The following is a 55,393-nucleotide window of genomic DNA, read 5'->3' on the forward strand; positions in this document are numbered from 1 at the left end:
ACCAGACCGAGCAACACGGCGATCAGCAGGGGCAGGGTGTACAGCGGGTCGATGATGAACACGCTGGACAGTGCCGTCGGTACCGGGGTCAATGGCCAGAACAGCTGAGTGCCATAACTGGTGAAACTGTCCAGCAGCGGGTGGGTCAGCAGCACCAGCGCCAGGGTGGCGAACAGCCGTTGCGTCGTATAGCCGGGGTGCGGGCGAAAGCGTCGAGTCAGCCAGGTCAGCACCACTGCCACGCCGAACAGGACGAACAGCGAATGACTGAAGCCGCGGTGATAGGTCATCTGCGCCACGGCGTCGCCATAGTCGATGACCACGTCCAGGTCGGGCAGAGTGCCGAGCAGGGCGCCGTACAGCAGCGCCTTGCGGCCCTGCCAGCGGCCGAGCATGGCGCCCTGCAGCGTCGCGCCGAGCGCCGCCTGTGTAATCGAATCCATCGCCTTGCAATCCGTCGAGCAGGAGCAATAACGGTACACCCTGAGTCGCCCGGGCGGCTGCCCGGAAATTCAAACCAAAGGTTTCAACCGCCGGGGCGGGAGTCAGGACGCAAGGTGGCTGATGGCAGCTGGCCTGGTCGTATTGGCGGGCCGTCGCGGCTGTTCCTGGTGCCAGGCGACCAGGGCCTGCAGGGGCATGGGCCGGCCATACCAGTAGCCCTGGGCGTGATCGCTGCCCAGGGCGAGCACCTGGCGGGCATCCTGCTCATCCTCGATACCTTCGCAGGTCACCTTGAAACTGAAGGTATGGCACAGCTCGATGATGCTGCGCACCACGCTTTGCAGTTGCCGGTTGTGACCGATGCCTTGGATAAAGGCCTTGTCGATCTTGATCCGCTGTACGCGCAGTTCGCGTAGATAGGACAGCGACGAGTAGCCGGTGCCGAAGTCGTCGAGGGCCACCTCGATGCCCTGATCGTTGAGTTGGCGCAGGATCTTCGAGCCGTCCTGGAAGTTGGCGATGGAGATCGATTCGGTCATTTCCACCAGCAGCTGGCTGGCGAGAATAGGTGCGTCGGCCAGCCATTGGCCCAGTTCCTCCGCCAGGCTCAGGCTGAACTGCGAGGCGGAGATGTTGATCGAGAAATACAGCGAACTGCGCAGGCTGTGCGGCAGGGTCAGCAGGTCCTGCTTGAGCTGGCACAGGACCCACTGGCCCAGCGCCGGGCCCAGTTGATTGTTCTCGGCCAGTTCCACCACTTCCAGTGGGGGCACGTAGCCGAGCCCGGGATGCTGCCAGCGCAGCAATACCTCGACCCCCGGCCTGGCGCCGCTCAGGTCGACGATCGGCTGGTAGTGCAGGCACAGGCCCGAGCCCGACGGAGTGGCCAGGGCGCGCTTGAGATCGCCCAGCAGGTTCTGGCTGCGCAGGTAGCGGCTGCTGATGGCCTCACTGAATACCTCGATGCCCTTGTTCTTCTTCAGCCCCAGTTCGCGCAGGGCGAGGGTGGCGCAGTAGTAGAGCTGCTGCAGGTCGAGGCTGCTGTCGGGGTTGTGGCTCAGGCCGATCCGGGTGGCCACCTGGAAGGGGTGCTTGTCGTTCTGGAAGTCGAAGGTCAGAGCATAGCTGAGACTGTTCAGGGTGCCGAGGACCAGTTCTTCGGGAAATGCCTGGGGAAAGGTCATGACGAACTCATCGCCGGCCATCCGGGCGACGAAGCTGTCCTTGGGCTTGAGGCGCTCGAGGGTTTCGCCAACCCGGCTGAGCAGTCGGTCACCGGCCTCATGGCTGATGTGCTCGTTGAGCGCGCGAAAGTTGCTCAGCTCGATCACTGCCAGGGCTCGGTAGTCGGCTGGGCTCGAGCTGTTCTGCCGGGCCTGAAAGCTGTTGCGGTTGGGCAGGTTGGTCAGCGCATCGACGCGCGCCATGAGCCGGTTCTTGCGTGCCTCCTGGTACAGCAGCAGGCTGAGACCGCCGCCGCAAAACAGCAGGCCGAGCAGGAGGATTTGATTGAGACGCAGGTTGTCGCGCAGGTCGTCGGCGATGCGCGCCGCTTGCGGCCCGGTGAAGTTGTTGATGATCAGCTGGTGGATCGGTTGCTGGTAGCGCTGGTAGCGCGCGATCAGTGGGTCGATCGTCGGTCCCGGCTGCAGCCCCGGGCCGAGCAGCAGGCGCTCATCGCCGCGCAGCTGCTCGAACAGTTCGGTGACCAGGGCCTGGGCATTGAAGCGTTGGCGAATCGGTCGGTTTTCCTCGCCGGTGAGAAAGACCTCGAGGCGACTCCAGAGCAGCTCGAAGTCCAGCCGCAGCTCTTCGCGCGTGGCGCCGCCGGCCCGGTACAAGCGCAGGCTGTTGACGAAACGCTGGTGCTCGAATTCCAGTTGCGCGAGCGACCAGGCCGATATCTGGATACGGGTGGAGGCGATGTGGGTATTGCGCTGGTTGTAGATCAGCGAAGTGCCAATGCCGACGGCAAAGCCCAGGGTCACCAAGGCGAGAAATGCGTAGCGCAGCCGATGCATGGGCAATTACCGGCCGACCTGCAGGGTTTTCAGTTGCCAGACCATGGCCTGCTGGTGCTCTTCCTTGCGCAGCTCGGGGTAGTCGCTCAAGGGGTAGATGATCCAGATGGGGCCCTTGTCGCGCACGCTCATCGGTTGGCCATTCTTGTGGGTCGCCAGGATCACCGGGTATTGCCGGGCAGCCTCGAGGCTGAAGCGGGTGGCATAGTCGTTCAGTGCCGTTGCCTGGAGCCAGTCGCCGCTGGCCCCCAGCTGCTCGATCAGCACGCTGAGCCTGGGGCCGCGGTAGCTGTCCTGCTGGCCGGTCCAGGGAGTCAGGGTGCTGACCTCGGTTTGCGGCAGTGCGTCCAGGCGCTGCAGGTCGAACAGTGCCTGGCCCGTGGGGCAGCAGCCCAGCTCGCCGGTCACCGTGAGGATCACCGGTTGCGCGGGTGGGTCCTGCCAGCTGTCGTTGGCGACGGCGTCGAGAGTGAACAGCAAAGAGCAGAGCGCAGGGGCGAGCAGGCAGCGATGGAAGGGCATGGCAAATGACCGCGGAGCTTCGGGCTATGCGGCGAACGACTGTCTGCATGCCCGTTTCTTATTTTGCGTGTCGCACTCCGGCGGACACATTTCGCCGCAGTGTACGGTCTGGACCAAGCGGCTGCCAAGCCGCTGGTTGCCATCGTAGCGGCCAGCGCCGGGGCTGCCCGCTCGGGGGGGGCGCGGACCGGGATCGGCGCCCGGCGCGCGACGGGACGGGCGAGTGACCCATGCAGCTGGCCGGGCCTGGGTATATCCTAGGGCCACATTCCTGCCGAAGCGCTTGCCATGCTGGTGATTTCCAACAGCGTCCATCTGCCCGACGATGAAGTCGAGCTGACCGCCATCCGCGCCCAGGGCGCCGGCGGGCAGAACGTCAACAAGGTGTCCAGCGCGGTGCACCTGCGTTTCGACAGCCAGGCCTCGTCGCTGCCGCCCTTCTACAAGGAGCGTTTGCTGGCGTTGCGCGACAGCCGTATCACCGCGGACGGCGTGGTCATCATCAAGGCGCAGCAATACCGTACCCAGGAGCAGAACCGCGCCGATGCGCTGGAGCGTCTGGCTGGACTGATCCGCGAGGCCGGCAAGACCGAGAAGGCCCGCCGCCCGACCAAGCCGACCCTGGGCTCGAAGCGCCGTCGCCTGGATGGCAAGAGCAAGCGTGGGGCGATCAAGGCCGGCCGCGGCCGGGTGGACTTCTGAGGCCGGCGGCGCTGCGGGGCCGTGGCATGGCCGAGAGCATTTCCTGGCGCACCTGGAGCATCAGCTGACAGGCCACCGGCAGTGCCTGGCGGGCCATGCCGACGGCCGCCAGTGGCAGGCGAAGCTGCCAGCGCCTGCGGTCCGCCTCAGACCCGGAAGAAGCTGACCTTGGTTTGCAGCCGGTCGGCCAGGGTGGCCAGTTCGCGGCTGGAGGACGCCACCTGATCGGAGCCGGCCGAGGTTTCCACTGTGGCATCGTGAATCCGGCTGATGTTCTTGTTGACCTCCTCGGCAACCGCGCTCTGCTGTTCGGAGGCGCTGGCGATCTGCGCATTCATGTCGTTGATCGCGCCGACCTCGTGGCGGATCTTGCTCAGCGCCTGTTCGGCCAGGTTGGTCTGGGCCACGGTCTGTTGCGCCAGGCTGCGGCTCTGGCGCATCACCTCGGCGGCCTTGCCGGCCCCGTCCTGCAGCTTGATGATCATGCCGCGGATTTCCTGGGTCGACTGCTGGGTACGGGTGGCCAGGGAACGGACTTCGTCGGCCACCACGGCAAAGCCGCGGCCGTGTTCGCCGGCGCGGGCCGCCTCGATGGCGGCGTTGAGCGCCAGCAGGTTGGTCTGCTCGGCGATCGAGGTAATCACCGCGATGATGGTCTCTATCGCCTCGCTGTCTTGGGAGACCTGCTGGACGGTATCGGCGGCGCTCTCAAGCGTGCGCGCCAGTTCCTGGATGGCGTTGGCGGTCTGGCCAACCAGGCGATTGCCGGTTTCCACTTCGACATCGGCATTGCGGGTCGCCGCGGCGGCGCTGGCTGCATAGCTGGCCACCTCGCTGACGGTCGCCGCCATCTGGTTGATCGCCGCGGCCATCTGCTGCGCCTCGCCCGATTGCAGGCGAATCTGCTGGTTGTTGTTCTGCGAGGTGCCGAGCAACTGGTTTGACGAGTGGGTCAGCTCTGCGGCCGCCGATCGTACCTGGACGATGGTGTCGGCCAGGTGCTTGAGCATGGTGTGCACCGCCCCCATGACGCTATCGGGGTGACGGGTGGCGACGCTCAGGTTCAGTTCGCCATCGGCCAGGCGGCGGATGATCCGGGCCACTTCGTGGGGCTCGGCACCCAGGATGGATTTGATCTTCTTGATGATCAGCAACGACACCGCCACGCTCAGCAGCACGGCTAGGGCGGTGACCAGCAGGATCAGCAGCTGAAAGCCCCCCGCGGCGTCACGCACCTGCCTGATGCCCTTACCTATCGCCGCTTCCTGGTAGTCGATGAAGGCGTTGACCGCCTTGAGCCATTGGCTGTAGTCGGGTGCGACCTGGCTCAGTAGCAGGGCCTGAGCGCCTTCGATGTCACCGCTCCGACGCAGCGCCAGCAGCTGTTCGGTGGCCGCCAGGGTCGAGACCTCGATGGCCTTGATTGCACCGAGCAGGCGCATCTCTTCGGTCGTTGCGCCGTTTTCCGCCAGCAATTGGTCCATGGGACTGGCCGAGGCCTGGTAGAAGGCCTCGAGGCGCTCGATCTCGTTCAGGTGCCCACGCAGTGCGAGGTCGTCGCGCACCAGCACCGCGTCGCGAATGGCGATGGCCCGGTCGTGCACGCTGCCGCGAAAGTTGATCGCATAGCGCTGCTTGGTCGCGGCCCCGTCGCTGATTTCGGTCAGCGTACGGTCGATGAGGCCGACCCGATTAATGCCGATCAGCGCGACTAAGATCATCAGGGTGGCGATCAGGCCGAATCCCAGACCCAGGCGCTGGGCAATGCTGAGTTGATTAGGCATTGGAGGGTTCCTGTGCGAGGCAAGACGGTAACTGGAGGCTCGACAGAGCCTTTGCGCTGCCTAATCTACACCTCTACAAAACTTGTACAACATATATTTAATGTATAGCGTATGGGCGTCGCCCGAACGGCAAGGGCCGCGTCGGGCAAGCGAGGCCGGCCGCGGCCGCTTCAGGTCTGTGGCACGGCCGAGAGCATTTCCTGGCGCGCCTGGAGCGTCACCTGATAGGCCGACGTCAGCGCCAGGCTGGCCATGCCGAAGGCCACCAGCAGGTCCGGCCAGGCGCTTCCCGTGCCGAACACCCCGAGGGCGGCCAGCAGCACGGCGATATTGCCCAGGGCATCGTTGCGCGTGCACAGCCAGACGCTGCGCATGTTGCTGTCGCCGTCGCGGTAGGCATACAGCAAGGCGGCCACGCCCAGGTTGGCGAACAGGGCCAACAGGCCCACGCTGCCCATGGTCGGGGCATCGGGAAGCGTCTGGTTCATCAGCTGCCAGAGGGCGGTGGCGAGTACGCCGAGGGCGAAGGCGAGCATCGACAGCGCCTTGAACAGCGAGGCCCTGGCGCGGGCGACGACGCCCATGCCGAGCACCCAGAGGCTGATGGCATAGTTGCCGGCGTCACCGAGGAAATCCAGCGAGTCGGCCAGCAGCGAAGTCGAGCCGGCGTGGGCGCCGGCGGCCATCTCCACGACAAACATGCCGAGGTTGACCGCCAGGGCGATCCACAGGATGCGCCGGTAGCGTGACGAGGGACGGGTGGGTTGGCTGTTGCAGCAGTGACCGGCCATGGGCTTTCTCCTTGAGGGTTTGCGCTGTACGCTAAACCCTGTAGTCGCTACGGAGTCAAGCCATGGCTAAGGCCTTTACCATCGGTGCGCTGAGCCGCGAGAGCGGGGTCAATCTGGAAACCATTCGCTTCTATGAGCGTAGCGGCTTGCTGCCCGAGCCCCTGCGCAGTGCGTCCGGCTATCGCCATTACCAGGCGATCGACGTGCGCCGGCTGCGCTTCATTCGCCGGGGCCGCGAGCTGGGCTTCAGCCTGGAGGAGATCAAGGCGCTGCTGGCCCTGGCCGGTGAGCCGCACAGCCCCTGTGCGCAAGCCGACCGCCTGGTGCACGAACACCTGCAGGCCATCGAGGCGCGCATTCAGGATCTGCAGCGGATGAAGGCCGAACTGAGCAAGCTGGCCGGCTGCGACAGCCAACAGGCCGAGCACTGCTGCCTGCTGGAGGCGCTGGACAGTCGTGAGTGCTGCAGCGCCGGCGATGCCCGGCCGTCCTAGCGGTTGTAGCCGTAATGCCGGGCAATCAGCTGGTCGAAGGCCAGCACGCCCGGGCCCCTGGCCGCCAGCAGCAGGAGCACGGCGGCCCAGACCCCGTGGGTCGGGTAGGCGCCGGGATAGACCAGCAACTGAATGACCAGGGTCATGCCGAGCAGGGCCAGGGCGGAGAAGCGCGTGGCCAGGCCGAGCAGGATCAGCAGCGGGAAGAAGTGCTCGCTGAAGGCGGCCAGTTGCGCGGCCAGTTCCGGCGGCAGCAGCGGCAGTTGGTACTCGTACTCGAACAGCGGCACGGCGGAGGCCGATAGCCTAGGCATGCCCAGTTCGAAGGTGCCGGAGACGATGTCGATGGCCAGGCCTTCGACCTTGGTTTGCCCCGATTTCCAGAAGGTCGCGGCAATCGCGAAGCGGCCGATGAAGGCGATCAGGCTGTAGGGGATCAGCTTGCACAGGTCGACGGCCTGGGCGATCAGGCGCGCCGGCAGGCTGGCGTGGGACAGGGGGCTATCGTGGCTCATGGCAGTGGCCTTCGGTTGATGCGTACGCACAATGGGTAATGGCCCCGGCCCGCAGCAGGTGGGCCAGGCAGCGGCCGAGGTCGAATTGCGGGTCGAGTTCATGGGCCTGTTGCGCGGCTTGCGCCAGCGCCAGGCCTTGTTCCAGGCCGTGAATGAACAGGCTGTCGCTGCTGGCGATACCAATCACCTCGACGTGCAGACCATTGCGCAGGACCAGGGCGCTCTGCGCCTGGTAGGGGTCGACCTGAGCGATCTGCAACGCGCCCTGGTGGGCGGCCCACAGCGAGACCACGGCGAATCTGGAGTCGAGCAGGCCGAGGGCCGGTTGCAGTTGCAGCTGCAACTGGCCGAGGCGATCCGGCGTCGCCAGTGCGGTGGCCAGGGTGTCGCTCGCCAGGGGTGCCGTGTCGGCGGCCTGGTAGGCGCGAATGCGCAGCCACTCCAGGCGTGCCACGTCGGCCAGGTAGGGCAGGCTGGCGGCGGGGCCGAAGCCCTGGATGAAGTCGCCCAGGCCGGCACCGTACTCGCCCAGCACCCGGGTGCGCGGCGGCGAGTGGCGGACGAAGACGGCGGCCATGGCGCGAAAGAACTCCTCGCCCACCAGTTGCTGCACCACCGGAAAACTGTCGGCCAGGGCGTCGATCAGCGAACTCAGCACGTTGTTGCGGTAGACGCTGAAGCGCGCGCTCGGGTCCGAGCCGTTCCAGCTGGTCAGCTGTGCCGGGCAATCCCGCTCGGGGTCGAGCAGGGCGGCGACGAATTCGCCTTGGCTGTTCATGCGCGGGCCTGCTGCCGGGTCGCGACGCCGTCGAGCAGGGCCTGTGCCTGCTGCGCTTCGTCCACCAGCACCGCCAGGGCGGGAATGTCGTTGTCCCGCTCGAGCAGGGTCGGGGTCGGGCCGAGCGCCTGCAGCAGCTCGGCGTAGAGCTGCCACACGGCGGTGTCCACCGGCGCGCCGTGGTTGTCGATCAGCAATCGGTCGCCCGCCGCATCGCGCTGTTCGGCGAAGCCAGCGAGGTGGATCTCGCCGACGGCGTGCAGGGGCAGGGCCTGCAGGTAGGTGCGCGCATCCCAGTGGTGGTTGATGCTGGAGACATAGGCATTGTTGACGTCCAGCAGCAGGCCGCAACCGGTGCGACGCACCACCTCGCCGATGAACGCGGCCTCGTCCATGGTCGAACCGGCGAACTGCAGGTAGCTGGCCGGGTTTTCCAGCAACAGCTGGCGCTGCAGGCGGCTCTGCACCAAGTCGATGTGCGCGCAGACGCGCTCGAGGGTGGCGGCGTCATAGGCCAGCGGCAGCAGGTCGTTGAGAAACAACTCGCCATGGCTCGACCAGGCCAGGTGTTCGGAGAAAGATTCGGGCTGGTAGCGCTGCAGCAGTGCGGCGATGCGCTCCAGGTGATCGCGGTCGAGGGGTTCCTGCGCGCCTATCGACAGGCCGACCCCGTGGATCGACAGCGGATAGCGCTCGCGGATCAGCCCGAGGTAGTGGTGGCTGGGGCCGCCGGCCATCAGGTAGTTTTCCGCATGCACCTCGAAGAAGCCGACCGCGGGCTCGCCGTCGAGGACCTGCTGGAAGTGTTGCGGCTTCAGGCCGATGCCGGCCCGGCTGGGAAGCCGGGCGTCGGCCGCGGGGGCGCGGAGGCCGAGGTCGTGGGCTGCATGATTGCTCATCATCCGGGCTCCGGCGCCGTTCGCTCAGGACTGCTTCACTTCTTCGAAGGCTTCGAGTTGGCCGAAGCCGGTCGGCGAAGTCGGCGAAGCGGTCTGCTCGCAGGTGCCCTTGGGCACGAATTTCCAGGAGTTGCCCTGATAATCGATCTTCGAGGTGCCGGCACAGGTGGTGCCGGGCCCGGCGGCGCAGTCGTTCTTGCCCTGCATGGCGACGCCGAAGCATTTCTCGTTGTCCGCGGCCTGGGCGGTGAGCGGCGCGCTGGAGAGGGCCAGGGCGGTACCCAGGGCGAGCGCCAGGCTGGCGGCGGAAACGGTCAGGGTGGCGGTATCTTTCATGGTGGGTTGCTCCATTGCGGTGATTGGATCAGGCGAGCGGCGTTCGAGTTGCCGTTCTTACCGCTACAGACTAGGCAAAACAGGTGTTGTTACAACGCGGGAGCGAAAAAATCGCGCGGAACCGTCGGGCCGCGATTGGCTGGCAGGCGCCGCCCGCTCGGGCGCCGAGGGCCGCTCCGGAACCTAGCGGCGGCCTTGCAGGTAGCTGTCGTAGTCCGGGATGCGGTAGTCGTGGGCCTGCTCCATCAGGGTGCTGGCGAGCAGGTAGTCGGCGCTGCTTTCGTTGCAGGCTACCGGGATGTTCCACACCGCGGCGACCCGCAGCAGCGCCTTGATGTCGGGGTCGTGGGGCTGCGGCTCGAAGGGGTCCCAGAAGAACACCAGCATGTCGACCCGGCGCTCGGCGATGCGCGCGCCCAGTTGCTGGTCGCCGCCCAGCGGGCCGCTGATCATGCTCTCGATCGGCAGTTGCAGGCGCTGGCCGAGCAGCTGGCCGGTGGTGCCGGTGGCCAGCAGGTGGTGGCGGGCTAGCCTGTCGCGCTGGCGCTCGCTCCAGTCGAGCAGGTACTGCTTGCAGTGATCATGGGCGACCAGGGCGATGCGCTTGCGCGCCGGCAGGGTGGCGGTGGTGAAGCTGATTCGGCTCATGGAGCGATTCCCGCAGTGGTCTGGTAGATCCTGGGTTCGGATGCGGAGCCTGCGACCCCGTAGGGTGGATGAGGTTTTATCCATCCATCAATCGGTATGGGGGAGGAAAAAGGCGTCATCGACCCGAACAGACGGCGCGGCGGTACGGTCGCTTTCAAGGGGCGTTGCACAGGGCCAGGCAGCTGTCGAGCATGCGGTTGGAGAAGCCCCATTCGTTGTCGTACCAGGCCATGACCTTGACCAGCCTGCCGCTGACCCTGGTGTGGTTGGCGTCGAAGATCGACGACAGCGGGTTGTGGTTGAAGTCGCAGGACACCAGCGGCAGGCTGTTATAGCCGAGCACCGGCGAGTCCTGGCTGGCGGCCTGGAGCAGGGCGTTGATCTCGTCGCCGCTGGTGTCGCGTTTGACCTGCAGGCACAGGTCGACCAGCGACACGTTGATCAGCGGCACCCGCACGGCCATGCCGGTCAGCTTGCCGGCCAGTTGCGGCAGGACCAGGCCGACCGCCTCGGCGGCGCCGGTCTTGGTCGGGATCATCGACTGGGTCGCCGAGCGGGCGCGGTAGGGGTCGCTGTGGTAGACGTCGGACAGGTTCTGGTCGTTGGTGTAGGCGTGGATGGTGGTCATCATCCCCTGTTCGATGCCCAGTTCACGGTGCAGCACCTGGGCCACCGGCGCCAGGCAGTTGGTGGTACAGGAGGCGTTGGAGATAACCTGCATGGACTGGCGCAGAATGTCGTGGTTGACGCCGTAGACCACGGTGGCGTCGACGCCCTTGGCCGGCGCCGAGATGATCACCTTGCGCGCGCCGGCGGCGAGGTGGGCGGCGGCCTTGTCGCGTTCGGTGAACAGGCCGGTACACTCGAACACCACGTCGACCTGGTGGGCCTTCCACGGCAGTTCGGCCGGGTTGCGGATGGCGCTGACGGCGATGCGGTCGCCGTTGACCCACAGGCCTTCCTGGTCGGCCTCGACGCTGGCGTCGAAGATGCCGTGTACGCTGTCGTACTTGAGCAGGTGGGCATTCAGGGCGCTGTCACCCAGGTCGTTGATGGCCACGACCTGCAGCTGCCGACGATAATCCTGGGTACAGAGGGCGCGCAGTACGTTGCGGCCGATGCGGCCAAAGCCGTTGATGGCGATTCGCAGGGTCATGGCGTGAGGTCCTGTTGTTGTTTTGTTGTTGGAATTACAAGATTATCTGCAAATATCTAGAAATCAAGCGGATTGAGTGGCAGTATTTCGTTGTAAATATCAAAAGCTATCCTGCGTTAGCCTGGAGTCCATCACATGCATCCCCGCGTTCTTGAGGTAACCGACCGTCTGATCGCCCGCAGCCGTGCCACCCGCGAGCGCTACCTGGCGATGATCCGTGCGGCCGCCAGCGACGGCCCGCAGCGCGGCAAGCTGCAGTGCGCCAACTTCGCCCACGGCGTGGCCGGCTGCGGCAGCGGCGACAAGCAGACCCTGCGCCTGATGGACGCAGCCAACGTGGCGATCGTGTCCGCCTACAACGACATGCTCTCGGCGCATCAGCCCTACGAGCACTACCCCGAGCAGCTCAAGCAGGCGCTGCGCGAGGTCGGCTCGGTCGGCCAGTTCGCCGGCGGCGTGCCGGCCATGTGCGACGGGGTGACCCAGGGTGAGCCGGGCATGGAGCTGGGCATCGCCAGCCGCGAGGTGATCGCCATGTCCACCGCGGTGGCGCTGTCGCACAACATGTTTGATGCCGCGCTGTTTCTCGGCATCTGCGACAAGATCGTTCCCGGCCTGCTGATGGGCGCCCTGCGTTTTGGCCACCTGCCGACCCTGTTCGTCCCGGCCGGGCCGATGCCATCGGGGCTGTCGAACAAGGAGAAGGCCGATGTGCGCCAGCGCTACGCCGAGGGCAAGGCCAGCCGCGACGAGCTGCTCGAGGCCGAGATGGCCGCCTACCACAGCCCCGGCACCTGCACCTTCTATGGCACCGCCAACACCAACCAGCTGCTGATGGAGGTGATGGGCCTGCACCTGCCGGGTGCCTCCTTCGTCAATCCGAACACGCCGCTGCGCGAGGCCCTGACTCGCGAGGCGGCCCATCAGGTCACCCGCCTGACCCGGCAGAGTGGCCAGTTCATGCCGCTGGGCGAGATCGTCGACGAGCGCTGCCTGGTCAACTCGATCGTCGCTCTCAGCGCCACCGGCGGCTCGACCAATCACACCCTGCACATGCCGGCGATCGCCCAGGCGGCCGGCATCCAGCTGACCTGGCAGGACATGGCCGACCTGTCGGCGGTGACCCCGACCCTGGCCCACGTCTATCCCAACGGCAAGGCCGACATCAACCACTTCCAGGCCGCCGGCGGCATGGCGTTGTTGATCCGCGAGCTGCTCGAGGCCGGCCTGCTGCACGAGGACGTCAACACCGTGGCCGGCCATGGCCTGTCGCGCTACACCCGCGAACCCTTCCTCGAGGACGGCCGGCTGGTCTGGCGCGACGGCCCGCAGCGCAGTCACGACGAGAGCGTGCTGCGCCCGGTGGCCCGGCCCTTCTCCGCCGAGGGCGGCCTGCGGGTGATGCAGGGCAACCTCGGGCGCGGGGTGATGAAGGTCTCGGCGGTGGCTCCCGAACACCAGGTGGTCGAGGCGCCGGCGCGGGTGTTTCACGACCAGCAGGCGCTGGCCGATGCCTTCAAGGCCGGCGAGCTGGAGCGCGACTTCGTCGCGGTGATGCGCTTCCAGGGTCCGCGCAGCAACGGCATGCCCGAGCTGCACAAGATGACCCCCTTCCTCGGCGTGCTGCAGGACCGCGGCTTCAAGGTGGCGCTGGTCACCGACGGGCGCATGTCCGGCGCCTCCGGCAAGATCCCGGCGGCCATCCACGTCTGTCCCGAGGCCTACGATGGCGGGCCGCTGGCGCGGGTGCGCGACGGCGACCCGGTCCGCGTCGACGGCACCACGGGCGAGCTGCAGCTGCTGGTGGACGAGGCCGAACTGGTGGCGCGGGTGCCGGCGGTCGACGACCTGGTCGATGCCGAAGGCTGCGGCCGCGAGCTGTTCGCCTTCATGCGCCAGGCCTTCAGCTCGGCCGAGCAGGGCGCCAGTGCCTTCACCGCCAGCCTGGAGTCGCGCAAGTGAAACTGGCACTGGTGGGCGACATCGGTGGCACCAACGCGCGCCTGGCGCTGTGGCACGACCAGCAACTGGAATCGGTGCGGGTGCTGGCCACCGCCGATTACCCGGGGCCCGAGGCGGCGATTCGCGCCTACCTGGACGAGCTGGGCCTGCCGCCCGGCGCGGTGGATTCGGTGTGCCTGGCCTGCGCCGGTCCGGTCGGCGGCGACCTATTCCGCTTCACCAATAACCACTGGCGCATCAGCCGTACGGCCTTCTGCCGCGAGCTGCAGGTACGCGAGCTGCTGCTGGTCAACGATTTCACCGCCATGGCCCTGGGCATGACCCGTCTGCGTGACGACGAGACGCGGGTGGTGTGCGAGGGCGAAGCCGAGGCCGGTCGGCCCTGTGTGGTGATCGGCCCCGGCACCGGCCTGGGCGTCGGCAGCCTGCTGGCGCTGGCCGATGGCCGCTGGCTGGCGCTCCCCGGCGAAGGCGGCCATGTCGACCTGCCGATCGGCAGCCCGCGCGAGGCCGAGCTGTGGCAGCAGCTGTATCGCCAGCTCGGCCATGTGCGCGCCGAGGATGTGCTCAGTGGTGGCGGTCTGCTCACGCTCTACCAGGCGATCTGTGCGCTGGATGGCCATGAGCCGCACCTGGCTTCGCCGGCCGAGGTCACGGCGGCGGCCCTGGCCGGCGATACCGTGGCGCTGGCGGTGATCGAGCAGTTCTGCTGCTGGCTGGGCCGCGCCGCCGGCAACAATGTACTGAGCCTGGGCGCGCGGGGCGGGGTGTACATCGTCGGCGGGGTGGTGCCGCGTTTCGCCGAGCTGTTCCTGGCCAGCGGTTTTGCTCGCTGTCTGCGCGACAAGGGCTGCATGAGCGAGTATTTCGATGGCATCCCGGTGTGGCTGGTCACCGCCGAGTATCCGGGGCTGATGGGCGCGGGCGTGGCCCTGCAGCAGGCGTTCGAGCACGGCCAGGTGTAAGCTGCGCGGGGCGAACTCTTCGACATAACAAGAAGGATGGCGGACCATGAGTCAGCCCGGAAAATCGATTCTGCTGGTCGATGACGACCAGGAAATCCGTGAACTGCTGCAGACCTACCTGAGCCGCGCCGGCTTCACGGTGCGTACCGTGGGAGACGGCGCCGGCTTTCGCCAGAGCCTGGCGGCCGAGCCGGCCGATCTGGTGATCCTCGACGTGATGCTGCCCGACGAGGACGGCTTCAGCCTGTGCCGCTGGGTGCGCCAGCACCAGCGCCTGGCTCAGGTGCCGATCATCATGCTCACCGCCAGCTCCGACGAAACCGACCGGGTGATCGGCCTGGAGCTGGGCGCCGACGATTACCTGGGCAAGCCGTTCAGCCCGCGCGAACTGCTGGCGCGAATCAAGGCCCTGCTGCGCCGCGCCCATTTCAGCCAGGAGCGCGGCGGCGAGGTGCTGGCCTTCGACGACTGGCGCCTGGACATGGTCAGCCACCGGCTGTTCCACGTCGACGGCGAGGAGGTGATCCTGTCCGGCGCCGATTTCGCCCTGCTCAAGCTGTTTCTCGACCATCCGCAGCAGATCCTCGACCGCGACACCATCGGCAATGCCACCCGTGGCCGCGAGGTGATGCCGCTGGAGCGCATCGTCGACATGGCGGTCAGCCGCCTGCGCCAGCGCCTGCGTGATACCGACAAGCCGCCGCGGCTGATCCGTACCGTGCGCGGCAGCGGCTACCTGCTGGCGGCCAATGTCATGCCGCACAGTCATGTCTAGCGGGGGCCGGCTGCGCCTGGTGCCGCGTTCGCTGCTCGGGCGCATGCTGCTGCTGACCCTGCTCGCGGTGCTGCTGGCCCAGGCGCTGTCCAGCCTGATCTGGGTCTCGCAACTGCGCGCCAGCCAGATGGAAGGCCTGGTCACCAGCGCGCGCAGTCTGGCCCAGTCGATGGCCGCCAGCGTCGGCTACTTCCGCTCGCTGCCCCTGGGCTACCGGCCGCTGGTCCTCGACCAGCTGCGCAACATGGGCGGCACGCGCTTCTTCGTCTCGCTCAACAACAAGCCATTGAGCATGCAAGTGCTGCCGCAGACCCCGCGCAAGCGCGCGGTGCTCGCTGCGGTGGACGCGACCCTGCACGAGCGCCTGGGCAACGACCTCGACCTCTCGGTGCAGTTCGTCAGCCCGGACGACCTGCGCATCTTCAACAGCGAGCTGGCCCTCGATCAGCTGCCGCGTTCCTGGGCGCACTATGCCCTGAGTCTGGAGCCGCTGAATCCGCCGGTGCTGGTGACCCAGATCCAGATCGCCCCGAACGAGTGGCTGTACCTGGCCTCGCTGATGCCCGAGCCCTATGTCGGCCTGGAGCAGCCGGGCCTGCCGGCCCAGCAGCTGTGGTTCATCATCCTCACCAGCAGCTTCCTGCTGCTGTTCATCGGCGTGCTGGTGCACTGGCAGAGCCGGCCGCTCAAGCGTCTGGCGGTGGCCGCGCGGGAAATGTCGCTGGGCAGCGAGACCGAGCCGCTGCCCGAGGCGGGTGGCAGCGAGGTGGTCGAGGTCAGCCGCGCCTTCAACAGCATGCGCGAGCGCATCGGCCGCTACCTGCGCGAGCGCAGCCAGCTGTTCAGCGCCATCTCCCATGACCTGCGCACGCCCATCACCCGCCTGCGTCTGCGCGTCGAACTGCTCGACGACGAGGAGCTGCAGGCCAAGTTCGGCCGCGACCTGGACGAGCTGGAGATGCTGGTCAAGGGTGCACTGCAGTGCGTCAAGGACACCGATATCCACGAGAACATCGAGCCGGTCGACCTCAACTACCTGCTGCACTGCGTGGTCGAGCCCTACCTGGCGCCCGGCGGCAACGGCCGGATTACCCTCGATGGCCAGGTATCGGCGCCTTACTCGGGCAAGCCGCTGGCGCTCAAGCGCTGCATCGGCAACCTGGTCGACAACGCCCTGAAGTATGGCGAGCGCGCCCACCTGCACGTCGAGGACGACGCCGGCGCCTTCGTCCTGCATGTCGACGACGAGGGCCCGGGCGTACCCGAGCAGCGTCTGGAACAGGTGTTTGAGCCGCATTTCCGCCTGGCCGGCCAGCAGCAGGGCTATGGCCTGGGCCTGGGCATCGCGCGCAACATCGCCCACAGCCACGGTGGCGAGCTGAGCCTGCGCAACCTGCGCGAGGGCGGCCTGCGGGTGACCCTGTGGCTGCCGCGCAATGCCCTGTAGCTGTGGTCGCCAGGCTTTTGTAACCGCTTGGTGACGCTTGCACATCCCTTCGTTACCCGCTGCGCCGGGCCGCCTGGATAGACTCGAAAGCAGAGCAAGCACTACGACTTGCCCGATAAAACAACAATAAAGGACCCTCTCATGAAGCTTATGTCTCGCCTGGCAATCGCCGTTTCCCTTACCTCGCTGATGCCGCTGAGCGCCCTCGCCGGTGAAGTCGAAGTCCTGCACTGGTGGACCTCCGGCGGCGAAAAGCGCGCGGTAGACACCCTGCAGAAGCTGGTCGAAGACCAGGGCCACACCTGGAAGGACTTCGCCGTGGCCGGCGGTGGTGGCGAGGCCGCCATGACCGTACTGAAGACCCGCGCGGTGTCCGGCAATCCGCCTGCTGCCGCACAGATCAAGGGTCCGGACATCCAGGAGTGGGGCGAGCTGGGCTTGCTGGCCAAGCTCGATGGCGTGGCCAAGGCGCAGCAGTGGGACCAGTTGCTGCCGCCCCAGGTGATCGATGTGATGCAGTTCGGCGGCCACTACGTGGCGGTGCCGGTCAACGTGCACCGGGTCAACTGGCTGTGGATCAACCCCGAGGTGTTTGCCAAGGCCGGGGCGACCCCGCCGACCACCCTCGACGAGTTCTTCGCCGCCGCCGACAAGCTCAAGGCGGCCGGCTTCATGCCCCTGGCCCATGGCGGCCAGCCGTGGCAGGACAGCACCGTGTTCGAGGACCTGGCCCTCGGCCTGCTGGGGCCCGATGACTACCGCAAGGCCTTCGTCGACCTGGACCGGGAGGTGCTGACCGGGGCGAAGATGGTCGAGGTGTTCGCCGCCCTGCAGAAGCTGCATGGCTACGTCGATGCCAACGCCGCCGGGCGCGACTGGAACAGCGCCACCGCCATGGTCATGAACGGCAAGGCCGGCATGCAGATCATGGGCGACTGGGCCAAGAGCGAGTGGAGCGCCGCCGGCAAGCAGGCCGGCAGCGACTACCAGTGCCTGCCGTTCCCCGGCACCCAGGGCAGCTTCGCCTTCAACATCGATTCGCTGGCCATGTTCAAGCTCGGCGATGCGGACAACCGCAAGGCCCAGGAAGACCTGGCGCGCACGGTGATGGGCACCGAGTTCCAGAACGTGTTCAACCAGAACAAGGGCTCGATCCCGGTGCGTCTGGATCAGGACATGAGTGGTTTCGACGCCTGCGCCCAGCAGTCCATGGCCGACTTCAAGGCCGCCGCCGCCAATGGCGGCCTGCAGCCGAGCCTGGCCCACGGCATGGCCGCTTCCAGCTACGTGCAGGGGGCGGTGTTCGACGTGGTGACCAACTTCTTCAACGATCCCAAGGCCGACCCCAAAGTCGCGGCGCAGCAGCTGGCCGCCGCCATTGAGGCGGTGCAGTAGGGCGTTTCCCCGTCGCCGGCATGCCGGCGGCGATCTTCAGGAAGAGCAGCATGCCGGGCGCGGTGCATACCGTCGCCGCAGGCACCGCTCGGCCTGAGTTTGTTCACCCTCGATGTGATGGACCCGTGCTATGAGCTCAATCGCGGTTTTTACCAAGGCTTCGCCACTGGATGCGCTGCAGCGCTGGCTGCCCAAGCTGGTGCTGGCGCCGAGCATGCTGATCATCACGGTCGGTTTCTACGGCTATATCCTCTGGACCTTCCTGCTGTCGTTCACCGGTTCGCGCTTCATGCCGAGCTACAAGTGGGTCGGCCTGCAGCAGTACCAGCGCCTGCTGGACAACGACCGCTGGTGGGTCGCGAGCAAGAACCTGCTGCTGTTCGGTGGCCTGTTCATCGGCATCAGCCTGGTGATCGGGGTCTTCCTGGCGGTGCTGCTGGACCAGCGCATCCGCCGCGAAGGCTTCATCCGCACCGTGTTTCTCTATCCCATGGCGCTGTCGATGATCGTCACCGGCACCGCCTGGAAATGGCTGCTCAATCCCGGCCTGGGCATCGACAAGATGCTCCGCGACTGGGGCTGGGAGGGCTTTCGCTTCGACTGGCTGGTGGATCCGGAGCGGGTCGTCTACTGCCTGGTGATCGCCGCGGTGTGGCAGGCCTCGGGCTTCGTCATGGCGCTGTTCCTCGCCGGCCTGCGCGGGGTCGACCAGTCGATCGTGCGCGCCGCCCAGGTCGATGGCGCCAGCCTGCCGACCATCTACCTGCGCATCGTCCTGCCGAGCCTCGGCCCGGTGTTCTTCAGCGCGCTGATGATCCTCGCCCATATCGCGATCAAGAGCTTCGACCTGGTCGCCTCGATGACCGCCGGCGGCCCCGGCTACTCCTCCGACCTGCCGGCGATGTTCATGTATGCCCATACCTTCACCCGCGGCCAGATGGGCCTCGGCGCCGCCAGTGCGATGCTCATGCTCGGCGCGGTGCTGGCGATCCTGGTGCCCTACCTGTATTCCGAACTGCGAGGCAAGCGCCATGACTAGCCGATTTCCCCTGAGCCTGAGCCGGCTGGCGATCTACGCGACCCTGTTGGGCGCCTGCGCGGTCTACCTGGTGCCGCTGGTGGTGATGCTGCTGACCAGCTTCAAGAGCCCCGACGACATCCGCAGCGGCAACCTGCTGTCCTGGCCGGACGTGATCACCGCGATCGGCTGGGTCAAGGCCTGGGACAGCGTCGGCGGGTTCTTCTGGAACTCGGTGAAGATCACCGTGCCGGCGGTGCTGATCTCGACCCTGCTCGGTGCGTTGAACGGCTATGTGCTGGCCATGTGGCGCTTTCGCGGCTCGCAGCTGTTCTTCGGTCTGCTGCTGTTCGGCTGCTTCCTGCCGTTCCAGGTGGTGCTGCTGCCGGCGTCCTTCACCCTCGGCCGGCTCGGCCTGGCCAACACCACCAGCGGCCTGGTGCTGATCCACGTGGTCTACGGCCTGGCCTTCACCACGCTGTTCTTCCGCAACTACTACGTGAGCATTCCGGATGCCCTGGTGCGCGCCGCGCGCCTGGATGGCGCCGGCTTCTTCACCATCTTCGGGCGGATCCTGCTGCCGATGTCGGTGCCGATCATCATGGTCTGCCTGATCTGGCAGTTCACCCAGATCTGGAACGACTTCCTGTTCGGCGTGGTGTTCGCCAGCGGCGACACCCAGCCGATCACCGTGGCCCTGAACAACCTGGTCAATACCAGCACCGGGGTCAAGGAATACAACGTCGACATGGCCGCGGCGATGATCGCCGGACTGCCCACCCTGGTGGTGTACATCCTGGCTGGCAAATATTTCCTGCGCGGGCTGACTGCCGGCGCCGTCAAAGGTTGAGGACACAACAATGGCAACCCTCGAACTACGCAACGTCAACAAGACCTACGGCCATGGCCTGCCGGACACCCTGAAGAACATCGAGATCTCGATCGACTCCGGCGAGTTCCTGATCCTGGTCGGCCCGTCCGGCTGCGGCAAGTCGACCCTGATGAACTGCATCGCCGGCCTGGAGGACATCAGCGGCGGCGCCATCCTGGTCGATGACGCCGATATCAGTGGCATGAGCCCCAAGGACCGCGACATCGCCATGGTCTTCCAGTCCTATGCGCTGTACCCGACCATGACGGTGCGCGACAACATCGCCTTCGGCCTGAAGATACGCAAGATGGCCCCGGCGGCGATCGACGAGGAGGTCTCAAGGGTGGCCAAGCTGCTGCAGATCGAGCACCTGCTGAGCCGCAAGCCGGGCCAGCTGTCCGGTGGCCAGCAGCAGCGGGTGGCCATGGGCCGGGCGCTGGCGCGGCGGCCGAAGATCTACCTGTTCGACGAGCCGCTGTCCAACCTCGATGCCAAGCTGCGGGTGGAGATGCGCACCGAGATCAAGCTGATGCACCAGCGCCTGAAGACCACCACGGTCTACGTCACCCACGACCAGATCGAGGCCATGACCCTGGGCGACAAGGTGGCGGTGATGAAGGACGGCATCATCCAGCAGTTCGGCACCCCGCAGCAGATCTACAACGACCCGGCCAACCTGTTCGTCGCGAGCTTTATCGGCTCGCCGCCGATGAACTTCATTCCTCTGCGTCTACAGCGTCGTGACGGCCAGCTGTACGCCGTGCTGGAAACTGCCGGGCAGACGCGTTGCGAGCTGCCGCTGGGCGCGATGGAGGAGGGCCTCGAGCAACGCGAGGTGATCCTCGGCATTCGTCCGGAGCAGATCGGCGTGGCCGCGGCTGGCGAGGGCGACCTGTCGTCGATTCGCGCCGAGGTGCAGGTCACCGAGCCGACCGGGCCGGACACCCTGGTGTTCGTCGAGCTCAACCAGACCAAGGTCTGCTGCCGTCTGGCGCCGGATGCGGCGCCGCGCGAGGGGCAGACCCTGACCCTGCAGTTCGATCCGGCCAAGGTGCTGCTGTTCGATGCGCAGACCGGCGAGCGCCTGGGCAGACTCGGCACCATGCGGACCCAGGAGCGTGCGGCCAAGGTCGCCCTGCTCAAGGCCCATTGACCGGGCCGGCTGGCGCGGACTCGGGTTCGCGCCGCGTCTGTGCGGACCCGCGCCGGCAGCCGCCGCAAAGAACAATCGCAACTGGAGTGGACATGCACACAGCAGCCGATTTCGGACCGCACGCCGCCAGAGTGCCGCCGAGGGAGGCGCCGGCGCACCCCCTGGCCGACCTGTTTCTGCCGGGCAAGGGCGAGCCGCAGCGCTGGGTGAGCCATCAGCGCCATGAGTTGCTGTTGGTCGAGCATTCACGCTTTCAGGCGGCCTTCAGCCGCCAGGGTGGCCAGCTGCTGCATTTCCAGCCGCGCGGTCAGCGGCCCTGGCTCTGGTGCGCCCGGCACTGGCCCAAGGGCGGGGCGATTCGCGGCGGGGTGCCGGTGTGCTGGCCCTGGTTCGGCCGCCATCCGGCCGAGCCGGGCTGGCCATCCCACGGCTGGGCGCGCCTGAGCGACTGGCAGCTGCTGGCCAGTGAAACAGACGAGCAGGGCATGCGCCTGACCTGGCAGCTGGAGCTGTGCGACTGGACGGTAACCCTGCGCGCCGAGCTGGGCGAGGGGATGCGGCTTCGCCTGAGCACCCGTCATCAGGACACTCAGGCCTGCCAGCTCAGTCATGCCTTGCACGCCTACTGGCAGGTCAGTGATGTGGCGCGCATCGCCCTGCTCGGCCTGGATGGCGCCGCGGGCTATGACCTGCTGGCGCGTTCGGACTGCCAGCAGCAGGGTGAGCTGCGCATCGAGGACGGCTGTCACCGCATCTTTCGCCGCGGCGGCCCATTGCTGCTGCAGGACCTGGCCTGGCAGCGGCGCCTGGCAATCGACACCAGCGGCGCCGCCAACAGCGTGGTCTGGCACCCCGGCAGCCGGCCGCTGACCGATGTCGGCTGGAACGAAACCCTCGGCTTCGTCTGTGTCGAGGCCGCCAGCTGCGGTCCCGACAGCCTGTGCCTGGCGCCGGGTGACGAGGCACTGCTGTGCCTGCAGGCCAGCCTGGACTGAGCCTGTCCCGAGAATCGCGGCCTGCTCCAAGGGTCCGTGCCTTGCGGGCGGGCGGTGCTCGCCTCTCCCATCGTCGTCGATGACGAACTCGCTGCTGCTCCGACCGCGCTGACCGCCGTTGGACGATCGCGCATTGCGCCCTGAATCGAATGTCTTCGATGAAATGTTGTTTTATTACAACATTTGCTCTTGATAGTTGTGTTTGCGTCGGCTAACAATAGCCTTGTTTTGTAATGCAACCACTTATTCGCCGGGTCTGCGCAGCCTGTGGCGCCCTTGCGGGGTGTCGCCAGCGCCGTTGCCTATCCCTGTCCAAACCATCGTTGAGGAGCCTGAACCATGCGCCGAAGAACCAAGATCGTGGCCACCCTGGGACCTGCCACCGAAAGTCCCGCGGCGATCGAGGCGTTGGTCCAGGCCGGCGTGGATGTGGTGCGCCTGAACTTCTCCCACGGCAGCGCCCAGGAGCACATCGCCCGGGCCGCGCTGGTGCGGGAAATGGCGCGCAAGCATGGGCGCTTCGTCGCGGTGCTGGCCGACCTGCAGGGGCCGAAGATACGCATCGCCCGCTTCGCCGCCGGCAAGGTGCAGCTGGAGCGGGGGCAGACCTTCGTCCTCGATGCCGGGCTGGACAAGAACGCCGGCGACGCCCGGGCGGTGGGCATCGACTACGAGGCCCTGATCAGCGACAGCCGTCCCGACGACATCCTCCTGCTGGATGACGGGCGCATCGAGCTGCGGGTGCTGGAGGTGGAGGCGAGCCGCCTGCATTGCCAGGTGCTGGTCGGTGGCCCGCTGTCCAACAACAAAGGCATCAATCGCAAGGGCGGCGGCCTGTCGGCGGCGGCCCTGACCGATAAGGATCGCGCGGACATCCGCACCGCCGCCGAGATGCAGGTCGACTACCTGGCGGTGTCCTTCCCCCGCGATGCCGGAGACATCCAGCTGGCGCGCCGCCTGTTGCGCGAGGCCGGCGGCGAGGCCGGGCTGATCGCCAAGATCGAGCGGGCCGAAACGGTCAACGACCTCGGGGTGCTCGACGCCATCATCGAAGCCTCCGACGGGGTCATGGTGGCCCGTGGCGACCTGGGCGTGGAGATCGGCGATGCCGAGCTGGTGGCGGTGCAGAAGATGATCATCGAGCGCGCGCGCACCCTCAACCGGGTGGTGATCACCGCGACCCAGATGATGGAGTCGATGATCAGCCAGTCCATGCCGACCCGCGCCGAGGTGTTCGACGTGGCCAACGCCGTGCTCGACGGCACCGACGCGGTGATGCTCTCGGCCGAGACCGCTGCCGGCGCCTATCCGGTGGAGACCGTCGAGGCCATGCGCCGGGTGATCGTCGGGGCGGAGAAGCACCCGCTGGCGCATCGCTCCAAGCACCGCATGGACGAGCAGTTTCACAAGATCGACGAGTCGATCGCCATGGCGGCAATGTACGCGGCCAACCACCTGCACGGGGTCAAGGCGATCATCTGCATGACCGAGAGTGGCGACACCCCGCGGCTGATGTCGCGCATCCGTTCGCACCTGCCGATCTATGCCTATTCCTGCAACCCGCGCACCCAGAGCCGGGTCGCCCTGTTTCGCGGGGTGCAGACCATTCCGTTCGACAGCGACAGCTACCCGATCGCCGAGGTCAACGGCCGCGCGGTCGACGAGCTGCTGCGCCGCGGGGTGGTGGCCGAGGGCGACCACGTGCTGATCTCGCGCGGCGATCACGCCAACGCCCAGGGTGGCACCAACTGCCTGCGGGTAATCCGCGTGGGCGATCGCATTTGCTAATCGAGGAGTTGTCCGTGAACCGATCCAGTACCCACAGCGACCGTACGACGGTCATCCCGGCGCTCGACGATGAGTGGCCGCGGGACTTCGATTTCCGCGAGGCCTACGCCGAGCAGCGTGAGCTGCTTCAGCCGCTGGCAAGCGCTGAAGATGTTTCGACCAACTGCAAAGGTGCCGAGTGTGATGACTGAGATGACCCTGATCCAGCAGGTGCTGGCCTGCGAAATCCTCGACTCGCGCGGCAATCCGACCGTGGAGGCCGTGGTGACCCTGGCCGGCGGCGCCGTGGGCGTGGCCAGCGTGCCGTCCGGCGCCTCCACCGGCAGCCGCGAGGCGCTGGAGCTGCGCGACGGCGGCGAGCGTTACCTGGGCAAGGGCGTGCTGCGCGCGGTGGCCAATGTGAATGGGCCGATCCGCGCCCGGGTGCAGGGCCTGGATGCGCTGGACCAGCGCGCGGTCGACGCGGCGATGATCGCCCTGGACGGCAGCGAGAGCAAAAGCGTGCTGGGCGCCAACGCTATTCTCGCGGTCTCGCTGGCCACCGCCAAGGCGGCCGCGGCGGCGCTGCAGGTGCCGCTGTACGAGCACCTGGCGGCGCTCTATGGTCAGCCGGGCCGGTTCAGCCTGCCGGTGCCGATGATGAACATCATCAATGGCGGCGAGCACGCCGACAACAACGTCGACATCCAGGAATTCATGATCCAGCCGATCGGTGCCGCCTCCTTCACCGAAGCGCTGCGCATGGGCGCCGAGGTGTTCCATGCGCTCAAGCGGGTGCTCGGCGAGCGCGGCCTGAGCACGGCGGTGGGTGACGAGGGCGGCTTCGCGCCCTCGCTGGCGTCCAACGAACAGGCGCTGGAGGTCATCGCCGAGGCAGTGCGCCGCGCCGGCTACGAACTGGGCAAGGACATCAGTCTGGCCCTGGACTGCGCTGCCTCGGAGTTCTACCGCGACGGCCGCTATGTGCTGGCCGGCGAAGGCAAGAGCTTCGACGCCGCCGGCTTCGCCGATTACCTGGCTGGCCTGTGCCAGCGCTACCCGATCGCCTCCATCGAGGACGGCATGGACGAGAGCGACTGGGACGGCTGGGCCCTGCTGACCGAGCGGCTGGGCCGGCGGGTGCAGCTGGTCGGCGACGACCTGTTCGTCACCAACAGCAAGATCCTCCGTGAAGGCATCGAGCGCGGCATCGGCAACTCGATCCTGATCAAGTTCAACCAGATCGGCAGCCTCAGCGAGACCTTCGACGCCATTCGCATGGCCCAGGATGCCGGCTACAGCGCGGTGATCTCGCACCGCTCCGGCGAGACCGAGGACGCCACCATCGCCGACCTGGCGGTGGCGACCTGCGCCGGTCAGATCAAGACCGGCTCGCTGTGCCGCTCCGATCGGGTTGGCAAGTACAACCAGTTGCTGCGCATCGAAACGGCGCTGCAGGGCTGCGCGACCTATAGCAGCGCTGCGATCTTCCCCCAGAGGAGTTAACCCCATGACCACCTCCAATCGCCTCGACAACCTGTTTCCGCGCCTGGCCGAGATCCCCGAGGCGTACCGCCCGGGCGCGCCCATCGAGCAGCGCGACTACCTGGTCGACGGCCAGCTTTGCACCTGGGACGGGTCCCTGGCGCCGGTGCGCAGCCCGGTGTTCCTCAAGACCGAGGAGGGCGAGCAGCAGGTGATCCTCGGCAGTACGCCGCTGCTCGATGCCGAGGCGGCACTGTCCGCCCTGGACGCGGCGGTGCGCGCCTACGCCAACGGCCAGGGCGCCTGGCCGAACCTGCGCGTGGCCGAGCGCATCCAGCACGTCGAGGCCTTCCTGGCGCGCATGCGCGAGCAGCGCGAGCGGGTGGTCAGGCTGCTGATGTGGGAGATCGGCAAGAACCTCAAGGATTCGCAGAAGGAGTTCGACCGCACCTGTGACTACATCGTCGACACCATCGAGGCGCTCAAGGCGCTGGATCGCCGCTCCAGCCGCTTCGAGCTGGAGCAGGACACCCTCGGCCAGATCCGCCGGGTGCCGCTGGGCGTGACCCTGTGCATGGGCCCCTACAACTACCCGCTGAACGAGACCTTCACCACCCTGATCCCGGCGCTGATCATGGGCAACACCGTGGTGTTCAAGCCGGCCAAGTTCGGCGTGTTGCTGATCCGGCCGCTGCTCGAGGCGTTCCGCGACAGCTTCCCGGCCGGGGTGATCAACGTGATCTACGGCAGCGGCCGGGAGACCGTCAGCGCGCTGATGGCCAGCGGCAAGGTCGACGTGTTCGCCTTCATCGGCACCCACAAGGGCGCCAGCGACCTGAAGAAGCTGCACCCGCGTCCGCACCGGCTGCGCGCGGCGCTGGGCCTGGATGCGAAGAACCCGGGCATTGTCCTGCCCCAGGTCGACTTGGACAATGCGGTCAACGAAGCGGTCACCGGCGCGCTGTCGTTCAATGGCCAGCGCTGCACGGCGCTGAAGATCCTGTTCGTCCACGAGGATGTGGTCGACAGCTTCCTCGACAAGTTCGCCGCCAGGGTCGCCGCGCTCAAGCCGGGCATGCCTTGGGAGGAGGGCGTGGCCCTGACCCCCCTGCCCGAGCCGGGCAAGAGCGAGTTCCTCGGTGGCCTGCTGGCCGATGCCGTGGCCAAGGGCGCGCGGGTGGTGAATGCCGGTGGCGGCCAGGCCCGGGAGTCGTTCTTCTACCCCGCGGTGCTCTACCCGGTGAGTCCGGCCATGCGCATCTACCAGGAGGAGCAGTTCGGCCCGCTGGTGCCGGTGGTGCCTTACCGCGACCTGCAGACGGTGATCGACTACGTGCTCGACTCCGACTTCGGCCAGCAGTTGAGCATCTTCGGCAACGACTCGGCCCAGGTCGGCCGGCTGGTCGATGCCTTTGCCAACCAGGTGGGCCGGATCAACATCAACGCCCAGTGCCAGCGCGGCCCGGACAGCTTTCCGTTCAACGGCCGCAAGAACTCCGCCGAGGGCACCCTCTCGGTGCATGACGCGCTGCGGGTGTTCTCCATTCGCACCCTGGTGGCGACCAAGTTCCAGGACAGCAACAAGGCGCTGGTCAGCGAGATCATCCGCAACCGCGAATCGAGCTTCCTGACCACCGACTACATCTTCTGAGCGTGCGGCCATGACCACCCGAACCCTGATCATTCTCGACGGCATCGGCCTGCGCGAGGAGGCCGAGGCCAATGCCCTGGCCGCGGCGCGCACGCCGACCCTGGACGGCCTGCTGCAGTGCTTCCCGCATAGCCGCATCGCCACCTCGGGGCTGGCCGTCGGCCTGCCCGAGGGGCAGATGGGCAACTCCGAAGTGGGTCACATGAACCTCGGCGCCGGCCGCGTCGTCTACCAGAGCCTGACCCGCATCGACCAGGCCATCGCCAGTGGCGAATTCGCCGCCAACCCGGCGCTCACCGAGCTGCTCGACGGCGCCCGCCGGCGCGGCGGCGCGGTGCACCTGCTCGGCCTGCTGTCGCCGGGCGGGGTGCACAGCCACAGCGAGCAGATCATCGCCGCCTGCCGGGTGCTGGCCGCGCGCGGCATCGAGCGCTTCTGCGTGCATGCCTTCCTCGACGGTCGCGACACCCCGCCGCAGAGCGCCGGGCCCTTCATCGCGCAGCTGCAGGCCGAGCTCGATGGGCTGGGTCGTGGGCGCATCGCCTCGCTGATCGGTCGCTACTACGCCATGGACCGCGACAACCGCTGGCAGCGGATCGAGGCGGCCTATCGGCTGATCGTCGAGGGGCGCGCCGAGTTCCAGGCGGCCAGCGCCGAGGAGGCGTTGAGCGCGGCCTACGGGCGCGGCGAATCGGACGAATTCGTCCGCGCCAGCGGCATCGGCGAACCGGTGCGGGTGGCGGAGGAGGACGCGCTGATCTTCATGAACTTCCGTCCGGATCGCGCGCGCCAGCTGTGCCAGGCCCTGGTCGATCCGGAGTTCGACGGTTTCGCCCGGGCGCGGCCGCTGGCCAGGCAGCGCCTGCTGACCCTGACCCGCTACTCGGATCGACTGGAGAGCCCTTGCGCCTTCCCGCCGCAAGCCATCGCCAACAGCCTGGGCGAGTACCTGGCGGGGTTGGGCAGGACTCAGTTGCGCATCGCCGAGACTGAGAAGTACGCCCATGTGACCTTCTTCTTCAATGGCGGGCGCGAGCAGCCGTTCGCCGGCGAGCAGCGCCTGCTGATTCCCTCGCCGGCGGTCGCCTCCTACGACCTGCAGCCGCAGATGAGTGCGCCGCAGCTGACCGAAGGGCTGCTGGAGGCGATCCACAGTCAGGTCTTCGACCTGATCGTGTGCAACTACGCCAACGGCGACATGGTCGGCCATACCGGCAGTTTCGCCGCGGCGGTGCAGGCGGTCGAGGCCCTGGATGCCTGTCTGGCCGAGGTGGTCGAGGCGACCCTGGCGGCGGGTGGCGAGTGCCTGATCACGGCCGATCACGGCAATGTCGAGCAGATGCGCGATGCCGAGTCGGGCCAGGCGCACACCGCCCATACCCTCAATCCGGTGCCGCTGATCCTGGTCAGCGGCCGCGCCGGACAGTTCGCCCTGGAGGACGGTCGGCTGTGCGACATCGCCCCGACCCTGCTGCAGTTGATGGGGCTGCCGCAGCCGGCGCAGATGGATGGCCGGTCGCTGCTGGTGACGGGTTAGCTCGGCTCCTCGTCGGCCGGGTAGCGGCTGGCCGTGAGGCTTTCCTTGATCTTGCGCAGGTGTGGCTGGAAGTCCACGCCGCGGCGCAGGGTCACCCCGGTGGCGAGCACGTCGAGCACGGTGAGCTGGATGATCCGCGAGGTCATCGGCATGTAGATGTCGGTGTCTTCCGGCAGCGGGATGTCCAGGCTCAGGGTGCTGGCCTTGGCCAGTGGCGAGCCGGCGGCGGTCAGGCCGAGTACCGAGGCGCCGTTCTCCCGGGCCAGGCGCGCGACCTCGACCAGTTCGCGGGTGCGCCCGGTGTAGGAGATGATCACGAACAGGTCGCCGGTGTGCGCCACCGAGGCCAGCATGCGCTGCATCAGCACGTCGGCGTGGGCCGATACGGCGAGGTTGAAGCGGAAGAACTTGTGCTGGGCGTCCAGTGCCACCGGCGCCGAGGCGCCGAGGCCGAAGAAGTGGATCTGCCGCGCCTGGATCAGCAGGTCGACGGCGCGGCTGATCAGGTTCGGGTCGAGCGTCTGGCAGGCACTGTCCAGCGAGGCGATGGCGCTGCCGAAGATCTTGCGGGTATAGGCTTCGGGGCCGTCGTCGGCCGACACCGCCTGGCTGACGTAGGCGGCGCCACTGGCCAGGCTCTGCGCCAGCTGCATCTTCAGCTCCGGGTAGCCGTTGACGCCGAACGAGCGGCAGAAGCGGTTGACCGTGGGTTCGCTGACCTGAGCAGCCTGGGCCAGGGCGGCAATGCTGAAGCGGGTGGCTTGCTGGGGGTTGTGCAGGATCACCTCGGCGACTTTGCGCTCGGCCTTGTTCAGGCTGTCCAGGCGGCCCTGGATCTGTTCCAGAAGGTTGCGCACGCGATCCATAAGTTGTCCTCGGGCTGTCGGTGAAAATGCCGGCTTATCCTACTGGGCTGCCGGGGCTGTCACCACCAGAAGCTGTTTTTTGGCATAATGTTGTTTTTATTACAACATGCGGCCTTGATTTATCCCCTTGTACAGGGTATTTCTAGCCTTACTTTATAGAAGATTGATAAAAGAACAAACATCATGCCTTCGATAACCGTTGACTCCTGTACCTTTGCCTTGTTTGGTGCGCTCGGCGATCTGGCCCTGCGCAAGCTGTTCCCAGCGCTCTATCAGCTCGACCGCGCCGGCCTGCTGCATGCCGACACCCAGATCCTGGCGTTGGCCCGGGAGACCGGCGATGCCGAGCAGCACCTGGCCTCGATCGACCGTCATCTGCGTCGTTACGTGCCGGCCGGCGAGATCGACGAGGCGGTGCTGGCGCGTTTCCAGGCGCGCCTGAGCTACCTGACCATGGATTTTCTCCAGGCCGACGACTACGCGGCCCTGGCCGAGCGGGTCGGTGCCCGCGAGCGGCTGATCGCCTACTTCGCCACACCGGCCTCGGTCTATGGCGGTATCTGCGCCAACCTGGCCGGGGTCGGCCTGGCCGAGCGCACCCGGGTGGTTCTGGAGAAGCCGATCGGCCATGACCTGGCATCCTCGCGGGCGGTCAACGACGCAGTGGCCGAAGTGTTCCCGGAGTCGAGCGTCTACCGCATCGACCACTACCTGGGCAAGGAGACGGTGCAGAACCTGATCGCCCTGCGTTTCGCCAACAGCCTGTTCGAGACCCAGTGGAACCAGAACCACATCTCCCATGTGGAGATCACCGTGGCCGAGAAGGTCGGCATCGAGGGCCGCTGGGGTTACTTCGACCAGGCCGGCCAGCTGCGCGACATGATCCAGAACCACCTGCTGCAGCTGCTCTGCCTGATCGCCATGGACCCGCCCAGCGACCTGTCGGCCGACAGCATCCGCGACGAGAAGGTCAAGGTGCTCAAGGCCCTGGAGCCGATCCGCCCCGAGCAGCTCGGCCAGCAGGTGGTACGCGGCCAGTACGTGGCCGGCAGCAGCGATGGCAAGGCGGTGCCCGGTTACCTGGAAGAAGAGAACTCCAACACCCAGAGCGACACCGAAACCTTCGTCGCCCTGCGCGTGGACATCCGCAACTGGCGCTGGGCCGGCGTGCCGTTCTACCTGCGCACCGGCAAGCGCATGCCGCAGAAGCTGTCGCAGATCGTCATCCACTTCAAGGCACCGCCGCACTACATCTTCGCCCCCGAGCAGCGCCAGCTGATCGGCAACAAGCTGATCATCCGCCTGCAGCCGGACGAGGGCATCGCCCTGCAGGTGATGACCAAGGACCAGGGCCTGGACAAGGGCATGCAACTGCGCAGCGGCCCGCTGCAGCTGAGTTTCTCCGACACCTACCGCAGTGCACGGATCCCCGATGCCTACGAGCGGCTGCTGCTGGAGGTGATGCACGGCAACCAGAACCTGTTCGTGCGCAAGGACGAGATCGAGGCGGCCTGGCAGTGGTGCGACCAGCTGATCGCCGGCTGGAAGAAACTCGGCGACTCGCCCAAGCCCTATCCGGCCGGGACCTGGGGGCCTATGGGCTCGGTGGCGCTGATCACCCGCGACGGGAGGAGCTGGTATGGCGATCTCTGAACTCGAACTGCCGCTCGGCGTGCTGGCGCACAGCCTGAGCAATCCGGCGCGCCTGGCCGAGACCCTGGCGAGCGCGGTAGCCGAGGCCTTGCGCAGTGCCATCGACAGCCAGGGCAGGGCAACCCTGGTGGTCTCCGGCGGACGCAGCCCGATCGCCTTCTTCGAATGCCTGGCCCGGCAGCCGCTGGCCTGGTCGCAGGTGCTGGTCAGCCTGGCCGATGAGCGCTGGGTGCCGGTCAACCATGCCACCAGCAACGAAGGCCTGGTGCGCCGCCACCTGCTGCAGGGGCCGGCCGCCGAGGCGCGTTTTATCGGCCTCTACCAGGTCGCCAGCAGCGTCGAGCAGGCGGCGGCCAAGGCCGACCAGGCTCTGGCCGAGCTGCCGCCGATCGATGTGCTGGTGCTGGGCATGGGCGACGACGGTCATACCGCCTCGCTGTTCCCCGACAGCCCCAACCTGGCCGAGGCGCTGAGCGCCGACTGCCCGCAGCGCTGCCTGCCGCTGCTGGCGCCGAGCGAGCCGCGCCAGCGCCTGAGCCTGACCCTACCGCTGCTGGCCGCGGCGCGCCTGCCGCTGCTGGTGATCCAGGGCCAGGCCAAGCTGGCGACCCTGGCCACCGCCCTGGCCGATGACGATGTGCCGAGCATGCCGATTCGCGCCTTCCTGCATTCCCCCCTTGAGATCTACTGGTGCCCCTAGGGCTGAAGGACCCGTCGACATGACAACCACCGAAAACAGCGCGCAACAGCGCATGGCGGCGAAAATCGCCCAGATCGACAGCCTCTGCGCCCGTGCGCGGATCATGCCGGTGATCACCATCGCCCGCGAAGAAGACATCTTGCCGCTGGCCGACGCCCTGGCCGCCGGCGGCCTCAGCGTGCTGGAAATCACCCTGCGCTCGGCCCACGGCCTGACCGCAATTCGCCGCCTGCGCGAGGAGCGCCCCGAGCTGTGCGTCGGCGCCGGTACCGTGCTCGACCGGCAGATGCTGGCGGCGGCGGAGGAGGCCGGTGCCCAGTTCATCGTCACCCCGGGCTCCACCGCCGAGCTGCTCCAGGCCGGCCTGGAGAGCGACGTGCCGATGCTGCCGGGAACCAGCAGCGCCTCGGACATCATGCTCGGCTATGCCCTCGGCTACCGCCGCTTCAAGTTGTTCCCGGCGGAAGTCTGCGGCGGCACCGCCGCGCTCAAGGCCCTCGGCGGCCCGTTCGGCGGCGTGCGGTTCTGCCCGACCGGCGGCATCAACCCGGGTAACCTGCAGCGCTACATGGCCCTGGCCAACGTGATGTGCGTCGGCGGCACCTGGATGTTCGACAGCGAGTGGGTGAAGAACGGCGACTGGGCGCGGATCCAGCAGGCCAGCGTCGAAGCCCTGCAACTGCTCGACTGAGTCACCGGCGCAGGGAGCGCGGGGCCGCCCCAGGCGTGCGCTCCCTGTCCGTCGCGATTCCGGTCTCCCTGCCATCCCGGCCGCCGATCGAGCGGCCTTTTCATTGGAATTCCCCCATCATGAATCTGCCTCCGATCGAGCAGCCCTTGCTGCTCGGCATGATGCGCCTGCCCGATTATCCCGAACTGGCTGCCCCGCAAGCCCTGCTGGGCTTCATCGAGCGCTGCGTGGAGCAGGGCCTGGATGCCTTCGATCACGCCAATATCTACGGCCTGGGCCAATGCGAGGCGCACTTCGGCGCCGCCCTGCGCCTGCGGCCGGCGCTGCGCCAGCGGCTGCAGCTGATCAGCAAGGCCGACATCGTGCCGGCGACGCAGGATCGCTCACGCTGGCGGGTCAAGCATTACAACAGTGGCGCGGCTTACCTGACCCAGGCGGTCGAGGCCTCGCTGGCGCGTCTGGGCGTCGAGCGCCTGGATGGCTTCCTGCTGCACCGCCCCGATCCGCTGCTAGCGGCCGACGAGGTGGTGCGTGCCCTGCAGGCGCTGGTCGAGGTCGGCAAGATCGGCTGGCTCGGCCTGTCCAATGCCGAGCCGCTGCATTGGCAGAGCCTGGGCCGGGACTTGCCGCTGCGCTGCAACCAGATCGAGCTGTCGCTGCTGGCCCAGCAGCCGGCCTGGGATGGTCGCCTGCAGGCGTTGCAGGCCGACGGCCTGCAGGTGCTGGCGTGGTCGCCGCTGGCCGGCGGTGCCTTCGGGCCCGCCTTGCAGCAGGCGCTGGCCGAGGTGGCCGAGGCGCTGCAGGCCACGCCCAACCAGGTGGCCCTGGCCTGGCTGCGGCGTTTGCCCGGCGCGCCGGTGCCGATCCTCGGCAGCCTGCGCTGGTCGCGTATCGAAGAGGCGCTGCAGGGGGCCGAGCTGCAGCTGGACGCGCCGACCTGGTTCTACCTGGCCGAAGCGGCGCGGGGCTTCAAGGCGCCCTGAGGCGTCGCCGGCGCAGTCCGAGCAGCAGCAGCGCCGCCGCGGCCAGCCCGGCACCGGCCTGGAAGGTCATGGCGGCGCCGTAGCTCTGCCACAGCCAGCCGGCGCCGACACTGGCCAGCAGCAGGGCGATGCCGCTGAGCAGGTTGAACAGGCCGAAGGCGCTGCCCTTGAGTTCGGCCGGGGTGGTGTCCGCCACCATGGCGGCGAGAATGCCCTGGCTGAAGCCCATGTGCAGCCCCCACAGGGCACTGCCGAGCAGGACCAGGGCGGCCGAGTCGGCCCAGGCCAGGACCAGGTCGGCGGCGATCAGCAGGAGCAGTCCGGCGGCCAGCAGGGTGCTGCGCTCGAGGCGATCCGACCACTTTCCGGCCGGGTAGGCGCAGAGCATGTAGGCGGCGGCCATCGCCACCATCACCAGCGGCACCCAGCTGATGGCGAAGCCCTGCTGCTGCGCGCGCAGCAGCAGGAAGGCCTCGCTGAAGCGGGCCAGGGTGAAGACCGCACCTATGCCGACCACCCACCAGTAGGCCGGGGAGAACTGGCCCAGCCACCTCAGCTTGATCGGCGAGCGCAGGGGCTTGGCCGGCTTCTCCCGGAGCGGCTCGCTGACCCCGATCCATAGCAGGGCGACCGCGGCCAGGGCGGGCAGCACCGCGAACCACAGCACCAGGGTGATATTGGCGGCGAAGGCGAGCATCAGGCCGATCGCCAGGATCGGCCCGAAGAAGGCGCCGACGGTGTCCATCGACTGGCGCAGGCCGAAGCAGGCGCCGCGAATGGCCGCGGGCGCGACGTCGGCAATCAGGGCATCGCGCGGGGCGCCGCGGATGCCCTTGCCGACCCGGTCGAGTAGGCGTGCGCCGAGCACCAGGTCGGTCGAGCCGGCCAGGGGAAACAGTGGCTTGCTCAGCGCCGCCAGGCCGTAGCCGAGCAGCAGCAGACCCTTGCGCCGGCCGATGAAGTCGCTGAATGCGCCGGAAAACACCTTGACCAGCAGGGCGGTGGCCTCGGCCAGCCCCTCGATCAGGCCAACGGTGAGCATGCTGGCGCCCAGGCTGCCGACCAGCAGCAGCGGCAGCAGGCTGTGCACCAGCTCCGAGGACAGGTCCATGCACAGGCTGACCAGGCCCAGCGCCCAGACGGTGCGCGGAATGCGTGGCGGCGATCCGGCGGCGGGGCCTGGCATGGCGATCTGTCCTGTGCAGGGTGGGCCGGTGCAGGGTCGCTCGTCGGCGCCCGGCGGGCAAGCGGCGCATTGCACCGCGCGCGGCGATGGCACCCGATGACTTGCACTGTCCGCTCCAGCCAACTCGTACTAGCCTTTGGGTCAGGCTTCGCCTCTTTCGCACGGCGCCGTGCGAAAGAGGCGAGCCGGATGCCAGTCAGGCAGGATGCAGCGGAGTACGCCAATGGCCAATCAAAACCAAGAAGAAACCGATCTTTCCCTGGATGACCTGGCCCTCGAGCCGATCGAGGACCCCTCCGACGAGGCGCAGCGCAAGGGCCGGGCCAAGTTCCAGATCGATACCCGTAGCGGCGTCGAGCGGCGCAAGGCCGAGCAGGACCGGCGCGGCGCGATTCGCTTCCAGGACGATCGGCGCAGCGGCAAGGACCGCCGTGCCGGTGCCAGTGGCTGGGTCCCGGGCGTGGATATCTGAGGCGCCGGGCGCCGCCCGCCGATCTCTCAGCAGAAGCGCCGCACCGCGTCGGCCAGGTCGTCTGCCAGCAGCGCGTCCGGCGCCTTGCTCTGGTCGCCGTCGCGGTATTTGCCGGTCTTGACCAGGCACGCCTGCAAGCCGGCCTGCAGCGCGCCCAGCACATCGCTCTCGACATCGTCGCCGATCATCAGGGCATCGCCTGCGGCCACCCCGAGTTCCGCCAGGGCGCCGCGGAAAAACTCGCCTGAGGGTTTGCCGAGGATCAGCGCCTTGACGTCGGCGGCATATTCCAGGGCGCGGACGAAGGGTCCGGCATCCAGGCGCAGGGCGCCGCGGCTGCGGAAATAGCGGTTATCGCCCATGGCCAGCAGCGGCGCGCCGTCCAGCAGCAGGTGGAAGGCGCGCTCCAGGTGGGCGTAGTCGAAGCGCTCCTCGGCGTCGCCGAGCACCACCGCGTTCGGTTCGGGCTCCTCGAGCAGGTCGGCGTACTCGGCTTCCAGGTTGCGGTGGATCAGGCAGTAGGGGCGTAGGCCCTTGGCTTCGACATAGTGGCGCACCGCCCGTGGCGCGCTGTAGATCTGCTCGGGCTGCAGGGCATAGCCCATGGCGCTCAATTGCCGATGGATCTCGGCGGCGGTCAGGCGCGAGGTGTTGGTCACCAGGCGCAGGGGGTAGCCCTTGGCCTGCAGCGCCTTGACCGCGGCGACCGAGCCGGCGATGGGTTGGGCGTCCTGGTAGAGCACGCCGCTGATATCGAGCAACACGGCTTCTGGCATGGTTCTAGTCTCCATGGGTGAGGCGGCTCAGCCTGAGCAGGGCCAGCAGGCTCAGGGCGCCGAGCATGGCCAGGCCCTCGTCCTTCTGTGCGTCCCACTCGTCGCCCTGGGTGCCGAGAAAGGCGCTGCCCAGTTCCGGATTGACGATCAGCGCGGCGAGCATCTCCACCTGCTCGTAGAAGGCGCTCATGGCCATCACCAGGGTCAGGCTGAGCAGATCCAGCCAGCCGTTTTTCAGGCCGGCGCGGCGGTGCAGCAGTTCACGCAGCGGATAGGTCAGCAGCAGGCCGAAGCCGAAGTGCACCAGGCGGTCGTAGTGGTTGCGCGCCAGGCCCAGGCTATCGGCCAGCCAGTCGCCGAAGGGGGTCTCGGCGTAGGTGTAGTGCGAGCCGTACAGGTGCAGGGCGATGAACAGGCAGAACAGCCAGTAGGAGGCCAGGGAAAAGGCGAACAGCCGGTAGGTCGCCAGCAGCAGGCCGCAGAAGAAGAACACCAGCAGGTTCTCCAGCAGCCAGTCCTGGCGGCTCAGCGGGGCTATCGCGGCCCACAGCCAGGTCAGCAGAAGGATCAGCGCGATCAGGCTCAGATGGGTCTTGCGCCTGGCGGTCTGGCTCATCGGTACGCTCGGCTCGCTGGCTTTCCGGTACTACTAGCCTAGGCGCGCTCCGGCGTTTGTGCAGGCCGTGCCGAGCGCCGCCGCTCAGCGCGCCGCGGCGGGCTCGGCATGTCGCGGCAGGCCCAGGGAAATCAGGGCGGCGAGCAGGACGAACGCCGAGGAGATCCACAGGCAGGCGCTCAGCCCATGGGCCTGGTAGACCCAGCCGGAGAGCAGGGTGCCGAGCAGGCGGCCGAGGGCGTTGGACATGTAGTAGAAACCCACGTCCAGCGACACGCCGTCTTCCTGGGCGTAGCTGACGATCAGGTAGCTGTGCAGCGAGGAGTTGACCGCGAACAAGGCGCCGAACAGCAACAGGCCGCCGAGCAGCACCCAGTGCGGCGCCAGGCCCGCACCCAGGCCGAGGGCGATGGCCGCCGGCAGACCGGCCAGCAGCGCGGCCCAGACGCAGGCGGCGCGGCCGTCGGGGAGCAGGCCGCGGCGTCGCCCGGTGATCGCCGGGGCGCCGGACTGGACCAGGCCGTAGCCGATGATCCAGGCGGCGAGAAAGCCGCCGACCTGCCAGAAGTCCCAGCCGAACACCGTGCTCAGGTACACCGGCAGCGCCACCACGAACCAGACGTCGCGGGCGCCGAACAGGAACAGGCGGGCGGCCGACAGGCTGTTCACCGCTCGGCTCTTGGACAGGATGTTGCGAAACCTGGGCTTGGCCTTGGCGCGGCCCAGGTCCTGGCGCAGCAGCAACAGGCTGGCCAGCCAGATGACGGCGAGCACGGTGGCCATGGCCAGCACCGCGCCGGCGAAGCCGAGCAGGGCGAGCAGGGCGCCGCCGAGGAAGAAACCGATGCCCTTGAGCGCATTCTTCGAGCCGGTCAGCAGCGCCACCCAGCGGTACAGTCGGGCCTGCTCGGCGCCCGGCACCAGCAGCTTGATCGCGCTCTTGGCGCTCATCTTGTTGAGGTCCTTGGCGATCCCCGAGAGCGCCTGGGCGGCCATCACCCAGGGGATGCTCAGCCAGGGCGCCGGCAGCGTCAGCATCAGCAACGCCACCACCTGCAGGGCCAGGCCCAGGTTCATGGTGCGGTTCAGGCCCAGGCGCGCGCCCAGGTAGCCGCCCAGCAGGTTGGTCACCACGCCGAACAGCTCGTAGAACAAAAACAGCGCGGCGATCTGTAGCGGCGAGTAGCCCAGGCCGTGAAAGTGCAGCACCACCAGCATGCGCAGGGCGCCGTCGGTGAGGGTGAAGGCCCAGTAGTTGCCGGTCACCAGCAGGTACTGGCGGATTTCCGGGGCCAGGCGGGTCAGGGCATGCATCGATCGAATCCTGCTGTATCGAGGGTGAAGGCTAGGGGCTTCGGCCGCGACCGCAAGGCGCGCTGGCGTGGCTGAAGCCCCCTCTGGCTAACCGGCCAGGCCGACCAGGCGCGCCAGCTCGACGGTGCGGTTGGCATAGCCCCATTCGTTGTCGTACCAGGCGTAGAGCTTCACCTGGGTGCCGCCCACCACCATGGTCGACAGGGCATCGATGATCGAGGAGCGCGGATCGCTGCGGTAGTCGATGGACACCAGCGGCCGCTCCTCGTAGCCGAGGATGCCCTTGAGCGGGCCTTCGGCGGCGGCCTTGAGCAGGGCATTGACCTGCTCGACCGTGGTCGCCTGCTCGACTTCGAACACGCAGTCGGTCAGCGACGCGTTGGCCAGTGGCACGCGCACCGCATGGCCGTTGAGCTTGCCGCGCAGTTCCGGGAAGATCTCGGCGATGGCCGTGGCCGAGCCGGTGCTGGTGGGGATCAGGCTCATGCCACAGGCCCGCGCCCGGCGCAGGTCCTTGTGTGGCTGATCGAGGATGCTCTGGGTATTGGTCAGGTCGTGGATGGTAGTGATCGAGCCGTGACGGATGCCCAGGTGCTGGTGGATCACCTTGACCACCGGCGCCAGGCAGTTGGTGGTGCAGGAGGCGGCGGTGACGATGCGGTGCACGGCCGGGTCGAACAGGTCCTGGTTGACTCCCATGACCACGTTGAGCGCGCCGGCCTCTTTCACCGGGGCGCTGACCACCACGCGCTTGACCCCCTGGTCCAGGTAGGCCGAAAGCACGGCGACGGTCTTCATCTTGCCGCTGGCCTCGATCACCAGGTCGCAGCCCGACCAGTCGCTGTCGGCGATGGCCTTGTTGGCCGTGACCCGGATGCGCTGGCCGTCGATCACCAGGCAGTCGCCGTCGCTGCCGGCCTGGTGTTGCCAGCGGCCGTGCACCGAGTCGAAATTGAGCAGGTGGGCGTGGGTCGCGGCGTCGCCGGCCGGGTCGTTGATCTGCACGAACTGCAACTCCGGCCAGTTCCAGGCCGCGCGCAGGGCCAGGCGGCCGATGCGACCGAAACCGTTGATACCTACTTTGATGGTCATGGCGTGATTTCCTTGAGGCAGTGATCGGTGGACCGGCTCAGCAGCAGGCGGCGAGGCGCTGCGGGCGTTCGCCCATGCAGTCGAGGCGCTGGGCATCGGCGCTCAGCCAGTGGCGGTTGGCCTCCAGCGTGCCGTGCAGCAGGCTCAGCACCCAGGCCGGCAGGGCCGGGTGCAGGCGGTAGTAGACCCATTGGCCCTGGCGCCGATCGGCGAGCAGGCCGGCGCTGCGCAACTGGGCCAGGTGACGAGACACCTTCGGCTGGCTTTCACCCAGGGCGCAGGTCAGCTCGCAGACGCACAGCTCCGCCTCGCGGGTGACCAGCAGCATCATGCGCGCCCGGGTCTCATCGGCCAGGCACTTGAACAGGCGGGTTGGGCTCAGCGGCTCGGGCATGGCGGACGGGTCGGCGTGAATACGATCGGGCGAATATATGGAAATTCATATATGCAGTAAAGCCGATATTCCGGCATCAGCGGCGGCGCGGCCTGTGCCGATCGCCGTCGACTGCGGGTATAGTCGGGCCTGCGGCTCACTCCAGCATCACGACCACAGGCCTTATGCACAGACTCGACCTGAAGATCCGCCTGCACTGCGGCAGCGAAATCGCCATGGGGCCGGGCAAGGCCGATCTGCTCGATGCCATTCGCCAGACCGGCTCGATCAGCGCCGCGGCGCGCAGCCTGGGCATGTCCTACCGGCGCGCCTGGCTGCTGGTGGAGACCATGAACCGCTGCTTCCGCGAACCACTGGTCACCACTCTGGCGGGCGGCCGGCATGGCGGCGGCACCCAGTTGACCGAACTGGGCGAGCAGGTGCTGCGCCGCTACCGCGAACTCTGCGCCCAGGCCCTGGCGGCGGTGCAGGGCGGGCTCGACGAGCTCGCCGGGTTGCTCGCCGATCCTGCAACGCAGCTGTGATGGCGCCGCCCTGGGCGCAGTGCTGGACGGCTCGTCGCTGTATATGGAAGGATATAGCGACCTGAATCGCCGCCCTTCCGACCGGAGCCTTCGAATGTCTCTGCAACTGCCGCTGCACAAGCTACTGCGCTCGCTGCTGCTGAGCCTCGGCGTCTTGCTGCTGCCGGCCATGGCCCTGGCCGGTCCGCCCGTGGTGGCCGCCGCGGCCAATATGCAGTTCGCTCTGGAGCAGATCGCCAGCCGCTTCCAGGCCGACACCGGCCAGTCGGTCAAGCTGGTGTTCGGCTCGTCCGGCAATTTCTACCGGCAGATCCGCGCGGGAGCGCCCTTCGAATTGTTCCTCTCGGCCGACGAGGCCTTCGTCGAGCGCCTGGCGGCCTCGGGCAAGACCGCCGATGGCGGCGCCCTCTATGCCATGGGCCGCATCGTCCTGGCGGTGCCGCACGGCTCACCGCTCAAGGCCGACGCCGCCCTCGAGGGGCTGCGCCAGGCCCTGGCGGCTGGGCAGATCCAGCGGTTCGCCATCGCCAATCCCGAGCATGCACCCTACGGCCAGCTGGCCGAGCAGGCCCTGCGCCATGCCGGGCTGTGGCAGGCGCTGCAGGGCAAGCTGGTGCTCGGCGAGAATGTCGCCCAGGCGGCCCAGTTCGCCACCTCGGGCAACGCCCAGGGCGGCATCATCGCCTATTCCCTGGCCCTGGCACCGGACGTGGCCAGGCGCGCCGAGTTCGTCCTGATTCCCGAGCACTGGCACCAGCCGCTACGCCAGCGCATGGTCCTGCTCGAGGGCGCGGGGGCGACCAGCCGGGCCTTCTATCGCTACCTGCAGGCGCCGGCGGCACGGGCCATCCTGCGCCAGTACGGTTTCAGTCTGCCCGAGGCGGGCTAGGGAGTCGCTATGGATTGGCCGGCGCTGCGGCTGTCGCTGCAACTGGCGTTCTGGACCATGCTGATCCTGCTGCCGCTGGGCATCTGGATCGGACGCAAGCTGGCCTGGAGCCGCTTTCGCGGCAAGAGCCTGGTCGAGGCGCTGCTGGCTCTGCCGCTGGTACTGCCGCCGACGGTGCTGGGCTTCTACCTGCTGGTGGTGCTGGCCGCCGATTCCCCGGTCGGCCGGCTCTATCACGAGCTGTTCGGCGCGCAGCTGACCTTCTCCTTCGCGGGCCTGCTGGTGGCTTCGCTGCTGTTCAACCTGCCGTTCGCCATCCAGCCCATGCAGCGGGCCTTCGAGGCCGTGCCGCGGGAGGTGCGCGAGGCGGCGCGCTGTTGCGGTCTGTCGCCCTGGCGGGTGCTGCGGCGCATCGAGCTGCCGCTGGCCTGGCCGGGAATTCTCAGCGCCCTGGTGCTGACCTTCGCCCACACCCTGGGCGAGTTCGGCGTGGTGCTGATGGTCGGCGGCAGCATTCCCGGGGAGACCCGCACCATTGCCATCGCCATCTACGACCGGGTTCAGGCCTTCGACGACCACGCCGCCGGGGTCATGTCGGCGGTGCTGCTGCTGATTTCCCTGGCCGCCATCGGCCTGTCGTATTTCGCCACGGCGCGCTTGGCCAGGAGCCAGGTCCATGACTGACGGCTTGACCCTGCATCTCAGGCAGGCCGGCCCCATTCCGCTGGACGCCGAACTCGAATGCGCGCCGGGCGAGGTGCTGGCCCTGGTCGGGCCGTCGGGCAGCGGCAAGTCGACCCTGCTGCGCAGTATCGCCGGGCTCTATCAGCCGCAGGCCGGGAGCATCCGCTGCGGCGGCCAGACCTGGTTCGACAGCGAGCAGGGCATCGCCCTGGCGACCCAGCACCGCCGGGTCGGCATGGTATTCCAGCATTTCGCCCTGTTTCCCCACCTGAGCGCCGAGGACAACGTCGCCGAGGCGCTGCTCGACTACCCCCGGGCGCAGCGCCGCGAGCGTGCCCAGGCCTGGCTCGAGCGGGTGCATCTGCAGGGGCTGGGCCAGCGCCGGCCGCATCAGCTGTCCGGCGGTCAGCAGCAGCGCGTCGCGGTGGCCCGGGCCCTGGCCCGCGAGCCAAGGGTGTTGCTGCTCGACGAGCCGTTCTCGGCGGTGGACCGGGCGACCCGCGAATCGCTCTATCACGAGCTGGCCGAGTTGCGTCGCGAGCTGCGCATGCCGGTGGTGCTGGTCACCCATGATCTGGACGAGGCCACCTTGCTGGCCGATCGCATGTGCATCCTCGCCGCCGGCAGCAGCCTGCAAACCGACAGCCCGGATCGCCTGCTGCAGGCCCCGGTCAGCGCCCAGGTCGCCCGCCTGCTGGGCATGCGCAACCTGTTCCGAGGCGAGATCATCGGCCACGCCGACAGCCACAGCCTGCTGCGCTGGCGCGGCCAGACCCTCAAGGTGCGCCCCCGGCCCGAGCTGCCGGTCGGGCTGGCCGTGGACTGGGCGATGCCGACCTCGGGGGTGCTGTTGATGCCGCTCAACAGCCGCCCCGGCACGCCGCTGGACAACCCGGTGGCGGTGCGCATCGAGCGCCTGCTGCCGCTCGGCGAGCAGTTTCGGGTCAGCCTCGACAGCGGCACCGACAGCCTGAGCATGAACGTGCCGCGGCATGTCGCGCAGCGTTATGGCCTGGCCGAGGGCCAGGCCATCGAGGTGCGCCTGCGCGGCGAGACCATCCACCTGATGCCGGGCTGATTCAAAAAAAAGGCGGCCAATGGCCGCCGAAAACATCCCTGGAGGGATTCGCTTACTTGATCTGGATGCGCTCGAGCAGGTAGGCCTTGGCGCTGCTGTCGCCGATGCGGGCGGCTTCGTCGGCCAGGCGCAGGGCGCGCTCCAGATCCTGGCCGGCCAGGGCGGCGTCGATGCCCTGGCGGTAGTAGGCCTGGGTTTCCGGCAGCACGGCCGGGTCGGGCACGCTGGGCAGTTGGTTACCCATTTCCATGCCGATGCTGCGCGGCGGCACATAGCTGTTGGCCAGCTGGCTGCCGTTCTGGTCCTCGATCAGCACCAGCTTGATGATGCCTTCCGGCGCATGCTTGGCCACCAGGTCGGGAATGTTCGGCGGCTGGTTGCCGCGGGCCTTGGCATAGGCCTTGGCCGGATGTTCGATGATCGTCTGGCCGGCCATCTGCGCCTCGCTGGTGTAGAGCACCAGGTAGCTTTCGTTGCCGGGGTTGTCCAGGTACAGCCGATCGATCCTGATCTGGGCATCCAGGCTGTCGCCCTTGAGGCCCTGGGCCGGCACGTAGGTGAAGTCGTCCACGCCGAGCAGGCGGGTGATGCGGAACTGGCTGTCGAGCAGCATGGCGTTCGGCGCCAGCACGCTGTCGCCGGCCTGGCTGTACAGGCGGATCTCGAAGGAGCGGCTGTTCTGTGGCAGCTTGAAGGCGCGCAGGAAGCTCTTGCCGGTCTTGAACTCGAAAGCCGGGGCGTTGCGGTCGATCACCAGGTTGCCGCTGAAACCGGGTTCGAGCGGGGTGTAGGGCAGGGTGCTGAGCGAACTGCAGCAGATCGGCGCCGCCGCGAGTGCCTGCCGAGCCGAATCCTGGGAAACCTTCAGCGGCGCGGGGGCCTGGCTCAGGGCATCGACCCGGCGCAGCGAGTCGCCGGCGCAGCCGGCCAGCAACAGCCCGAGCAGCGCGAGGCTGGTTGTCTTGAAGTGCGGCATGGTTGTTCCTCTTATTGTGTTCACGCCTGTGAGCCCTGGTCATGTGTGCGGCGGTGTTCGCCAGGACCGGACTCTTCGAAAAAGGGCCCCGGCCTGTTGCAGGTCCGGGGCAAAAAAGAAACACACAGGAGCGTTGTAGCGTCGCCAGGCCGCCCGGATGCAACGGGCGACTAGCCGGTTACCACCAGGCCTCGGCCTGTACGCCGAAGGTCAGGCCGTTGTCGTCGCCGACCTCGACCGACTCGCTGGCGGCGTTGTACTTGTCGCCGTCCCACATGGCGTAGGTGGCGAACACGCGGATCTGCGGGCGGGCCCAGAAGCTGCTGCCGGCGGACCACTGCTGGGCCAGGGTGATCTTCTTCAGGTCGACGGTGTCGGCGCCATCGGCCTGCGGGTTGACCCGGTCGTAGCCGAACTCCAGGGCGGTGCTCATGACGTTGTCCCACTTGTAGACCGGACGCACGCCGAACGACAGCCACTGCTGGCCGGAGTCGTTGTCGAAGTCCTTGTTCTCGTAGATCTGCACGTACATCATTTCGATGTTGTCGCTCAGCGACACTACGCCCTGGTTGACCAGGCGCTGCATGGTTCCGTCGCTGTTGCCGGTGCTGTTGCGCCCGCTGGAGCCGATGATGCCGTCGGTGCCGTACTGCAGGGCCAGCTTGTTGAAGCCGCCGAACCAGTTGCCCTGGACATGCTGCACGGTGAGCAGGTGGCCCTTCTGGTCCTGGTAGCCCGGGTCCTTCTCCTGTTCGTCGGTGAGGTTGGCCTTGCCGAAGTCGTAGCCGAACTCCAGCTTGCCGTCGGTGTTGAAGGCGATGTCGTTGAGGCGGAAGTCGAAGGTGTCGTTGGCCACGTTGGTGCCGGTGCCGGCACCGTCATAGACCCAGTCGCCATCGGTGTTGCGTACCCAGGCCACATGCGCCTTGGCGAAGCCCAGGTCGATGTTCTCGATGCCGGCGCCCGGGCCGGAGACGTCCCAGTAGTAGTAGTCGTTGATGTGCACGTCATGGCGCTGGTAGTAGCGCTTGCCGGCCCACAGGGTGGAGCCGGGCAGCATGCTCAGGATGTTCTTGCCCTGCACGTTGAACTGGCGAACCGAGCTGGTGCCGTCGCCGAAGGGGTTGTCTTCGCTGTCGGTGGCTTCCCAGTCGTTCTCCTGGCCGGAGACGTAGGCGATCATGCTGTCGACGTAGAAGCTCTGCTCGCCTTCCTTCCAGACTTCCTGGCCCAGGCCGATCTCGGCGTAGGTCTCGCACTCGTTACCCAGACGGTACTTGGCCGGCGCGCCGGCGGCCTTGAAGCAGGCCTGGTCGCCGCCGCCGGCGGTGGCGCCGATGCCGGAGCGCAGGTAGCCGTGGAAGTCCACGGCCAGGGCCGGGGTCGCCAGCAGCATGGCGGCGAGCAGGGCGGTGGGCCGGAACAGCTGTGCAGGTTGGATCTTGTTCATCGTGGGACCTTTTTTGTTTTTGGATTCAGGGTTGCCAGAGACTTGCGGGTTGCCGCCTGGGGTTTCTGCCGGGCGAGCGCGTGCACCGGGCGAGAGCGGCCTGGCACGAGGACGGCGCGGCGGGAGAGCCCTTAGGGGTGCGGCGGGATGTGCAGACGAGACGGAGCGGTCATGGGGGATACCTTTATTGTTGTTGTCGTGAGCAAGGCAGGTGCTTGCTCTGTGTTCGAGTCTAACCAGGCCGATTGCCGCCTCCGGTAACGAAGGGATGCGCGATAGTCACAGCCCGGTTACATGTGCAGGCCTGCTGCCGACCATTGCCCGGAGCGATGCCGGGTGGACCGTCCCGTTGGCTGCACCGCGAATGCCAGGGTGGCGGCTGGGGTAATCCTCAGTGAACGGCCCGGCCTGCACATCATCCCGGCGGATCTTTTTCAGGGCTGAGTCGCGGGGGCGTAGCTCATCCGGGGCGGGGGTGAGGGGTTCTACGCCGCACGCCTACGCCCCGGAACATCCTCGCGGCAGGCATGGCCGTTGCGCACTGGCGGGCGGGCCGCCAGTGTGTGCGGATCAAGCTCGCCCAGGTGCAGTCGGTCGGTGCATTGGTGCAGCAGATCCGCCCTATCGCCGGCATGGTGCGGCAGATCAGCCAGGCCACCGCCCGGCAACGGCAGGCGGCCGAAGAGCTGATGCACGGCATCCACGGGGAGCCCGAGGGCAATATGCGGCGCCTGCGCGGCATCAGCGACAGCAGCGCGCGCCAGGCGGCGATGGTCGGCGAGCAGCAGGCGCTGTGCAGCCGCTATCTGACCTGAGGTTAACGCCCTGCGCACCGGGGTCACTCGCCGAGCTGCCAGGCCTGGGCCTGCACCCAGGCCTTTCGCAGCTGCGTCTGCCACTGCCGCTGGCTCCGTTGCGCGAGCAGCCCCAGGCGCCGCAGGTCATTGCCCCGTGCCTCCAGGCAGCCGGCCAGCCAGTCGATGCGCGCCAGGGTCAGCGGCGTGCAGGTCTGGCCGCCGAGGTCGTCGTGCAGGTCGAGCCAGTGCGAGCGCCAGGCCTCCTTCAGGTAGAGGCCGTCGAGGCCGGCAGCCAGGGCGCCTTGCCAGGAAGCCATGATCGCCTCCAGCCAGCTCAGTACCCCGGCGCTGGCGCCGCGCCGGGCCAGCTCGTGGTGCAGGCGCCGGTACGCCTCTAGGGCGATGCGCTTCTCCAGTTCGAAGGCGTTCAGTGCCTGTTGTTCGCCGTGTTTTTCCAGCTGCAGCAGGCAGGCGAAGTACTGGCGCGTCTCGAAGCGCTCGGCGGCATGGAACTGCGGGCTCGCGCAGCCGTTGCTGTTGAATGCGCGTAGCGGCTCGAAGCGGTACATGTAGCCGAAGTCGAACAGGCGGATGCGGCCATCGTCGAGGGTGTTGCCGGGGCACAGGTCCCACTCGAACAGGCCTTCGAGCAGCAGTTCATGCAGGCAATCGAACAGCTGCAGCAGACGCCGCTCGTTCCAGTCACCGACCGCCTGGCCGTCGATCCAGGGCGACAGGAGCAGGCCCTGGCGGTAGCTGGCGTACTGGGTGTCGACCAGGGCGGCGAAGCGTTCGGCGCCGCCCGCAGCGGTTTTCAGGCGCTGGATGTCGGCGCGGCGCTGGACCTCGTTGAGAAAGGAGGTCTGGCCGTCGACGTTGGCCACCTTGCAGCGCGGACGGGCGCGCTTGAGCGTCCACGCGCGTCCGCCGGCCTCGATCCGGTAGACCTCGGCGGTCAGGCCGCCGGCGAAGTGCCGGGTGACCCAGGGGCTGGCGGTCGTGCTGGCGAGCAGTTGCTCGACGGGCAGCGGGCAGTCGTCGGCGCGGCCGACCTCGAGTTCCTCGCCGCTGGCGGCGAAGGCCAGCTGGGCCTGGTGACGCCGTTGTTCCGGGCTCATGGGTGTGGCTCCGCGCTGCCGCCCTGGACGATCACCACCCGGTCCGCGCCGAGGCTGCGGGCGAAGGCGTAGGGCTGGTTGGACAGGCGCTGGTGCTGGCCGGCGCCGATGGCCGGGTGACGGGCGCGGAACTGGCCGAGGGTCTGCCAGTGGCGGATCAGCGCGGCGACCTCGGGGCGATCATGGGCATTCCAGTTCATCGGCGAGCGGGTGCCCTGTTGCGGGTCCGAGCCGCTCGGCCCCGGCTCGCGGGCGCTTTCGTCGCCATAGTAGAGCTGCACCGCGCCGGGGCTCAGCAGCAGGGCGGCGGCCAGGCCGCGCTGGGCGCTCAGGCGCTTGCCCTGCTCGGCGAAGAATAGCGAGGTGTCGTGGGAGGAGGCGTAGCTCATGAAGTTGTGTCCGGGGTTGTTCGCCAGCAGTTCGGCGTAGTCCTGATAGGTTTTTTCCGCCTGGGCCAGGCAGTCGCTGGCTGGGCCTGCGACCGCGCGCTGGAAGTCGAAGTTGATCAGCGCGTCGAAGCCGTTGGCCTGGTAGGCGCTGGTCTGCGGGCCCTGGCCGAACACCTCGCCGACCATCCAGAAGGGCGCGCCGCTCATGGGGTCGGCCGGATGCGCCCGTGACCAGTCGCCCCGGGCCTGCTCGGCGGCCCGGCGCAGCGCGGCCCAGCTGGCCATGTCGACATGCTTGACGGTGTCGGCGCGAAAGCCGTCGACGCCGAACTCGCGAACCCAGAACGTCAACCACTCCACCAGGTAGTCGCGCACCCGGTAGCCGTGGCGCTCGACCGCGCGGGTCGGCTGCTTGTGGCTGAGGAAGGCGGGCAGGGCTACCGCCTGCTCGCTCTCGGTCCTGAAGTCGGGGAGGAAGGCCAGCGAGCCCCTGAGCGGATCGACCAGCACGCTGGGTGGCTTGTCGTAGTCGGCGATGCCGGCGCGCACCCAGTCCTTGCCCCACCAGGCGGTCCAGGCCGGGTGCTGGTAGTCGATCAGGTTGTGGTAGGCGTGCCGGTTCTCGAAGGGCTCGGGGCGCCAGTCGTTCCAGCGCCGCGGCAGGTACTGCTGCATGCCGTCGCGCAGGGCGCCGAAGCCGAACGCCTGCATGTCGGCCAAGGTCGAGTAGCCGGGGTGGTTGAGGACCACGTCGAACAGCACGCGGATGCCGCGTGCATGGGCCTGGTCGATCAGCTCGCGCAGCTCCTGCTCGCGGCCCAGGTTGGCGTCCAGTTCGGTGTAGTCCAGGGCGTAGTAGCCGTGGTAGCCGTAGTGGCGAAAGTCGCCTGCATCGCCACCGCCGACCCAGCGGTGGATCTGCTCATAGGGGGCGCTGATCCACAGGGCGCTGACCCCGAGCCGCTGCAGGTAGTCGAGCTTGCCGGTCAGGCCCTTGAGGTCGCCGCCGTGGAAGGTGCCGATCTCCTGTTCGCCGTCAGACTGGCGGCCATAACTGTGGTCGTTGCTCGGCTCGCCGTTGGCGAAGCGATCGGTGAGGACGAAGTAGACGATCGCGTTGCGCCAGTCCAGCGGCGGCTGGGGCCCTGGCTCGGCGGCCTCGAGCAACAGCAGGCCGGCGCTGTCGGGCGCCGGGGTCAGCCGCACCCGGCCGCCTTGCACCGTCGCCAGCTGGCCGCCATAGGCGTCGCGCAGCACCTGGCCCTCGGTGAATACCCGGCTGACATCGACCTCCAGGGCCTCGCCTTGCCAGCGCGGGCAGCCACTCGGCGCCTTGCTCGCGGCGATCGGCAGCAGGCGCAGGTAGGCTGGCGCCTCGTCCTGATACAGCAGGCGGTAGCGGCCGGGGTGGGTCACCTGCAGGCTCAGCTGGCTGCCGGCCTGCCAGTCCTGGCGCCGATAGAGGGCCAGGGGCCGAGTAGGGGTCGGTGCATGGGCCGAATCACGCAGCAACAGCTGGCCGGATGGCAGGTCGAGTTCGACGCTGTAGCGCCGGGGGCCGTCGCTGGACCAAGGCAACGTCAGAGGCTGTTGTTCCACAAAGGCCTGCAGGGGCGGATCGGCGCTGGCCGGCAGGACGAGCAGGCTCAGGAGCAGGCCGCTCAGTGCGGCCAGTGGCGGTAGAGGGTGGCGCATGGGGTTCTCCCTGAACAGTCGAGCGGCCATTAGAACCAAGCGCCGCCGTCGCCGGCAGGCGCAGGCAGGGCGGGCAAGCGCGTTTTTTTGCCGGCCGACTGGCAGACTACGCCCCGGCCCTACGCCCCAGATGGCCGAGGCGGGGAGGATGTGTCGGCTTGACCTTCTGGTTGAGGATGCAGGGGCTGCACGACCAACCATTGGCAGGCAGCGGTTGTGGATCAACAATAAGAAGCCACGAGGACAACTCACCATGCTCTCCATGAATAAAAACAAGCTGTTTAGTGCCGCCGCCATCGGTCTGGCCGCCACCCTGAGCCTGCCGCTGCCGACGCAGGCGGCCATCGAAGAGGGCAAGCTGGTCATCTGGATCAACGGCGACAAGGGCTACAAGGGGTTGGCCGAGGTGGGCGAGCGGTTCACCGCGGACACCGGGATCGAGGTCGAGGTGGCCCACCCCGACAGCGCCACCGACAAGTTCCAGCAGGCCGCCGCCACCGGCAACGGCCCGGACATCTTCATCTGGGCCCACGACCGCTTCGGCGAATGGGCGCAGAGCGGGCTGATCTCGCCGATCAACCCGAGCGCGGCGCGCAAGGCCGAGATCGAGGACTTCGCCTGGGATGCGGTGACCTACCAGGGCAAGCTGTGGGGTTATCCGCTGGCGGTCGAGGCCACCGGCCTGCTGTACAACAAGGCCCTGGTGCCGACCCCGCCGCAGAGCTTCGACGAGGTCATGGCGCTCAATGCCGAGCTGGCCAAGTCGGGCAAGCGCGCCATCCTCTGGGATTACAACAACACCTACTTCAGCTGGCCGTTGCTGGCCGCCAATGGCGGCTACGTGTTCGCCAAGACCGACGGCGGCTATGACGTCGCCCAGACCGGGGTCAACAATGCCGGCGCCAAGCAGGGCGCGCAGACCCTCAGGGCCCTGATCGACGCCGGGGTGATGCCCAAGGGCGCGGACTACAGCGCGGCCGAGGCGGCCTTCAACAAGGGCGAGTCGGCGATGTTCATCAGCGGCCCCTGGGCCTGGGCCAACGCCAAGAAGAGCGGCATCGATTTCGGCGTGGCGCCGATTCCCGCCGTCGGCGATGCGCTGAGCCGGCCGTTTACCGGGGTGATGGCTGCCACCCTCAACGCCGCCAGCCCGAACCAGGCCCTGGCCGTGGAGTTTCTCGAGAACTACCTGCTCCAGGTCGAGGGGTTAAAGACGGTGAACGCCGACGTGCCGCTGGGCGCGGTGCCGAACAAGGCCTACATGGCCGAGCTGGCCAGCGATCCCTTGATCAAGGCCACCTTCGACAACGCCGCCATGGGCCGGCCGATGCCCAACGTGCCGCAGATGGGCGCCTTCTGGTCGGCCATGGGCCCGGCACTGACCAACATCACCTCGGGTCGCCAGACCGTGGACGCCGCACTCGATGACGCTGCCAAGCGCATCGCCAAGTGAAATCCGGCCAGCGCCGACGCGTCGCGTCGGTGCTGAGCTGCCGCGAGGCTATAAGTAAATGACTGCCGTGAATCTTCCTGCCGATCTGGCCCGCCCTGCCATGCCCAAGTTTGTTTCCCTGACGCTGCTGCGCAAGGCCCTGCACTGGTCCGTCTGGGGGCTGTGCAATGCCCTGGCGCTGTACCTGGTGATGGCGCTCTATGCCCAGCAGCAGCTGGCCTTCGCCCTGCTCGGGTTGGTGGTGACCGGTCTCGCCAGCTTCATATTCATCAGCAAGCGCACCTATGCCCATCGCTACATCTACCCGGCGCTGGCCGGCATGCTGGTGTTCGTGATCTTTCCGCTGCTGTACACGGTGGGCATCGGCTTCACCAACTACAGCGGCAGCAACCTGCTGAGTTTCGAGCAGGCGCAGCGTTACCACCTGAACCAGACTTACCTGGCCGGCGATCGCCATGCCTTCGGCCTGCACCGCGATGCCCAGGGCCAGCTGCGCCTGCGCGTCGAGGCGGGCGAGCAGGGTGCGCTGGTCTCGCCACCGCTGGTCGGCGATCCGGCTGCCAGCGAGCCGCTGGAGCTGGCGCCGGCGAGCGCCGTCGAGCTGGGCGCGGCGCTGCCCCTGCGCGAGGTGATCCAGCACCGCGCCGAGCTGGAACGCTGGGTGCTGCGCACCGCCCAGGGCGAGCTGCTGCGCCTCTACGGCCTGCGCGAGGTGGCGGCGGTCAAGCCGCTGTACCGCCTGCTGGACGGTGGCGACCTGCAGAACACCCGCAGTGGCGAGGTGCTCAGCGCCAATTGGGACAGCGGCTTCTATGTCGACAGCCATGGCAATCAGGTGGCGCCCGGTTTCACCGTGTACGCCGGCTGGAGCAATTTCGCCAAGGTGCTGAGCGATCCGAGCATCCGCGCGCCCTTCCTGGAGATCTTCGTCTGGACGGTGGCCTTCGCCGGGCTGACCGTGCTCTTCACCCTGGCCGTCGGCCTGCTCCTGGCCAGCCTGCTGCAGTGGGAGATGGTCGGCGGCAAGGCGTTCTACCGGGTCATGCTGATCCTGCCCTACGCGGTGCCGGCCTTCATCTCGATTCTGGTGTTCCGCGGCCTGTTCAACCAGAACTTCGGCGAGATCAACCTGATGCTCGACAGCCTGTTCGGCGTGCGCCCGGACTGGTTCAGTGACCCGACCCTGGCCCGCGGCATGATCCTGCTGGTCAACACCTGGCTCGGCTACCCCTACATGCTGCTGCTGTGCATGGGCCTGCTGCAGGCGATCCCGCGCGACCTCTATGAGGCCTCGGCGATGGATGGCGCCACGCCCCTGGACAACCTGCTGAAGATCACCCTGCCGCTGCTGATCAAGCCGCTGGCGCCGCTGCTGATCGCCAGCTTCGCCTTCAACTTCAACAACTTCGTGCTGATCACCCTGCTGACCCGCGGCGGCCCGGACATCATCGGCGCCACCACCCCGGCCGGCACCACCGACCTGCTGGTGAGCTACACCTACCGCATCGCCTTCCAGGACTCCGGGCAGAACTTCGCCCTGGCGGCGGCCATCGCCACCCTGATCTTCCTGGTGGTCGGCGGCATGGCCTGGCTCAACCTGAAACTGTCGAAAGTGAAAGTCTGAGGAATACGTCCATGGCAATGGTGCAACCCAAATCCGTGAAATACCGCCTGTGGCTGACCCACCTCGGCCTGCTCGGCTTCATCGCCCTGATCGTCTTCCCGCTGCTGATGGTGGTGTCGATCTCCTTCCGCGAGGGCAACTTCGCCAGCGGCAGCCTGCTGCCGGACCAGCCGACCCTGGAGCACTGGTCGCTGGCCCTGGGCATTCCCTATACCCTGGCCGATGGCAGCGTGGTGCAGCCGCCGTTTCCGGTGCTGACCTGGCTGGGCAACTCGCTGAAGATCGCCTTGATCAGCTCGGCGCTGATCCTCATGCTGTCGACCACCGGCGCCTACGCCTTCGCCCGCCTGCGTTTCGCCGGCAAGGGGCCGATCCTCAAGGGCATGCTGATCTTCCAGATGTTCCCGCCGGTGCTGTCGCTGGTGGCGATCTATGCGTTGTTCGACCAGCTCGGCCAGTACGCCGGCTGGCTCGGGGTCAACAGCCACGGCGCGGTGATCGTCGCCTCGCTGGGCGGCATGGCCCTGCATATCTGGACCATCAAGGGCTATTTCGAGAGCATCGACGCCTCCCTGGAGGAGGCCGCCATCGTCGACGGCGCCACCACCTGGCAGGCCTTCATGCACATCCTGCTGCCGATGAGCGTGCCGATCCTGGCGGTGGTGTTCATCCTCGCCTTCATCACCAGCATCACCGAATACCCGATCGCCTCGGTGCTGCTGATGGACGTCGACAAGTTGACCCTGTCGGTCGGCGCCCAGCAGTACCTGTACGAGCAGAACTACCTGTGGGGCGACTTCGCCGCCGCCGCGGTGCTCTCCGGCCTGCCGATCACCGCGGTGTTCCTCTACTGCCAGAAGTGGATCGTCGGCGGCCTGACCGCCGGCGGGGTCAAGGGCTAGGGGGAGGCGTTGTCATCCAACTTTGCCGCGCCCTCGGTGGATGGATGAAGCCTCAGCTACGCGCCCCGATCCACCCGACGTATTATCCGCGCGTTGCGCTTGACGTAAGATTCGACGCTACCCGAGACAACGACAATTAACGGGAGTGGTATATGACTGTTGCGGCGCCTGCGCCTCTGCCCCTGATTCCGGCCAAGCTCACCGCGCCGGCGCTGCATCCCGGGCTGCTCGCCCGGCCGCGTTTCGACGAGTGGCTGCCGCGTCTGGCAAAGGTGCGCCTGGCGGTGCTGCAGGCGCCCAGCGGCTACGGCAAGACGGTGCTGGCCGGCCAATGGGCGGCGGCCTTCGACGGCCCGGTGGCCTGGCTCAACCTGGACGCCAGCGACAACGGCCCGCGGCAGTTCGGCCGCTACCTGCTCAATGCCCTGGATGCCCGGCTGGAGGCCGGCTGCCCGCTGGGCGTGGCGCGCGCCGAGCAGGGCGGCGAGGGCCTGGACGGCCTGCTGACCCGCCTGCTCGCCGAGCTGCCGGCCAGCCATCCGCCCCTGCTGCTGGTGCTCGACGAGTTCGAGGTGCTGGACAACCGCGAGGTGATCCAGGCGCTGCGCTTCTTCCTGCGCAACATGCCCGAGTGGCTGACCCTGCTGGTGTGCAGTCGCGGCTTGCCGGACCTGGGCGTCGCCGAGTTGCGTATCCGCCAGCAGCTGCTGGCGCTGGACGCCGCGCAACTGGCCTTCGAGCACGACGAGGTGCAGGAGTTGCTCGAGCTGGGCCTGCCGTTCGGCATCAACCGCGAGCAGGTCGAGCGCCTCAATCGGCGCATCGGCGGCTGGCCCTGCGCCCTGCAACTGGCTCTGCAGGAGGTGCAGACCGGCCGCGGCATGGACCTGTTCCTGGAAAGCCTGCAGCTGGGTCATCCCTACATCCGCGACTACCTGCGCGAACAGGTGCTCGCCGGCCTGAGCGAGCAGACCCTGGATTTCCTCCAGTCCACCTGCCTGCTCGAGCGCTTCAGCGCCGCCCTGGCCGACCGCCTGACCGCCAGCTGCAACGGCCGCGAGATGCTCGAACAGCTCGAGCGCAACGGCCTGTTCATCCAGCCGGTGGACAGCCTGCGCCAGTGGTTCGCCTATCACCCGCTGTTCGCCTGTTTCCTGCGCGGCGAGTTGAGCATCCACCAGCCGCAGCGCATCGCCGAGCTGCACCTGCGCGCCGCCGAGGCGCTGTTCGAGGAGCAGATGCCGGAGGAGGCGGCGCGTCATGCGGTGCTCGCCGGCAGCGCCGAGCGGGTCGCCCAGGTGCTGGACAAGCACGGCCGGCAGTTCTACCGCCAGGGCTTGCTGAGCCTGCTGCAGCGTTGCCTGGCGGTGCTGCCGGAAAACCAGGTGGCCGAGTCGCCGCTGTTCACCCTGCTGCAGGCCTGGGTGTCGCAGAACCAGTATCAGTTCGACCAGGCCGAACGCTGGCTGCAGGCCGGCGAGCAGGTGCAGCGCAGTACCGTGGCCCCGGAGCAATGGCCGCGCATCGAGGCGGACTTCAAGGCGGTGCGCGCGCAGATGGCGATGAACCAGGGCAACGAGCACAAGGCCATCGAACTGGCCCGCGAGTCCCTGGCCCGCGAGCCGTCGATCATGCGCACCTCCAGGGTCGCGGCGCTCTCGGCCCTGGCCGAGGCGCATTTCGTCCAGGGCGCGCTGCTGCCGGCGCAGCAGCAGTACGAGGAGGCCGAACGTCGCGGCCGCGAGATCCGCGCCTCGCACCAGGTGCTCTGGAGCCTCGGCCAGCTGTCGGAGATCGCCATCGCCCAGGGCTACCTGCAGAAGGCCTACAACCTGCAGGAGCGGGCGCTGCAGTACATCGAGCAGGAGCAACTGCAGGCCACGCCGATCATGGAGTTCATCTACCGGGTGCGCGGTCAGGTGCTGTGGGAATGGCATCACCTCGATGCCGCCGAGCAGACCGCGCTGCAGGGCCTGGAAATCCTCGACGCGCTGGGTGACCACTGGTTCCTGCAGTGCTACGTGCTGCTCGCCCGGGTCGCCCATGCCCGCGGCCAGCAGGCGGTCTGCGCCGACTACATCGCCAAGCTCAAGAGCATGCTGGCCGACGACAGCTACCACATCGACTGGCGGGCCAACGCCCACGCGGTGATGCTCGGCTACTGGGAGTCGACCCAGGACAAGGAGGCCATCCAGCAGTGGCTGGGCACCGCGCCGCCGCTGGCGCCGGCGGTCAACCACTTCACCCAGTGCAACGCGCGCAACCATGTGCGCGCCTACCTGGCGCTGAACCAGAGCGACAAGGCCGTGGCGATCCTGCGCCAGCTGCAGAGCTCGGCCGAGCGCCACCAGCTGGTGATGGACCAGAACCGCAACCACATCCTCCAGGCCCAGCTGCACTGGCAGCGCGAGGAGCGCCAGGCGGCCCTCGACCACCTGCAGCAGGCCCTGACCCTGGCCAGTCGCACCGGCGCCATCGGCAGCTTCCTGCGCGTCGGCAAGCCGCTGATCGTCATGCTCAAGGGCCTGCAGCACGAGCGCCAGCTCGACGAATTGGAACACCAGCGCGCGGAGCGCCTGATCCAGCTGGCCCAGCAGCAGCGCGACTTCGGCCGGGCGATCCGCATCAGCCTGGACGAGGCGGTGATCCAGGACATCATCAACCGCCCGGACGTGCCCGAGCTGATCCGCCACTCGCCGCTGACCCGGCGCGAATGGCAGGTGCTCAGCCTGATCCATGCCGGCCTGTCCAACGAGCAGATCTCCGAGCACCTCAACGTGGCGCCGACCACCATCAAGACCCATATCCGCAGCCTCTACCAGAAGCTCGCCATCACCCAGCGCAGCGAGGCGGTACAGCTGGCGCGCAGCCTGCTGAGCAAGATCCAGGGCGAGTAGGGGGCGGCGTCTTGCCGCGTCTTGCGTTGCACTCCTCGCTTTGCGCGCGCCCTCGTGGCGCGC

Annotated in this window: 52 protein-coding genes and 1 pseudogene (1 of these 53 cut by a window edge); 30 read left to right on the forward strand and 23 right to left on the reverse strand. The window is 67.7% G+C overall.

What is annotated here, in order from left to right; all coding sequences use genetic code 11:
* The 3 genes from AB5S05_RS09025 to AB5S05_RS09035 form a co-directional block, all read right to left on the reverse strand.
* Positions 1 to 443: the start of a metal-dependent hydrolase gene (locus tag AB5S05_RS09025; protein WP_369287168.1), read on the reverse strand. It extends 646 nt beyond the left edge of the window; only the first 443 of its 1,089 coding nucleotides appear in the window; its start codon is at positions 441 to 443; its stop codon lies beyond the left edge, outside the window.
* Between the two features lie 102 nt (positions 444 to 545).
* A complete protein-coding gene (locus AB5S05_RS09030) occupies positions 546 to 2,465 on the reverse strand; it encodes a putative bifunctional diguanylate cyclase/phosphodiesterase (RefSeq protein WP_369287169.1) in 1,920 nt (639 codons plus the stop codon).
* A gap of 6 nt (positions 2,466 to 2,471) precedes the next feature.
* Entirely contained in the window at positions 2,472 to 2,987 is a 516-nt protein-coding gene (locus AB5S05_RS09035) for a putative pterin-binding protein (protein ID WP_369287170.1), read from the reverse strand.
* 288 nt (positions 2,988 to 3,275) lie between these two features.
* Between AB5S05_RS09035 and arfB the strand changes: the two genes are divergently transcribed.
* On the forward strand, positions 3,276 to 3,689 hold the full coding sequence (gene arfB, locus AB5S05_RS09040; protein WP_369287171.1) for an alternative ribosome rescue aminoacyl-tRNA hydrolase ArfB: 414 nt from the start codon (positions 3,276 to 3,278) through the stop codon (positions 3,687 to 3,689).
* A 146-nt stretch (positions 3,690 to 3,835) separates the two neighbouring features.
* On the opposite strand, the gene AB5S05_RS22140 is transcribed toward arfB, so the two are convergent.
* The 3 genes and pseudogenes from AB5S05_RS22140 to AB5S05_RS09050 all read right to left on the reverse strand — a co-directional run bounded on the left by AB5S05_RS22140 (position 3,836) and on the right by AB5S05_RS09050 (position 6,264).
* Positions 3,836 to 4,717 carry a methyl-accepting chemotaxis protein gene (locus AB5S05_RS22140; RefSeq protein WP_438943561.1) on the reverse strand — a complete coding sequence of 294 codons (882 nt, stop codon included), beginning with the start codon at positions 4,715 to 4,717 and terminating at the stop codon, positions 3,836 to 3,838.
* A 246-nt stretch (positions 4,718 to 4,963) separates the two neighbouring features.
* Positions 4,964 to 5,473, reverse strand: a pseudogene (locus AB5S05_RS22145) (MCP four helix bundle domain-containing protein); the annotation flags it as partial.
* A gap of 170 nt (positions 5,474 to 5,643) precedes the next feature.
* Positions 5,644 to 6,264 carry a cation efflux transmembrane domain-containing protein gene (locus tag AB5S05_RS09050; RefSeq protein WP_369287173.1) on the reverse strand — a complete coding sequence of 207 codons (621 nt, stop codon included), beginning with the start codon at positions 6,262 to 6,264 and terminating at the stop codon, positions 5,644 to 5,646.
* A gap of 62 nt (positions 6,265 to 6,326) precedes the next feature.
* On the opposite strand from AB5S05_RS09050, the gene AB5S05_RS09055 reads away from it, so the two are divergent.
* Positions 6,327 to 6,758, forward strand: a complete 432-nt coding sequence (locus AB5S05_RS09055; RefSeq protein WP_369287174.1) for a MerR family DNA-binding protein — start codon at positions 6,327 to 6,329, stop codon at positions 6,756 to 6,758.
* Here AB5S05_RS09055 and AB5S05_RS09060 read toward each other — a convergent pair.
* The 6 genes from AB5S05_RS09060 to gap form a co-directional block, all read right to left on the reverse strand.
* Entirely contained in the window at positions 6,755 to 7,273 is a 519-nt protein-coding gene (locus tag AB5S05_RS09060; RefSeq protein ID WP_369287175.1) for a DoxX family protein, read from the reverse strand. The two genes, AB5S05_RS09055 and AB5S05_RS09060, sit on opposite strands and share 4 nt — an antisense overlap.
* A complete protein-coding gene (locus tag AB5S05_RS09065; protein WP_369287176.1) occupies positions 7,260 to 8,051 on the reverse strand; it encodes an HvfC/BufC family peptide modification chaperone in 792 nt (263 codons plus the stop codon). The genes AB5S05_RS09060 and AB5S05_RS09065 overlap by 14 nt, the downstream gene beginning before the upstream one ends.
* Complete coding sequence (gene bufB, locus AB5S05_RS09070; RefSeq protein ID WP_438943559.1) at positions 8,048 to 8,953, reverse strand: MNIO family bufferin maturase; 906 nt, start codon at positions 8,951 to 8,953, stop codon at positions 8,048 to 8,050. Before bufB ends, AB5S05_RS09065 begins: the two co-directional genes overlap by 4 nt.
* A gap of 21 nt (positions 8,954 to 8,974) precedes the next feature.
* A complete protein-coding gene (locus AB5S05_RS09075) occupies positions 8,975 to 9,286 on the reverse strand; it encodes a BufA1 family periplasmic bufferin-type metallophore (protein ID WP_369287178.1) in 312 nt (103 codons plus the stop codon).
* Between the two features lie 183 nt (positions 9,287 to 9,469).
* The gene (locus AB5S05_RS09080; protein WP_369287179.1) at positions 9,470 to 9,934 is read right to left on the reverse strand and encodes a methylglyoxal synthase; all 465 of its coding nucleotides are present in this window, start codon (positions 9,932 to 9,934) and stop codon (positions 9,470 to 9,472) included.
* A gap of 154 nt (positions 9,935 to 10,088) precedes the next feature.
* Positions 10,089 to 11,090 carry a type I glyceraldehyde-3-phosphate dehydrogenase gene (gene gap / locus AB5S05_RS09085; RefSeq protein WP_369287180.1) on the reverse strand — a complete coding sequence of 334 codons (1,002 nt, stop codon included), beginning with the start codon at positions 11,088 to 11,090 and terminating at the stop codon, positions 10,089 to 10,091.
* Positions 11,091 to 11,225: 135 nt separating this feature from the next.
* Between gap and edd the strand changes: the two genes are divergently transcribed.
* The 14 genes from edd (at position 11,226) to gpmI (ending at position 28,111) form a co-directional block, all read left to right on the forward strand.
* A complete protein-coding gene (gene edd, locus AB5S05_RS09090; RefSeq protein WP_369287181.1) occupies positions 11,226 to 13,052 on the forward strand; it encodes a phosphogluconate dehydratase in 1,827 nt (608 codons plus the stop codon).
* Complete coding sequence (locus AB5S05_RS09095; protein ID WP_369287182.1) at positions 13,049 to 14,017, forward strand: glucokinase; 969 nt, start codon at positions 13,049 to 13,051, stop codon at positions 14,015 to 14,017. Before edd ends, AB5S05_RS09095 begins: the two co-directional genes overlap by 4 nt.
* A gap of 46 nt (positions 14,018 to 14,063) precedes the next feature.
* Complete coding sequence (locus AB5S05_RS09100; protein ID WP_369287183.1) at positions 14,064 to 14,792, forward strand: response regulator; 729 nt, start codon at positions 14,064 to 14,066, stop codon at positions 14,790 to 14,792.
* Positions 14,785 to 16,239, forward strand: a complete 1,455-nt coding sequence (locus AB5S05_RS09105; RefSeq protein WP_369287184.1) for an ATP-binding protein — start codon at positions 14,785 to 14,787, stop codon at positions 16,237 to 16,239. Before AB5S05_RS09100 ends, AB5S05_RS09105 begins: the two co-directional genes overlap by 8 nt.
* A gap of 141 nt (positions 16,240 to 16,380) precedes the next feature.
* Positions 16,381 to 17,634 carry an ABC transporter substrate-binding protein gene (locus AB5S05_RS09110; protein ID WP_369287185.1) on the forward strand — a complete coding sequence of 418 codons (1,254 nt, stop codon included), beginning with the start codon at positions 16,381 to 16,383 and terminating at the stop codon, positions 17,632 to 17,634.
* Positions 17,635 to 17,764: 130 nt separating this feature from the next.
* Positions 17,765 to 18,673, forward strand: coding sequence for a carbohydrate ABC transporter permease (locus AB5S05_RS09115; RefSeq protein ID WP_369287186.1), 909 nt, complete (start codon positions 17,765 to 17,767; stop codon positions 18,671 to 18,673).
* Complete coding sequence (locus AB5S05_RS09120; RefSeq protein WP_369287187.1) at positions 18,666 to 19,502, forward strand: carbohydrate ABC transporter permease; 837 nt, start codon at positions 18,666 to 18,668, stop codon at positions 19,500 to 19,502. The genes AB5S05_RS09115 and AB5S05_RS09120 overlap by 8 nt, the downstream gene beginning before the upstream one ends.
* Before the next feature lie 10 nt (positions 19,503 to 19,512).
* Positions 19,513 to 20,676 carry an ABC transporter ATP-binding protein gene (locus AB5S05_RS09125; protein WP_369287188.1) on the forward strand — a complete coding sequence of 388 codons (1,164 nt, stop codon included), beginning with the start codon at positions 19,513 to 19,515 and terminating at the stop codon, positions 20,674 to 20,676.
* 92 nt (positions 20,677 to 20,768) lie between these two features.
* The gene (locus tag AB5S05_RS09130) at positions 20,769 to 21,671 is read left to right on the forward strand and encodes a D-hexose-6-phosphate mutarotase (RefSeq protein ID WP_369287189.1); all 903 of its coding nucleotides are present in this window, start codon (positions 20,769 to 20,771) and stop codon (positions 21,669 to 21,671) included.
* A gap of 339 nt (positions 21,672 to 22,010) precedes the next feature.
* On the forward strand, positions 22,011 to 23,459 hold the full coding sequence (gene pyk, locus AB5S05_RS09135) for a pyruvate kinase (RefSeq protein ID WP_369287190.1): 1,449 nt from the start codon (positions 22,011 to 22,013) through the stop codon (positions 23,457 to 23,459).
* 14 nt (positions 23,460 to 23,473) lie between these two features.
* Positions 23,474 to 23,650 (forward strand): hypothetical protein, encoded by a 177-nt coding sequence (locus AB5S05_RS09140; RefSeq protein ID WP_369287191.1) that lies wholly within the window; start codon positions 23,474 to 23,476, stop codon positions 23,648 to 23,650.
* A 1-nt stretch (position 23,651) separates the two neighbouring features.
* On the forward strand, positions 23,652 to 24,944 hold the full coding sequence (gene eno / locus AB5S05_RS09145; RefSeq protein WP_369287226.1) for a phosphopyruvate hydratase: 1,293 nt from the start codon (positions 23,652 to 23,654) through the stop codon (positions 24,942 to 24,944).
* Positions 24,945 to 24,948: 4 nt separating this feature from the next.
* Complete coding sequence (locus tag AB5S05_RS09150; protein WP_369287192.1) at positions 24,949 to 26,574, forward strand: NADP-dependent glyceraldehyde-3-phosphate dehydrogenase; 1,626 nt, start codon at positions 24,949 to 24,951, stop codon at positions 26,572 to 26,574.
* A 10-nt stretch (positions 26,575 to 26,584) separates the two neighbouring features.
* A complete protein-coding gene (gpmI, locus tag AB5S05_RS09155) occupies positions 26,585 to 28,111 on the forward strand; it encodes a 2,3-bisphosphoglycerate-independent phosphoglycerate mutase (protein ID WP_369287193.1) in 1,527 nt (508 codons plus the stop codon).
* Here the strand turns inward: gpmI and AB5S05_RS09160 are convergent.
* Positions 28,108 to 28,968, reverse strand: coding sequence for a MurR/RpiR family transcriptional regulator (locus AB5S05_RS09160; RefSeq protein WP_369287227.1), 861 nt, complete (start codon positions 28,966 to 28,968; stop codon positions 28,108 to 28,110). The genes gpmI and AB5S05_RS09160 overlap by 4 nt on opposite strands.
* A gap of 192 nt (positions 28,969 to 29,160) precedes the next feature.
* Between AB5S05_RS09160 and zwf the strand changes: the two genes are divergently transcribed.
* From zwf to AB5S05_RS09180, 4 genes are all read left to right on the forward strand, one after another.
* Positions 29,161 to 30,630, forward strand: a complete 1,470-nt coding sequence (zwf, locus tag AB5S05_RS09165; protein ID WP_369287194.1) for a glucose-6-phosphate dehydrogenase — start codon at positions 29,161 to 29,163, stop codon at positions 30,628 to 30,630.
* Positions 30,617 to 31,330 (forward strand): 6-phosphogluconolactonase, encoded by a 714-nt coding sequence (gene pgl / locus AB5S05_RS09170; RefSeq protein ID WP_369287195.1) that lies wholly within the window; start codon positions 30,617 to 30,619, stop codon positions 31,328 to 31,330. Before zwf ends, pgl begins: the two co-directional genes overlap by 14 nt.
* A gap of 19 nt (positions 31,331 to 31,349) precedes the next feature.
* Positions 31,350 to 32,021: a bifunctional 4-hydroxy-2-oxoglutarate aldolase/2-dehydro-3-deoxy-phosphogluconate aldolase gene (locus AB5S05_RS09175; RefSeq protein ID WP_369287196.1), complete on the forward strand. Its 672-nt coding sequence runs from the start codon at positions 31,350 to 31,352 to the stop codon at positions 32,019 to 32,021.
* Positions 32,022 to 32,140: 119 nt separating this feature from the next.
* Positions 32,141 to 33,004 (forward strand): aldo/keto reductase, encoded by an 864-nt coding sequence (locus AB5S05_RS09180; protein WP_369287197.1) that lies wholly within the window; start codon positions 32,141 to 32,143, stop codon positions 33,002 to 33,004.
* Here the strand turns inward: AB5S05_RS09180 and AB5S05_RS09185 are convergent.
* On the reverse strand, positions 32,991 to 34,190 hold the full coding sequence (locus AB5S05_RS09185) for an MFS transporter (protein ID WP_369287198.1): 1,200 nt from the start codon (positions 34,188 to 34,190) through the stop codon (positions 32,991 to 32,993). The two genes, AB5S05_RS09180 and AB5S05_RS09185, sit on opposite strands and share 14 nt — an antisense overlap.
* Positions 34,191 to 34,413: 223 nt before the next feature.
* Between AB5S05_RS09185 and AB5S05_RS09190 the strand changes: the two genes are divergently transcribed.
* Positions 34,414 to 34,662, forward strand: coding sequence for a hypothetical protein (locus AB5S05_RS09190; protein ID WP_369287199.1), 249 nt, complete (start codon positions 34,414 to 34,416; stop codon positions 34,660 to 34,662).
* Between the two features lie 26 nt (positions 34,663 to 34,688).
* Here the strand turns inward: AB5S05_RS09190 and AB5S05_RS09195 are convergent, their stop codons facing one another.
* From AB5S05_RS09195 to AB5S05_RS09215, 5 genes are all read right to left on the reverse strand, one after another.
* Positions 34,689 to 35,438: a TIGR01458 family HAD-type hydrolase gene (locus AB5S05_RS09195; protein WP_369287200.1), complete on the reverse strand. Its 750-nt coding sequence runs from the start codon at positions 35,436 to 35,438 to the stop codon at positions 34,689 to 34,691.
* 4 nt (positions 35,439 to 35,442) lie between these two features.
* Complete coding sequence (locus AB5S05_RS09200) at positions 35,443 to 36,054, reverse strand: DUF2238 domain-containing protein (RefSeq protein WP_369287201.1); 612 nt, start codon at positions 36,052 to 36,054, stop codon at positions 35,443 to 35,445.
* An 84-nt stretch (positions 36,055 to 36,138) separates the two neighbouring features.
* On the reverse strand, positions 36,139 to 37,368 hold the full coding sequence (gene arsJ, locus AB5S05_RS09205) for an organoarsenical effux MFS transporter ArsJ (RefSeq protein WP_369287202.1): 1,230 nt from the start codon (positions 37,366 to 37,368) through the stop codon (positions 36,139 to 36,141).
* An 87-nt stretch (positions 37,369 to 37,455) separates the two neighbouring features.
* Positions 37,456 to 38,460, reverse strand: a complete 1,005-nt coding sequence (locus tag AB5S05_RS09210) for an ArsJ-associated glyceraldehyde-3-phosphate dehydrogenase (RefSeq protein WP_369287203.1) — start codon at positions 38,458 to 38,460, stop codon at positions 37,456 to 37,458.
* A gap of 37 nt (positions 38,461 to 38,497) precedes the next feature.
* Positions 38,498 to 38,854, reverse strand: a complete 357-nt coding sequence (locus AB5S05_RS09215; protein ID WP_369287204.1) for a metalloregulator ArsR/SmtB family transcription factor — start codon at positions 38,852 to 38,854, stop codon at positions 38,498 to 38,500.
* Between the two features lie 164 nt (positions 38,855 to 39,018).
* Here AB5S05_RS09215 and AB5S05_RS09220 point away from each other — a divergent pair, with 164 nt between their 5' ends.
* The 4 genes from AB5S05_RS09220 (at position 39,019) to AB5S05_RS09235 (ending at position 42,029) form a co-directional block, all read left to right on the forward strand.
* Positions 39,019 to 39,378: a winged helix-turn-helix domain-containing protein gene (locus AB5S05_RS09220; RefSeq protein WP_369287205.1), complete on the forward strand. Its 360-nt coding sequence runs from the start codon at positions 39,019 to 39,021 to the stop codon at positions 39,376 to 39,378.
* A 94-nt stretch (positions 39,379 to 39,472) separates the two neighbouring features.
* Positions 39,473 to 40,267, forward strand: a complete 795-nt coding sequence (gene modA, locus AB5S05_RS09225; RefSeq protein ID WP_369287206.1) for a molybdate ABC transporter substrate-binding protein — start codon at positions 39,473 to 39,475, stop codon at positions 40,265 to 40,267.
* Positions 40,268 to 40,276: 9 nt separating this feature from the next.
* Entirely contained in the window at positions 40,277 to 40,951 is a 675-nt protein-coding gene (gene modB, locus AB5S05_RS09230) for a molybdate ABC transporter permease subunit (RefSeq protein WP_369287207.1), read from the forward strand.
* On the forward strand, positions 40,944 to 42,029 hold the full coding sequence (locus AB5S05_RS09235; protein WP_369287208.1) for an ABC transporter ATP-binding protein: 1,086 nt from the start codon (positions 40,944 to 40,946) through the stop codon (positions 42,027 to 42,029). The genes modB and AB5S05_RS09235 overlap by 8 nt, the downstream gene beginning before the upstream one ends.
* Positions 42,030 to 42,081: 52 nt before the next feature.
* On the opposite strand, the gene AB5S05_RS09240 is transcribed toward AB5S05_RS09235, so the two are convergent.
* A complete protein-coding gene (locus AB5S05_RS09240; RefSeq protein ID WP_369287209.1) occupies positions 42,082 to 43,005 on the reverse strand; it encodes a MalM family protein in 924 nt (307 codons plus the stop codon).
* Between the two features lie 178 nt (positions 43,006 to 43,183).
* Complete coding sequence (locus tag AB5S05_RS09245; protein WP_369287210.1) at positions 43,184 to 44,455, reverse strand: maltoporin; 1,272 nt, start codon at positions 44,453 to 44,455, stop codon at positions 43,184 to 43,186.
* A 527-nt stretch (positions 44,456 to 44,982) separates the two neighbouring features.
* Here AB5S05_RS09245 and AB5S05_RS09250 point away from each other — a divergent pair.
* Positions 44,983 to 45,270, forward strand: a complete 288-nt coding sequence (locus AB5S05_RS09250) for a hypothetical protein (protein ID WP_369287211.1) — start codon at positions 44,983 to 44,985, stop codon at positions 45,268 to 45,270.
* A 23-nt stretch (positions 45,271 to 45,293) separates the two neighbouring features.
* Here the strand turns inward: AB5S05_RS09250 and AB5S05_RS09255 are convergent, their stop codons facing one another.
* Entirely contained in the window at positions 45,294 to 46,370 is a 1,077-nt protein-coding gene (locus AB5S05_RS09255; protein ID WP_369287212.1) for a protein kinase family protein, read from the reverse strand.
* Positions 46,367 to 48,454, reverse strand: coding sequence for an alpha-amylase (locus AB5S05_RS09260; protein ID WP_369287213.1), 2,088 nt, complete (start codon positions 48,452 to 48,454; stop codon positions 46,367 to 46,369). The genes AB5S05_RS09255 and AB5S05_RS09260 overlap by 4 nt, the downstream gene beginning before the upstream one ends.
* Positions 48,455 to 48,716: 262 nt before the next feature.
* Here AB5S05_RS09260 and malE point away from each other — a divergent pair, with 262 nt between their 5' ends.
* From malE to malT, 4 genes are all read left to right on the forward strand, one after another.
* A complete protein-coding gene (gene malE, locus AB5S05_RS09265; protein WP_369287228.1) occupies positions 48,717 to 49,907 on the forward strand; it encodes a maltose/maltodextrin ABC transporter substrate-binding protein MalE in 1,191 nt (396 codons plus the stop codon).
* A gap of 58 nt (positions 49,908 to 49,965) precedes the next feature.
* Positions 49,966 to 51,531, forward strand: coding sequence for a maltose ABC transporter permease MalF (gene malF / locus AB5S05_RS09270; RefSeq protein ID WP_369287214.1), 1,566 nt, complete (start codon positions 49,966 to 49,968; stop codon positions 51,529 to 51,531).
* 11 nt (positions 51,532 to 51,542) lie between these two features.
* On the forward strand, positions 51,543 to 52,433 hold the full coding sequence (malG, locus tag AB5S05_RS09275; protein ID WP_369287215.1) for a maltose ABC transporter permease MalG: 891 nt from the start codon (positions 51,543 to 51,545) through the stop codon (positions 52,431 to 52,433).
* 152 nt (positions 52,434 to 52,585) lie between these two features.
* Positions 52,586 to 55,330 (forward strand): HTH-type transcriptional regulator MalT, encoded by a 2,745-nt coding sequence (gene malT, locus AB5S05_RS09280; RefSeq protein WP_369287216.1) that lies wholly within the window; start codon positions 52,586 to 52,588, stop codon positions 55,328 to 55,330.
* Positions 55,331 to 55,393 lie beyond the last annotated feature (63 nt).

It is taken from the genome of Pseudomonas zhanjiangensis, assembly GCF_041027545.1.
GTDB classification, from domain to species: domain Bacteria; phylum Pseudomonadota; class Gammaproteobacteria; order Pseudomonadales; family Pseudomonadaceae; genus Aquipseudomonas; species Aquipseudomonas zhanjiangensis.

Bases quoted from the DNA above. Each gene is read 5' to 3' on its own strand.
- AB5S05_RS09030 (WP_369287169.1), bottom strand. From the start codon at position 2,465: ATGCATCGGCTGCGCTACGCATTTCTCGCCTTGGTGACCCTGGGCTTT.
- AB5S05_RS09035 (WP_369287170.1), bottom strand. From the start codon at position 2,987: ATGCCCTTCCATCGCTGCCTGCTCGCCCCTGCGCTCTGCTCTTTGCTG.
- arfB (WP_369287171.1), top strand. From the start codon at position 3,276: ATGCTGGTGATTTCCAACAGCGTCCATCTGCCCGACGATGAAGTCGAG.
- AB5S05_RS22140 (WP_438943561.1), bottom strand. From the start codon at position 4,717: ATGGGGGCGGTGCACACCATGCTCAAGCACCTGGCCGACACCATCGTC.
- AB5S05_RS09050 (WP_369287173.1), bottom strand. From the start codon at position 6,264: ATGGCCGGTCACTGCTGCAACAGCCAACCCACCCGTCCCTCGTCACGC.
- AB5S05_RS09055 (WP_369287174.1), top strand. From the start codon at position 6,327: ATGGCTAAGGCCTTTACCATCGGTGCGCTGAGCCGCGAGAGCGGGGTC.
- AB5S05_RS09060 (WP_369287175.1), bottom strand. From the start codon at position 7,273: ATGAGCCACGATAGCCCCCTGTCCCACGCCAGCCTGCCGGCGCGCCTG.
- AB5S05_RS09065 (WP_369287176.1), bottom strand. From the start codon at position 8,051: ATGAACAGCCAAGGCGAATTCGTCGCCGCCCTGCTCGACCCCGAGCGG.
- bufB (WP_438943559.1), bottom strand. From the start codon at position 8,953: ATGATGAGCAATCATGCAGCCCACGACCTCGGCCTCCGCGCCCCCGCG.
- AB5S05_RS09075 (WP_369287178.1), bottom strand. From the start codon at position 9,286: ATGAAAGATACCGCCACCCTGACCGTTTCCGCCGCCAGCCTGGCGCTC.
- AB5S05_RS09080 (WP_369287179.1), bottom strand. From the start codon at position 9,934: ATGAGCCGAATCAGCTTCACCACCGCCACCCTGCCGGCGCGCAAGCGC.
- gap (WP_369287180.1), bottom strand. From the start codon at position 11,090: ATGACCCTGCGAATCGCCATCAACGGCTTTGGCCGCATCGGCCGCAAC.
- edd (WP_369287181.1), top strand. From the start codon at position 11,226: ATGCATCCCCGCGTTCTTGAGGTAACCGACCGTCTGATCGCCCGCAGC.
- AB5S05_RS09100 (WP_369287183.1), top strand. From the start codon at position 14,064: ATGAGTCAGCCCGGAAAATCGATTCTGCTGGTCGATGACGACCAGGAA.
- AB5S05_RS09105 (WP_369287184.1), top strand. From the start codon at position 14,785: ATGTCTAGCGGGGGCCGGCTGCGCCTGGTGCCGCGTTCGCTGCTCGGG.
- AB5S05_RS09110 (WP_369287185.1), top strand. From the start codon at position 16,381: ATGAAGCTTATGTCTCGCCTGGCAATCGCCGTTTCCCTTACCTCGCTG.
- AB5S05_RS09115 (WP_369287186.1), top strand. From the start codon at position 17,765: ATGAGCTCAATCGCGGTTTTTACCAAGGCTTCGCCACTGGATGCGCTG.
- AB5S05_RS09120 (WP_369287187.1), top strand. From the start codon at position 18,666: ATGACTAGCCGATTTCCCCTGAGCCTGAGCCGGCTGGCGATCTACGCG.
- AB5S05_RS09125 (WP_369287188.1), top strand. From the start codon at position 19,513: ATGGCAACCCTCGAACTACGCAACGTCAACAAGACCTACGGCCATGGC.
- AB5S05_RS09130 (WP_369287189.1), top strand. From the start codon at position 20,769: ATGCACACAGCAGCCGATTTCGGACCGCACGCCGCCAGAGTGCCGCCG.
- pyk (WP_369287190.1), top strand. From the start codon at position 22,011: ATGCGCCGAAGAACCAAGATCGTGGCCACCCTGGGACCTGCCACCGAA.
- eno (WP_369287226.1), top strand. From the start codon at position 23,652: ATGACCCTGATCCAGCAGGTGCTGGCCTGCGAAATCCTCGACTCGCGC.
- AB5S05_RS09150 (WP_369287192.1), top strand. From the start codon at position 24,949: ATGACCACCTCCAATCGCCTCGACAACCTGTTTCCGCGCCTGGCCGAG.
- gpmI (WP_369287193.1), top strand. From the start codon at position 26,585: ATGACCACCCGAACCCTGATCATTCTCGACGGCATCGGCCTGCGCGAG.
- zwf (WP_369287194.1), top strand. From the start codon at position 29,161: ATGCCTTCGATAACCGTTGACTCCTGTACCTTTGCCTTGTTTGGTGCG.
- pgl (WP_369287195.1), top strand. From the start codon at position 30,617: ATGGCGATCTCTGAACTCGAACTGCCGCTCGGCGTGCTGGCGCACAGC.
- AB5S05_RS09175 (WP_369287196.1), top strand. From the start codon at position 31,350: ATGACAACCACCGAAAACAGCGCGCAACAGCGCATGGCGGCGAAAATC.
- AB5S05_RS09180 (WP_369287197.1), top strand. From the start codon at position 32,141: ATGAATCTGCCTCCGATCGAGCAGCCCTTGCTGCTCGGCATGATGCGC.
- AB5S05_RS09185 (WP_369287198.1), bottom strand. From the start codon at position 34,190: ATGCCAGGCCCCGCCGCCGGATCGCCGCCACGCATTCCGCGCACCGTC.
- AB5S05_RS09190 (WP_369287199.1), top strand. From the start codon at position 34,414: ATGGCCAATCAAAACCAAGAAGAAACCGATCTTTCCCTGGATGACCTG.
- AB5S05_RS09195 (WP_369287200.1), bottom strand. From the start codon at position 35,438: ATGCCAGAAGCCGTGTTGCTCGATATCAGCGGCGTGCTCTACCAGGAC.
- AB5S05_RS09200 (WP_369287201.1), bottom strand. From the start codon at position 36,054: ATGAGCCAGACCGCCAGGCGCAAGACCCATCTGAGCCTGATCGCGCTG.
- arsJ (WP_369287202.1), bottom strand. From the start codon at position 37,368: ATGCATGCCCTGACCCGCCTGGCCCCGGAAATCCGCCAGTACCTGCTG.
- AB5S05_RS09210 (WP_369287203.1), bottom strand. From the start codon at position 38,460: ATGACCATCAAAGTAGGTATCAACGGTTTCGGTCGCATCGGCCGCCTG.
- AB5S05_RS09215 (WP_369287204.1), bottom strand. From the start codon at position 38,854: ATGCCCGAGCCGCTGAGCCCAACCCGCCTGTTCAAGTGCCTGGCCGAT.
- AB5S05_RS09220 (WP_369287205.1), top strand. From the start codon at position 39,019: ATGCACAGACTCGACCTGAAGATCCGCCTGCACTGCGGCAGCGAAATC.
- modA (WP_369287206.1), top strand. From the start codon at position 39,473: ATGTCTCTGCAACTGCCGCTGCACAAGCTACTGCGCTCGCTGCTGCTG.
- modB (WP_369287207.1), top strand. From the start codon at position 40,277: ATGGATTGGCCGGCGCTGCGGCTGTCGCTGCAACTGGCGTTCTGGACC.
- AB5S05_RS09235 (WP_369287208.1), top strand. From the start codon at position 40,944: ATGACTGACGGCTTGACCCTGCATCTCAGGCAGGCCGGCCCCATTCCG.
- AB5S05_RS09240 (WP_369287209.1), bottom strand. From the start codon at position 43,005: ATGCCGCACTTCAAGACAACCAGCCTCGCGCTGCTCGGGCTGTTGCTG.
- AB5S05_RS09245 (WP_369287210.1), bottom strand. From the start codon at position 44,455: ATGAACAAGATCCAACCTGCACAGCTGTTCCGGCCCACCGCCCTGCTC.
- AB5S05_RS09250 (WP_369287211.1), top strand. From the start codon at position 44,983: ATGGCCGTTGCGCACTGGCGGGCGGGCCGCCAGTGTGTGCGGATCAAG.
- AB5S05_RS09255 (WP_369287212.1), bottom strand. From the start codon at position 46,370: ATGAGCCCGGAACAACGGCGTCACCAGGCCCAGCTGGCCTTCGCCGCC.
- AB5S05_RS09260 (WP_369287213.1), bottom strand. From the start codon at position 48,454: ATGCGCCACCCTCTACCGCCACTGGCCGCACTGAGCGGCCTGCTCCTG.
- malE (WP_369287228.1), top strand. From the start codon at position 48,717: ATGAATAAAAACAAGCTGTTTAGTGCCGCCGCCATCGGTCTGGCCGCC.
- malF (WP_369287214.1), top strand. From the start codon at position 49,966: ATGACTGCCGTGAATCTTCCTGCCGATCTGGCCCGCCCTGCCATGCCC.
- malG (WP_369287215.1), top strand. From the start codon at position 51,543: ATGGCAATGGTGCAACCCAAATCCGTGAAATACCGCCTGTGGCTGACC.
- malT (WP_369287216.1), top strand. From the start codon at position 52,586: ATGACTGTTGCGGCGCCTGCGCCTCTGCCCCTGATTCCGGCCAAGCTC.